This window comes from Janthinobacterium sp. JF4, assembly GCF_059617925.1.
In genome coordinates, this window is the sequence record NZ_JCAQAV010000016.1 from 57,672 (window position 1) to 103,942 (window position 46,271).

Sequence of the window (46,271 nt, forward strand, 5' to 3'; positions counted from 1 at the left end):
CGCGCTGGCGCCAGGTATTGCTGAACTGGCGTACTCTCGCCTCGACTTGCCCTTCGCGGCCCTGGCGCGCGGCCAGCTTGGCCGCCAGCTCGCTTTTCAGCGCTTGCAACTGGCTGCTGCTGCGTTCCAGGTAGTCGAGGGTTTGTTGTGCGTTAGAAATTTCCCCCTGCAACTGGTGATCCCAGTTGCTCAGGCCACGCTGCAGACTTGCCGTCGAACTCCTCGCTGCCGGCGCCTTGCTGCGCGCGCTGGCGCCGCCCTTGACTGCGGCGGACGCGTCATCGACGACGCGGGATGCGCCCGCGCCTTTGGCATTGACGCCGGAAGAGGAGGAAGTCTGAACGATTTGCATGATGGTCAGAGAAGATCAAACAGGGAAATAGTGCCAACCTTGGTGTAGGCCTTATAGGTTGCCTGCAGGGCCGTCTGATAGCCGGTCAGTTCAATCGCCGCCGCGCCCATGTCGGTCTTTTTCAGGTCCAGCAGGGCTGAATTGTTCGACAGCGACACATTGGCCAGGTTGCCGGAGAGCGTGGTGAGGATGTTTTGCGCGCCGCCGAAGATGGCGATCTTGCCAGAAAGTAAATCCATGCCTTCATCGGTGCCGCCCAGGCCGTCGTTGACGATGGCGCGCACGGCCGGATCGTTGGGGTTGACGCCCGGCGTGCCGAGCGTGGTGACGACCTGGTCGATCTTGTTGAGCCACACTTCCAGGTTCTTCACGTCGACGTTGGCCGCCTGCGTCACGCCATTGCCGACCACCACGGTCTGCGTGTCGGTATTGCCGATGTAGCTGTAGCGCGAGCCGACGGCTGCCGCCGGATCGTATTTGATCGCCGGCTGGTCGGTCGCGGTGCCGGAAAACATGTAGCGGCCTTCCTGATCCTTCAGGTTGGCCGTGTACAGCACGCTGTCGCGCATGGCCGTCAGCGATTGCGTCATCGCATTCAGGTCGCCGGGCGTGTTGCTGCCGTCGGCGGCCCATACCAGCAGGTCGCGCGCCTGGCCCATGTCGGTGACCATGCTCGACAGGTAGTTTTCATTCTTCAGCAGGCGCACTTTCACCGTGGCGATATTGTCCTGGTACTGCGTGACCATGGCTTGCTCGCGCGTCAGGCGCGAAATGCGCACGTTGCCGATCGGATCGTCCGATGGCAGCTGGATGCGCAAGCCCGAAGACATTTGCTGGGTCAGGAAGTTGATGCGTTCCTGATTTTGCTGAAGCGAAATATTGATCAGCGATTGGTACTGGCTACTGGCGACACGCATGATCTTCTCCTTAACCCATCATTGCCAAAGTGGCGTCAAACAAGCTATTCGCCACGGAAATGACTTTCATGTTTGCTTGATACATATTCTGGAATTCGACCAGGCTCATCGCTTCCTCATCCTTGTTCACGCCGCTGGTGGACTTCCAGTCGTCGATCGCTTGCGAGCGCACCGTGTTGGCCGTCTTCAGCAAGGCCTGGTTCTGCTGGCTGTAAATGCCCAGCTTGCCGACCAGTTGCGTATCCGCGTCGCTCAGCAGGACAGAACCGACCCAGCTGACGGCGATCGGCTGGTTCTTGATCTCGATCAATTTCTGCAGGTTGCCGCTGTCGCCGGCAGCGCCTGTCAGCGACAGGGCCAGGTCCTTGGCGTTGAAGCCGGGGGTAATGCTCAGCTTGCCATTCGCGTAGGCCAGCAGGGGGCCACCGGCCGTGCCAGCCATGGTCTTGCCCAGGGCCAGCTGTGCGTTGACCTTGCTGGTCAACTGGGTGGCCATGTCTTGCAGCGACTGTTGCAGCGGTTTCAGGGTATTTTGCTCGAACTCGCCCAGGCCACCCATCTGCCCGCCGATGGCGATCGGGTCAAGCTTGTACGAGGACTTGGCGAAATCGAGGCTCAAGGTTTGTTCGCCGGTGTTCGTCATGTTGCTGCTCAGGGTGCCGGCCAGGCTGCCGATGACCAGCGGCTGGCCCGATTTCAGCGCGATATTGCGCGAACCGTCCGGCTGGTCGAGGACGTCAATGCCCATCTGCGAGGCCAGGCCATCGATCAGCTGGTCGCGCGCATCCATCAGCGACGACACGTTCGTGCCCGATGCCGTGGAGGTGCTGATGCGCTGGTTCAGCGCGGCAATATTGGCCAGGGTGGTATTGACTTGCGGCACGATCGCGGAACGTTGCTGCTGCACCGACAGCAACTGGTTGCCCATGACGGTGCTGATACTGTTGAAGCGCTGCGCCATGGCGTCGGCGGAAGTGACGATCTGCTGGCGCAGCGGCGTCGACGTCGGGTCGACGGCCGAGGCGTTGAGGGCGGCGAAAAAGCCGTCGATGCCGTTGCTGATGCTGGAGGCATCGTCGCCCATCACGCGTTCGAGCTGTGTCAGGTAAGGCTGGGTCTGCGAACGGGCGCCCTGGTCGGACGCGGCACGCCACATTTGCTGGCTTTTATACGCATCGGCGAAGCGCAGCAGGGCCGACACTTCCACGCCATTGCCGGCCGAACGCACGCCCACGCCGGCGCCAAGTGAGGACAGCAGCACGCCCTGGCGCGTGTAGCCCGCCGTCTGCAGGTTGGCGATGTTCTGGCTGGCCGCATTGAGTGCGGCCTGGGCGGCGATGCTGCCTGACAATGCATTGCTGATGATGCTCATTGGGCAAGTTTCTTTCGTGAAGAGTGTGGCGCGTGCGGGTGGGCAGGCATTGAATCGTTGTTACCTTGTACAGGCGACGCTTCAGACGGATTTATTAAGCGGCGCCGCAATATTGTCGGTCTTGACAGTGCTGTTGGCTGCCACGGGGGCGCTGGCCGCCGGCAGCAGCTGGCGCAGGATGGCGTCGGCGATGCCGAAGGCGCGCTGGCCGGCCATCTTGTCGGCCACCAGGTTGTCGGCCATTTCCAGCATGTCGCTGTTGATGGGGTCCTTGAAGACGCTGTCCTCGCCCGCCATCTCGCGCGTGCCCGAACGCATCTGGCGCAGCATGTGCGAGATGAAGAACGCCTCGAACTTGACGGCCGCCTCGGTGGCCTTGGCCGCATAGCGGGGATCGGCCGGGGTGGCGGCTGCGGCAGTCTTGTCGTCTAGCGCCGAGGGCAGGGCGCTGCTGCTGTCGTTTACATTAAGCATCAAATCACCACCAGTTCACCTTCGATGGCCCCGGCCTGGTCGAGGGCTTGCAAAATTGCCATGATGTCATCGGGCGAAGCGCCCAGGCTGTTGACCACGTCGATGATCGATTGCAGCTTGGCGCCGGCCGGCCATTTGAACATATTGCCGTTGCCCTGGTCGACGGACACTTTTGATTGCGGCGTGACGGTGGTCTGGCCGCGGCCGAACGGCGCCGGCTGGCTGACGGCCGAGCTTTCGGAAATGACGACCTTGAGCGAGCCATGCGTGACGGCGGCCGCCTTCACGCGCAAGCCTTCGGCGATGACCACCGTGCCCGTGCGCGAATTGAAGACCACTTTCGGCGTGTCGACGCCGACATCGACGGAGAGCGCTTCGAGCTTGGCCATGAAAGCTACGCGCTGGGTCGGGTTTTCCGGCGCCAGCACTTCCACGCTGGTGGCGTCGCTGGTGGTGGCGACGGCGCCAAAGCGGCGGTTGACGGCTTCGACGATATTGATGGCCGTCTCGAAGTGCGGGTGGCGCAAATTCAGGGTGACGGTCGGCTTGGTCGAGAAATCGCTGAGGATTTCGCGCTCGATGTTGCCGCCGTTGGGAATGCGGCCCGAGGTGGGCGTGTTGACGGTGACGGACGAGCCGCTCTTGCCGGTGGCGTTGAGGCCGCCGACGACGACGTTGCCTTGCGCCAGCGCATACGTTTCATTGTCGGCCGCGCGCAATTGCGTCAGCAATAAAGTGCCGCCGCGCAAGCTTTTCGCATCGCCCAAGGACGACACGGTGACGTCGATGGCCTGGCCACGGCGGTATCCCGGAGGGAATACGGCGCTGACCATGACGGTGGCGACGTTCTTGCTTTTCGATTCGGCGCCGTCCGGCATCTTGACGCCGAACTGCTTGAGCATGTTGACCACGGACTGGCTGGAAAACTTCACCTGCGTGGTGTCGCCGCTGCCGTTCAGGCCCACGACGAGGCCGTAGCCGACCAGCGGGTTGTCGCGCACGCCCTCGATGCTGACCAGGTTGCGCAGTACTTGCGCGGCGCTGGCGGGCAGGGCAAAGCCGGACAGCGCGGCGAGCATGGCTGCCAGGGGCAGGGCGGAACGAAATTTCATGAGCTCACCTTAAAACGGCATCCATGGGCCGACGAAGAAGCGCGTCAGCCAGCCTGGTTTGTTGGCTTCGGCCAGGGTGCCCTGGCCGGAATAGGCGATCTGCGCATTGGCGATGCGCAACGATGACACCTGGTTGTTGGAATCGATATCGGCCGCGCGCAGGTAGCCGCGCAGGCGCACGAATTCCTCGCCCTGGTTCAGGGTCAGGGTTTTTTCGCCCTGCACGCGCAGCAAACCGTTCGGCAGCACTTCCTGCACGATCACCGTGATGGCGCCGGACAGCGCATTTTGCTGCGTGCTGGTCGAGTCGCCGGCGAAGTTGCGGTCGGCAGACAGGTCGATGCCCGTCTTGGGGAAAGTCTTGCCGAGGAGATTGGCCGCCTGCACGCCGACGGACGAACCCTTGTTGAACGAGGTGCCCGCCTTCTTGCTCGCCTGCGTGGTTTCCTGCAGGGCCACCGTGACGACGTCGCCGACGCGGAAGGCGCGGCTGTCGGAAGTCAGGGCCAGGCCCGCATCGGGATTGAAGACGCCGCCGGCCACGCCGCCGCGCGCGGCGCTGCGCGGCGCCACGGGCAGCGGCGTATCGGAAAAGCTGGGCGCCAGAGGGGCCACCGGCTGGCTGGCGCAACCGGCCGCCAGGACCAGCAGCAGGGCCGCTCCGGCTTTCAGTGCGGCCTTCATCAACGTGCCGCTTGCGCCAGGTATTGCAGCATATTGTCGGCGGCCGACAGCACCTTGGTATTCATTTCATAGGTGCGCTGGGCAGCGATCATGTCGACCATCTCTTCGACCACCTGCACGTTCGAGCCTTCCAGCGCGAACTGCTTCAGCTTGCCCAGGGCGCCTTCGCCGGGACGGCCTTCCGTCGGCGTGCCGCTCGATGCCGTTTCCTGGAACAGGTTTTCACCGAGCGCCAAGAGGCCCGTCGGGTTGACGAAGCTGGAGAGGTTCAGCTGGCCCAGTTCGGTGCCGGCGACATTGCCCGGCACGGTGGCCGTGACCATGCCGTTTTCGCCGATGGTGATCGCCGTGGCGTTGTTTGGCACGGTGATCTGCGGCACCAGGGGCAGGCCCTGGGCGTTGACCATCACGCCGTTTTCATTCAGGCTCAACTGGCCGGCGCGCGTGTAGGCCGCTTCGCCATTCGGGCGCAGCACTTGCAGGAAACCGTTGCCGGTGATGGCGACGTCGAATTCGCGGCTGGTCGTTTGCAGGCTGCCGGTGGTAAACACCTTTTGCGTGCCGACCATGTGCGTGCCGTTGCCCAGCTGCACGCCCGATGGCGAGAGGGTGTTGTCGGCGCGCTGCGTGCCCGGCTGCTGCTCGACCTGGTAAAACAGGTCTTCGAAGACGACGCGGTCGCGCTTGAAGCCGACCGTATTGACGTTGGCCAGGTTGTTCGCGATGGCTTGCAGTTTGGCATCTTGCGCCTGCACGCCGGTCTTGCTGATCCACATTGCTGGATTCATGGTTTACTCCTTGAATTCGTTTGTTTTTGTTGGGTGAAGAATGCTTGACAGAAGCGTAGCGAGCGGCCGCGAGTTGTGGTCGAGAAGCGCAACTGTGCTTGAGCACAGTGAGCATCGCAGGCCGCAAATCGCAACGCGCAGTAGCTTATGTCAGGCATTCTTAGGCGCCCAGCAGGCGGTTGCCTGATTCCGTCATGGAATCGCTGGCCTTGAAAATTTTCATCTGCATCTCGAAACTGCGGTTCAGGCTCATGGTGGCGACCATTTCCTCGACGGCAGAGACGTTGCTGCCTTCCAGGTGGCGGTCGCGGATGCGGACCGTCGGATCGGCTTGCAAGTCTTCGCCGCCGCGCGCCACGATCAGGCCCGCTTCGTTCTTGGTCAGCTCGCCCGCTTCGGCGTTGACCAGCTTGAGCTTGTCGACCGTCTGCATTTGCGCGGTGCCCGGCACCTGGATGGAAATCGTGCCATCGCCGCCGATCGACAGGCTGGTGTGCTCGGGAATCGTGATCGGACCACCTTCGCCCAGCACGGGCCGGCCGTTGATGGTCAGCGCGCCCGTTTCATCGAGGTCCATGGCGCCGGCGCGCGTGTAGGCTTCGCCGTTTTGCCATTGCACCGCGAGAAAGCCGGGGCCCGTGACGGCCACGTCGAGTTCGCGTCCCGTTTCCTTGATGGCGCCCGTACGCGTGCCGATGGCGCTCGACTGCGTCTGCGTCATGTGGCGGTCGTCGTAGCCATAGCCGTTTTGCAACGGCTGGGCAGTGGACACTTCCAGGTTGGCGCGAAAGCCGCCCGTCTCGATGTTGGCCAGGTTGTTGGCGTGTACCTGCTGGGCCCGCAGGGCACGGTCGGCCCCGCTCATGGCGGTATAAATCAGGGCATCCATTGCTCTTTACCTTTGCGTCTCGTGGATTACAGCGCTTGCATCAGCGATTGCAGCATGGCGTTCTCGGTCGAGATGACCTTCGAGTTGGCCTGGTAATTGCGCTGCGACGTCATCAAACCCACCAGTTCGGAGGTGATGTCGACGTTCGACTGTTCCAGCGAGCTCGTCACCAGTTTGCCGGCCATGCCGACGCCCGGGCGGTCATACATGGCGGTGCCGGACGTGGTCGAAGCAACCCAGCTGGTATCGTTGACGGCCGTCAAGGCGCCTTCGTCGGGGAAGGTCGCCAGGGCGATCACGCCGATGCTTTGCTTTTGGCCGTTCGTGTATTTCGCCACGACGGAGCCGTCATCGGCCAGTTCCACGCCCGTGTAGGTGCCCGAGGCATAGCCATCGGCGCGGTCGGTCGAGGTGGTCGCTTCGCCGGCGAACTGGGTGGTGCCCGTGTAGTCGATGGCGACCGACAGCGCCGCGGCGCCTGCCGGCGTGCCCAGCGCCAGCGTGACCGGCGCGGTCATCGTCAGTTTGCCGGAGGTGTCGAAGGTCATGCTCGTCACCGGGCCCAGATCGGCGTTGTCGAGGGTGTAGTGCACGTCCACGCCCGCTGCCGTCTTGACGAAGTACTGGCCCAGCGAGTGCTTGGCGCCCAGCGAATCGTAGACGATCGAAGACTTGGCGCTGTTGTAGCTCAGTTCGTTGGTCTTGTCGAAAGCCGGGGTTTTGATAGGCCATTCGGACGACATGTTGGCGGCATACGCCAGTTTGGTCGACGCCACGGCGGGAATCTGGCCCGTCGGAATCAGCATGTCGCCCATGGTGCCCAGCGTGGTGGTGCCTTTGACGGCGGCATAACCCTGTACCAGGCGGCCGTTCGCGTCGATCAGCTTGCCATCACTGCTGGCTGAAAAGATGCCGACGCGGCTGTAGCTCATGGTATTTTGCGCATCGCGCGAAACGAAGTAGCCGCGGCCATCGATGGCCGCGTCGAGCGCGCGGCCCGTGTTGAGCACGCCGCCATTGAGCGACATGCTTTGCGTCAGCGAGCCGATTTCCGTGCCAGTGGCGCGCGAACCGGCGTACATGGCCGAAAAGTTGGCGCGGCTGCTCTTGAAACCGTAGGTGCCGGCGTTGGCGATATTGTTACTGGTGCTGTTCAACTGTTGGTTGATGGACTGGATACCGGACAGGGCGATGTCGAAACTCATGTGGACTTCCTTTAGTGAAGGACGAGATTAGTGTGCAGGAAACGAAGGGCAGGGCGGATCAGGCCGTCTTACCGTTAAAGCCGGTGATCGCGCCAGGGTTGACTTCGCCCAGGTTCGACACGCTCAGTATCATGCTGCCGCCGGCCGACAGGCGCACGCTGTTGAGCTTGCCTGCGATGTCGACCGTCGGTTTTTCAGCGCCGCTGGTGCTGACCTTCATGCTGTAGGTACCGGCAGGCAAGCCCAGGGCCACGGGATCGATGGTAAACGGCACCGTGCCGGCCGCCTTGGCGCCCAGTTCGATCTTGTATTCCTTGTCGTCCAGCCCTTTCAGGGTGACGGTGGTCTTGGTGGTGCTGGCCGCCAGCGCGATGCTGCCGCTGACTTTGCTTTTGTCGAGCTGGACCGTTTCGCTGTTGACCATCACTTCGGAACCGACTTGCGCACCCAGGGCCAGCACCTGCATCGATTGCAGCACGCTGGCATTGGCGCTGGTCAGCGCGGACAGGTTTTGCATCGCTTCCGTCTGCGCCTGCTGCGTCAATTGATTGACGAACTGGCTCGGATCGGTCGGCGCGAGGGGATCCTGATTCTTGATCTGGGCAACCAGCAATTTGGTGAACATATCCTGGGTGGCATTGCTTTGCGACTTGACGGCATTGCTGCCGCTGTTGCTGCCGCTGGTGTTATTTGTAAAGAGATTGGTTTCCATGGATTATGCTTCACCTAATTTGAGGAGCGATTGCTGCATCGACTTGATGCGGCCCAGAACTTCGACATTGGTTTCAAACGCGCGCGAGGCCGACATCATGTCGGTCATTTCGGCCACCTGATTGACGTTGGGGTAGAACACCATGCCATCGGCATTGGCCATCGGGTGGCCCGGTTCGTACACCTTGCGCAGCGGCTCATCGCTTTGCACCACGTCGAGCACCTGCACTCTGCCACCGGCGCCGCTGGCGCCGGGGCCATCCATCACGGCCGCAAACACGGGTTTGCGCGCGCGGTAGGTTTCGCCTTCGGAGCCGGCGACGGAATCGGCATTGGCCAGGTTGCTGGCGATGGTATTGAGGCGCACGGTTTGCGCCGCCATCGCCGAACCGGCGATCTTGGAAATATCCTGGAAGCTCATGCTGATCCTTATTGTCCGGAAATGGCCTTGGACAGACCCTTCAGTTTCATGTTGACGAAAGTCAGGCTGGTCTGGAAGTCGGTGGCATTCTGCGAGAACGCCGCCTGTTCGACGCCGATTTCAACGGTGTTGCCGTCGCGGCTAGGGTGATAGGGGACGCGGTACAGGGCGCTGGCATCGTCATCGGTCGACAGCAGGCCCGCTTCGTTGTCCTGCAACTGCTGCAGGGCGCTGCCGAAATCCATGTCCATGGCCTGGAAGCCGGGCGTGTTTTCATTGGCGATGTTGGCGGCCAGTACGCGTGTACGGTCGGCACGCAGCGCGAGTGCATCGGCGTGCACGCCCAGCGCATCCTTGAAATTAATCCCCATGGTCATCCTTTGTGTTGAATTCGTTCGTGCTTTTTGCGGTTCGAGCCAGAAAATAGATGGTGCAGAGGTAAAATCCCAGCCTGGTCATGTTGACGCATGGTAAGGTCATGCCGCTTCAGTCTCTTTGATTAAGGTTAGCAATGATTCATCTCGACAGTATTACCGTGATCCGAAACAAGGCGCAGCGTCGTCACATACTGCTGCCAAGCCTATTTTTACTGACCAGCCTATATAGTAGTGCAGGACGCGCAGAATTGCCAGCCGACAATATATTTTCGCGTGTGGAACAATTAGCACGCGAGCAATTGGCACGGCAGGCAGCCTCGGCAGGATTGCTGGAACCGCAGTTTCAAGTCACCGTGGTAAAAAGCACGCGCCCCGTGCCGGCGTGCGCGGCGCCCGTCGCGCTGGAAGCGGCGGACAGCCGCTCGGCGCAGCGCATGCGCTTCGTCGCAGTGTGTCCTGGAAGCAACGGTTGGCGCTATGAAATGCTGGCGCGCGGCAGCATCACGGCCCAGGTGGCCGTCACCAGCGCCCCCGTCACGGCGAATACGCCGCTGCAGGCGGGCGACGTGACCCTGGCGCGGCGCGACGTGACGATGGTGCCCGACAGTATTTCTTCCTTGCCCGGCGCCGTCGGTTTGTCGAGCCGGCGCAGCCTGCGTGCCGGGGAAGTGTTGCGGCAGGGGCAACTGGCGTCGCCCGTGTTGATCAAGCGGGGCAGTGCGGTGAGTATCGTGGCGCGCAAGGAGCAGGTGGAGGTGAGCATGGCCGGTGAGGCGATGGATCCGGGCGCGCTGGGCCAGGTGATTCGCGTGCGCAACGCCACCAGCGGCACGGTGATACGTGCCACGGTGGTCGATGCGGGCGTGGTGGAACCGGCCGATATAGCCGGCCGTTAAGGGCAAGTCAGTCTGCGGCGGCCGTGCGCTGCAGACTCTTCGCCAGCTGCGTCAGCTTGGCGGCGTAGTTGGGATCGGTGGCATAGCCGCCGCGCGCCAGGCCTTGCGCGAAGGCACCCGCGTCGGCGCCCGTGTTCAGGGCGGCGCGGTAGCGCGGATTGTCGAGCAATACTTGCGCATAGTCGCGGAAGGCGCTGGCCTGGTCGGGGTAGCTGCGGAAACGCTCGGTTTTCTTCAGGGCCGTGCCGCTGCCCGCCTCGTATTCGGTGGTGACATTGCTGGCCACGTCACCCTGCCATTTGCCGCCGGCCTTGATGCCGAACAGATTATTCGTGTCCGCGCCCGTGCCCTGGCGCAGCGGACGCTGGCCCCAGCCCGATTCCAGCGCCGCGTGGGCGGCGACGATTTCCGGCGCCACGCCCAGGCGCGCGCCCGTCTCTTGCGTCCATGGCTTGATCGAGGCGAGAAATTGCTGCTGCGTTTCACCGATCTCGCCGCCCTGGTTGATGCTGCCCAGCACATTCACGGGCTGGCTCTGTTCCAGGTAGGCGCGGCCTTGCGGACTCAGGCTGGTGGCGTTGCCGCCGCCCTGTTCGATGAAGCGGGCCACTTCGCCCTGCACCTGCCGGAACACGCTGCTGAAGTTGCCGCCCGAACTGGTGGCGTCGGTGGCGCGCATATTGCTTTGCACGGCGGATGTGGCCGCCGTCGATGGCGTCGCCGCCGTGGCGCGGGTGGTCAGGAAATCAGCCTGGCGCATAGGTATCTTCCTCGCCATGCAGCACGCGCTGCATGATGCTGTACTGTTCTGTTAATAAATCGCTGTTGCGGACATTCAGGCGCTTGCATTCAAGCACCATCTGCTCGAGCGCGGCCCAGTCGCGCTCGGCGGTGGCGCGCGCTTCTTCTTGCATCAGTGCAAACAATTGCGGCATATCGCCTTGCGGGCCCAGCAGGGCAGTGACGAGGCTGACGCGCTGGCGGCGGCGCGCATCGAGCGGTTCGACGGCGGCGATGACCTGGTCGGCCAGCGCCGTCAGCCGTGCGCTCTGGTGGTGCAAGGTGGCCTGGAACTGCTCTTCCAGCAAGGTTTGCAGGGCGCCATAGCCAGCGAGGTCGTCCGTCATGCCTTGCAGCACGCGGCGCATGGCTTCCTGGCGCGTGATGCCCTTGCGCGGCGCGGTCACGATTCACCGCCGTGGAAGCGCTGGATCAAGCCTGCCAGTTTCGATGGATCGAACGGCAATTCGCCCTTGGCCAGCGCATCGCGCAGCATGGCCACGCGCTCGTGGTCGATTTCGGGCATGCCGCGCAGGGCGGCCATGGCCGGTTGCAGCACGGCCGATTGCAGTTCCGCCCCGGCTGACGAGCCTTGCATGACGCCAGTGGCGCCCGCGTTCTCGGCGATCGCCTCGGCCGGCGCGACGGCGCTGCTGCGCACGGCAGCGCCGGTATTGCCGGAGGAGATTTTCATACGTTGTCCCTTGCCCTTAATTTGCATGCTCATCGCGCTCTTTCTTTGCGGGCAGGCCCAGTTTCTCGCGCAGGCGTTGCAGCGTGCCCGCGTCCGGTTCGCCCACGTGCAGCTCGTCGCCTTGCGCCTTTTGCCCGGCCATGCCGAACATGGCGGCGATGCTGTCGGCCTGGCCACGCGTCAATATTAACAGTTCGATGCGCCGGTTGATGCCGGCGCTGGCATTTTTTACGTCCAGCGGCGCGCGGTCGGCCATGCCTACCACCTGCAACACGCTGTCCGGACTCATGCTGCCGATCAGCAACTGCGCGCGCGCCGACATGGCGCGGTTGGCCGACAGGGTCCAGTTGGAGAAGCCTTCATAGCCGGTATTGGCGTATTGCAAGGAATCCGTGTGGCCGACGATCAGCATCTGGTTCTCCATTTGCGCAAACACGGGCCCCATCTGGCGCAGCAGCTTGCGGAAACGGTCGGTCGGCACGGCGCTGCCGCGCACGAACATGCCTTGCTTGTCCGTATCGTGCAGCATGACGCGCAAGCCGTACGGCGTGATCACCGATTGCAGATTGCTCTTGAGTCCCGCTTCGTCGCTGAGCTTGTCGAGCGCGCGCGACAGCGACATCAAGTCTTCCGGCGACTGGTAGCTGACCTTGGTCTGATTTTGCGGCGCGGTGCCGGCCTTGCCGTCTTGCATCTGCTTGCCTTCCGTGCGCGTGTCGCCCGAGCCCTTGCGGGGCATGGGGAAGCGCTCGATCAGGCTGCCGCGCGGACCGCCGCTCGGTTCCGGCATGACGCCCTGGCCTTCGCCCTGGCGGCTGCTGGCCGACGCATCCATCATGATTTCCTTCATCGCCTGTTGCTCGCGCGCGGCCATCAGCCACAGCACGAGGAAGAGAGACAGCAGGGCCAGGCAAAAGTCGGCGAACGCGACTTTCCAGGCGCCGCCGTGGCCATCGTCGTCATGCTTGCGGCCGGCACGCTTGATGATGGCCTGTTCATGTTTCTCATGCGGCTTTAGCACGGCGGCCTCCCCGGCCTTGGCCTTGCTCTTGTTCGGCGCCGCCATCTTCCAGCGCATTGATCCAGCTTTCCAGCTGGGCAAAGCTCGGCTTGATGTTCAGCTGCACCAGGCGGCGGCCCGCATCGATGGCCAGCAGGGGCGGTTTGCCTGCCACGTGCGTGACCAGCACGACCTTCACGCATTCCATGGTCGAGCCTTCCTCGCCCACCAGCTGCTTCATCATGTTGCACATCGGATCGAGCACGCCGTAGCAAAAGAAGATGCCGATGAAGGTGCCGACCATGGCGGCGCCCACTTTTTCCGAAATTTCCGCCGCATCGGCGCCGTCGGCCACGGAATTCATGGCCATCACGATGCCCAGCACGGCGGCCAGGATACCGAAACCGGGCATGGCTTCGGCGATCTTGTGCAGCGACTTCGACGGTTGCAGCAATTCGTCGTGGATGGCTTCGAGTTCCTGCTCCAGCACGCCTTCGAGCTCATGCGCGTTGATCTTGCCCATCGCCATCAAACGGAAGTTGTCGACGATGAAGGCCAGCAGCTTCGGCTCTTCCAGCACCAGCGGATAGCGCTGGAACAGGGCGCTTTCGCGCGGGGCCTCGACGTGGGCGTCGAGCGCCTTCAGGCCGCCGGCGGCCGTTTGCAGCAGTTCATACATCAGCAGCAACAACTGGCGCTGGAATTCTGAGCCCTGCTTCTTGTGCGTGACGATCTTGCGCATCTGGTGCAGCATTTCCCCGAGTACATGCTTGGGGTTGCCCAGCACCAGGGCGCCGACGGCGGCGCCGATGATGATGATCAACTCGACCGGTTGCCAGATCGCGTGGACGGTGCCGCCCATCAGGGCGAAGCCTCCGAATACACACCCCATCACGATTAAGATACCGATAATTACCATGTCAACTGCCTTTCTGCGTCATTGTGCTGCGTCAATTTGATGGATAGTGCTTGATACTTATGCGTCTTGCAGCATGGCTTTCATCTTGCCCAGCGCCGTCTTGTTCAATTGGCAGACGCGGGCGTCGCTCAGGTCCAGTACGGCGGCGATTTCTTTATAGCTCAGTTCGAATTCGTAATACATCTGCACCACGCGCTGTTCGCGTTCGTCCAGCGTGCGCAGGGCCTGTTCCAGGCTGCGCCGCACCATCAATTGCTCTTCCGGGCTCGGTGCGCTGTCGGCTTGCCCCAGGCTTTCCTGCAGCACTTCGTCGAAACTGGCGATCAGCTCGGCGTTTTCCGCCAGCTGGTACTCCTGGAAGGCTTCCGGCGTCAGTTTCAGGGCCGCCATGATTTCCGCTTCCAGCGGTTCACGCCCCAGGCGCCGGGTCAGGGCGCGCACGCTGTCGCGCAGGCGGTGGCTTTCCTGGCGCACGGCGCGCGGGCGCCAGTCCTGGCGCCGCAGTTCATCGAGGATGGCGCCGCGGATGCGCAGGCTGGCATAGCTGCCGAAAGACTGGTCCGGCACGCCGTAGCGGCGCAGCGCTTCGAGCAAACCCATCAGGCCGATCTGTTCCATGTCGTCGCGGTCGATGGCGCCCGACACCTGCGAATTGAGCTGGCGCACGATGCGTTTCACCAAAGGGGAGTACGCCACCAGATGTTGTTGCTCTTCAGCAACGCTGAGCACGGCCGCGCAAGCACTGGCGGCGGCATATTCGCCGGCGCCATACGCTTCCTGGTATTGCTCTACATAGGCCAAGGGATCTCCCACTAGGTCGGCTGGCGTGTTGGCTTATTCAATGATCAGCTTGCCGACCATGACTTCGGTGAACGGTTTTTCCATCTGTTCGCGCTCATAGCTGACATTGAAGGACTTGTTGATCTGTTCGGCAAATTGCTCCACCGTCATGGTCTGCGCCTTGTCCATCGGAAAGCTCGACAGGGTGCTGACGGCGATCGAGCGCATCAGCGGCAAGTGGTCCTTGGTCAGCTTTTCCTTTTCCTCGGTGGTGGCGATCACCAGGTCGGCCGACAGGTAATGCGTTTCACCGTCGCCGGGGCCACGGCGCAGCATCACGATGACCTTGTCCAGGGTGATGAACTTGCGTGCCTTCTTGCCCGTGGCGGGCGGTGGCGGCGCTTTCGCTTCGGCGGCATCGGCATGGCCGGCAACCGGCTTGGCCAGGTACCACATGGCGCCGCCAGCCGCGCCGGCGGCCAGCACGGCCACGGCGATAAAGCCGGCGATCAGTTTCATTTTCGTATTCATCAGGCGCTCTCTCGCTCGTGCATGGCGTAAGTGGTACTGGCAGTGCTGCCGTCGGACAGGGCGCGGCCAGGTTCGGCATCGTCCTGCTGGCGGCCCGGTTGACGCTGGCCGCGCGCATCGCCTTCGGCAAATGCCTGGGCGGCGGGGCTGCGCGGGGTGGCGCTGATATTCACGGCCACCTCGGTGTACTGGCGCTGCGCCAGGTCGCTGCGCATGTTTTCGCCGATGCCTTGCAACTGGCGCAACACTTCCGAGTTCGACGCCGTGACGTTCACTTGCAGCGCGCCGGCCGTGTGGCGGATGGAAATTTCAATGCGGCCCAGCATGGGCGGGTCGAGGCGGATCGTTGCGTGTTCGCTGTTGCGGCCGATCTGCGTCTGCAGGCGTTCGCCCAGCGCTTCGCGCAGCGGTTCCTGCCATTGCTGGGCAGGGCCGTTGAGCTTGATGGTATCGCCGGACGGGGCCGCCGCCGTATTGCCGATGGCGCCCGTCAAGCCCAGGTTGGGCGTGGCTGGGGCCGGCGTCGCGGCGCCACGTTCGCCCTCGCGCGCGGCAGGGGCGGCGACGGTGGTTGCGGCAGCGGTTTGCGGCAGCAGCGCTTCGAACGGCTGTGCCGGCGCGCTGCCTTTGGCGGCCACCGCCGGGATGGCCGCTGCCAGCGGTTCGCGCGTATCGCGGCCTGCCGGCTGCGCCGTTCCCTGTGCAGTGAGGGTGATCGCCGCCGGATGCACGCTGATGTTGAGTGCCGGGTTGGCTTGCGCCAGATTCGCCTGCGCTGGTGTCTGTGCTTGCGCCTGGGCGGCGGCGCGTGCCTCGGCTGCGGCCGCGTCCGTTGGCGGCAGCATCGTCAGCGGCAAGCCGATGACGGGGGGGGCCATGGCTGGCAGGGCGCTGTCGGCCTGGCTGTCGCTGTCGCCATCCTTGGCGGGCGCGGGCGTGCCGGTTTCGGCCGGCTCCCCGCCTGTCACATCGAGCACCTGCGCAAACAGGGGCAGGGCGGAGGGCGCGGCACCGTTGTTGCCATAGCCTGGCGTGCCAGGCAAGGTGGCCGTTTGTGCCGGCGCGGGCGCCGAGGCTGGCGCCGGTGCCGCATTCGCCGTCGCTGCCGGAGCGGCCGGCGCCTTGTTGAAGTTCATGATCATGCTTGATACCCTTCAGAGTCGTATTCGCCGAGCGCGGCGTAGGCGACCCAACCTTCCTTATTTGCCTGTAATGCACCCAGGTGTTGACCCAGGCGTTCTTTTTCCTCAGAGCAAATTTTAACCGCTTGCGCGTGAATTTTGCGCAATTGCAACAATTCTGTTTGTTCCAGCGTATTCCATGCGCCACGCTCAGCCAGCAGCGGAATGTTTTTCGCCAGACTGGCCGAGAGTTTTTCCATCGCCTCCCAGTCCGCCTGCGCGACCGCCGCACTCAATTGCCGGCTCAGCTGCTGCAGCGCAGCGCGCCTAGGCATTGTTGGCCTGGACGCCCACCCAGCCGCGCTTGATGGTGGTCATCAAGGTGGTCACTTCATCGATCAGGGTCGGGTCGAGCTTGATGCCGGCCGTGTACAGGCGCGCCACGCAATAGTCGTACAGGCGCGCCAGGTTGACCACCACTTCGCCGCCATTGTCGAAATCGAGCGAACTCGACAGACCGTTGATGATCTGCGTGCATTTGTCCAGGCTGATGGCCTTTTGCTCGTAGCGTTTGCCCACGATATGCCCGCGCGCGCGCGCCAGTTCTTCCAGCAGGCCATCCGTCAGCACCAGTACCAGCTCGACCGGTGTGGCGCGGGCGGTCTGGGAATCCAGGTTGACGGCGTGGTAACTGCCGTAAGCTTCATTGTTCAACATTATTATCTTCTCGCTATGTTAACTGTGGCGGCGCGGCAGGCACGTCGCCTTAGGATTTATCGTTACTAAACATGGCATCGAACATGTCCGAATTCCGGGTCATTTGCTCCTGCAATACTTGCAGGCGGGAATATTGGTCCAGGAAACGGGTGTAAGCAGTGTTGTACTGGTTGGTCAGGCGCTCGGCGCTCTTGGCCAGGCTTTTCTGCAACTTGTCCGTCGCTGCCATGCGTTGGGTGATCTGGCCTTTGGTGACATTGCTCCACTGGCCCAGCACCTTGTCGAGGCCACCGAGCACGCCGGCAGGGGCCGACAGGCTGTTATTGCCGAACAGTTTGTCCAGGCCACCAGGATTGTCCGCCAGCTTGGCCGTCAGCTTGGCGGTATTGAGGCTGATGGTGCCGTCGCGCTGGGCGGTAATGCCATACGCCACCAGCGATACGCCATCGACGCTCAGGCGCAAGGCATCGCCCATGCTGGTGCGCAGGGCGTTCAGGCCCGAGTCGTGGGCAAAGATGCCGGCGGCGATATTCTTCTCGGGATTGCCGGGACTGGCCAGGCCATCCATCACGCTTTTCAGCTTGTTGTAGGCATCGACGAAGGCTTGCACATTGGCAATGGTGCCAGCGCTGTCGGTGCCGACGGTCACGGTCATCGGGCTCTCGCCTGCCGTCATGGCCTTGGTGAACGTCATTTTCACGTCGGGCACGTTGGTAAACGTATTCGATGCCTGGGTGATCTTGGTGCCAGAACCCTGGGCGCCCAGCCAGACGATGGCATCTTTGGGCGCCACGAGGTTTTTCATGTCGCTCTGCAGCGCTGTCTGCAGCGTCGGATCCGTCACGCTGCTGGTGTCGATCGAAACGGCATTGGCGACGCCGGTGAGATTCGACGTCAAAACCAGTTGCGCCTGGTTGCCGATATTGATGACGGAAGCCGTGACGCGCGCATTATTCTTGCTGTTGCCATTGATGGCGGCGGCGATTTCCTGCGGCGTCAAGTAGGCGTCGCCATCCTTGTTGGCGGCAGCCAGGTCGATGTCGAAGGCGTTGTCGGCGGTGACAGCGGCCAGCGGGTCGCCGATGCGGATGGTCATGTTGCCGCCGTTGGCGGGCGTGGTGCTGCTCAAGCCGCCATACGAAGTCTGGCTGGCCGTGGCCAGTTGTTCCACAAAGAACGCGTAGCTGCCCGGCGCCGCCTTGATGCCGGCCGTGGCCGTGCCATACGCGGTATTGCTGAAGGTGGCGGACTGGCTCAGCACGGACTTGCTGGACGTCATGCTCGTCATCGCCAGCTGGAATGCCGAGATGGCCGATTTCAGGTTGCTCAGCGCACTGGTGGTGTTGTTGGCAAGCGTGGTCTGATTCGCCAGGGCTGCCTTTTGCGCGGCCACCGATTTGGTAGCCAGCTGCTCTGCTGTGACGAGCGGATCGTATCGTGGTGCGGTAATTGCGTTTGCCATGCCAGACTCCTGAATAAAGGGATATACCGGTACAAGGCGACCCCCATTCCCGTTTCGTGAAGTTTTCCTGAAAGAAACTTACACAAACCTCATTTTACCTGCCCGCGGAACCAGAATTGCGTCGCCAGCTCGTCTTGCCGCTTGGCATCTACACGTTGTTGCTCATTCGCAACATGCTTTTGTTTTTGCGTCAGCACCTGGTCCAGCACTTCGCGCTTGGCCCAGGCCGTATTCAGCGCACGTTGCGACACGGCCATGTTGGCTTCGTGCAGGTGCAAGTCGGTACGGTGCTGGTCGGCCATCTGCATCACGGCCTGCTTGAAGTTGCCGCAGTTGACGGACAGGGCCAGGGGCAGGGCGCCGCTGGGGCCGCTATCCGTGTACAGGCCCGTCAGGCGTTCCAGGTTTTTCTGGTAGCGCTCGCGCACGGCCGTCTGCGCCGCCATTTCGCCTTGCAGGCGTTCCACTTCGGTGCTGCGCAGGCCGACCAGGGTGGTCAGGTTGCGGATGGTATGCGTGTCGCTCACGTATGCTCCTAGGCCATGATCTGTTCAAGTTGTTCGATGCACGGCCCCATCGGCGCCTCTTCCTTGGTGCCCTGGCACAGGAAGGCTTCGATGGGCGCGTGCAGCTGCACGGCGCGGTCGGTGATCGGGTCGGCGCCGGGCACGTAGGCGCCCAGCGGGATCAGGTCGCGCACGCGCGCGTGGCGCGCCATCGACGCTTTCAGCGCGCGCGCCGCCTGCATGTGGGTGGGCGTGATCACCTGCGCCATGCAGCGGCTGATCGAGGCGGCGATGTCGATGGCGGGGTAGTGGCCCCGCTCGGCCAGTTCGCGCGTGAGCACGATGTGGCCGTCGAGAATTGCGCGCGCCGTGTCGACCACCGGGTCTTGCTGGTCGTCGCCTTCGGCCAGCACCGTGTAGATGGCGCTCATGCTGCCTTCCGGGTGAGCGCCATTGCCGGCGCTCTCCACCAGTTGCGGCAAGTTCGAAAACACGGACGGCGGGTAGCCGCGCGTGGCCGGCGGCTCGCCCAGCGCCAGCGCCACTTCGCGCAAGGCCATGGCATAGCGCGTCAGCGAATCGACCAGCAGCAGCACATGCTTGCCCTGGTCGCGGTAATGCGCGGCGATCGAGTGGCACAGTTCGGTGGCCATGATGCGCATCAGGGGCGACTCATCGGCTGGCGCGATCACCAGCACGGCTTTCTTCAGCCCTTCGGCGCCCAGCGACTTTTCCACGAATTCGCGCACTTCGCGGCCCCGTTCGCCGATCAGGCCGACGACGACGACATCGGCCACCGTCTGGCGCGTGATCAGGCCCAGCAGCACACTCTTGCCCACGCCGGAGCCGGCCATCAGGCCCACGCGCTGGCCCTTGCCCAGGGTCAGCATGCTGTTAATCGCCCGCACGCCCACGTCCAGCGGCTCGATGACCGGTTGTTTCTTCAGGGGATTGATCTTCGGTGGCGTCACTTCCAGGATGTGTTCGCCACCGAGGCGGCCCAGGTCATCGATCGGCTCACCGAGGCCATTGACCATGCGACCCAGCCACGACGGGCCGATCTGCAGGCTGGCCTTGTCGGGCAGGGGCAGCACGCGCGCGCCCGTGGTCAGTCCTGTCGCCTTCTTGAACGGCATTAAATATGACAGTTTTTCGCGGAAGCCGACGACTTGCGCATCGAGCCACTCGCCGCTCACAGTTTCAATTTGACAACGCTGGCCCGTGTGCAGGCGGCAGCCGGCGCTTTCCAGCAGCAGGCCGGACGCGCCGACCAGGCGGCCGGTGGGTGTCGCGACCGGGATATCGCCGATCTCGAAGCTGCGCAGCGTGTCGGCGATCATGCAGGCGCGCCTTGATCCGCGTGTTCGGCGGCCAGCGCCAGGTGGCTGCTGACCTGTTCCATGCAGGCCGACAGGCGCTGATGGCAACCCGCGTCGACTTCATTGTCGCCCGCCTTGATGCGGCATTCGCCCGCGTCGAGGCGCGCGTCGGCGATCAGGTTCCAGCGCTTGGCGCGCTTCGGATCGAGTTCGCTGATGCGTTTCAATTCTTCCGGATTGAGGAAGACGTCGATTTCCTCGCGCGTGGGCGGCATCGAGGCCAGGGTCTCGTCGACAAGGGCCAGCAGTTGCACCGGCTGCAGCGCCAGTTCGGCGCGGATCACCTGGCGCGCCACCTTGGCGACCAGGTCGACCACTTCCTTGCGCTGGGCTTCGCGGTAATCGGCGCGCACTTTTTTCAGGTCGCGCAGGATGGCGTCGACGGGGCGCGCCAGGCGGTCCAGCGCCACCAGGGTTTCATTGCGGCCTTCTTCGCGGCCCTGCGCCATGCCATCGCTGCGCCCGGCATCGTAGCCGTCCTGCTGGCCTTGCACCAGGCCCACTTCGTAGCCGTCGCGCTGGCCCTGCTCGAAGCCTTCCGAGACGGACGCCTGCCACTGGCCGTCCGCATCCTCGTTGGAGACGCGCTGGCCGGCGGCGATGAATTGCGACAGGGGCGGGAAACGATACGAGCGGAAGTGTTTCATTCGATCACCGCTTCGGCAAACAGTTGCACTTCGATCTCGCCCGCGTCGGCGAGGCCCTTGACGGTGGCCATGATTTCCTGGCGCGTCTGTTCGATGCGCGACAGCGGCACGGGGCCGGAACGGCGCATCATGTCTTCGAAGCTTTGCGCCTGGCGGCGCGGCATGGTTTTCAGCACGGCGTCGCGGATCGACGCTTCCGCGCCCTTCAGGGCGATGGCCCACTGTTCCATCGGCACGTCTTCCAGGATGCGCGTGAGCGTGACATCGCTCTGCGTGGCCAGGATCAGGAAGTCGTACATGCTCAGTTCGATTTCCGAGACCACGTCCGGGTCGTGCGCGCGCAGCAGTTCGACCAGCGCGGCGCGGTTGCCCGGCATGCGGTTGAGAATCTCGGCAGCCTGGCGGATGCCTTCCACGCTGGTGCTTTGCGTGTCCAGCGTGCCCAGGCAGCGGCCCACCAGTTCGTCGAGCTCGACCAGCAGGTCGCGGTCGATCTCGTCCAGGCGCGCCAGGTTCAGCAAGACCAGGTCGCGGCCTTCGACGGGCAGGGCGTCGAGGATCTGGCCGGCCAGCGCGGGCGGCAGGAAGGCCAGGAACACGGCTTGCATCTGCACGTGCTCGTTGACGATGTATTCGGCCAGCCATTTCGGCGACGCCCACTGCAGGCGCGCCATCTTCGGACGGATGGCGTCGCCATAGATATTGTTCAGCACGCTATTCGCGATATCGCTGCCCAGCGCCATGTCCAGCGAGCGCTTCAGGTAGCTGCGCGAGGCGCCGTGCACGCCACTTTGCTGGCGGTAGTCGTCGAAGAAGGTCTGCATGGCCGTTTTCACGGATTCGACCTTGATGCCGCTCATGCGCGACATCACTTGCGTGACTTCCAGCAATTCTTCGCGCGACAGGCAGCGCAGCACGTTGGCGGCCTGTTCCTCGCCGATGCTCAGCAGCACGATGGCCGCCTGTTCCACGGGATTCAGGCTGACGCTTTCGTACTCTGCGCCGTCGGAGGGATTATTGTTGTTGAGTTCGGCCATTTTTCTGCATCCATTGTTTGACGACTTCGGCGACACGCTCGGGTTCTTTTTCAGCCAGCACTTTCAAGTGGTCGACCATCACGTCGACCGCCGAGCCAGGTGGCGGCAAGTCATAGTTTTCCAGCAGCGGCACGACCGGCATGTTGCCAGCGCTGGTCTCGCCTTCGAGCGCCAGCGGGCTGCCATTCACGCCCAGGGCCGGCGCGCCGGCAACGGCCGCGCCATTCGCGCCGGCGGCGGCGTTGCTGCCGCCCAGTGCCAGGGCGGGATCGAGCTGTTTCAGTGGTGGCGGCGCCAGGCGCGTGGTCAGCAGGCGCAGCAGCGGACGCAGGATCAGGAAGTAGCCGAGGATGGCGCCCAGCGCGTACAGCAGCCAGCTGCTGAAATCGACGACGGTGTCGCGTTCTTCCCACCACTGCGCCACGGGTGGCTTGGCCGGGAAGGTCAGCGCCGTCAGGCTCAGGCTGTCGCCGCGCTGGGCGTTGATGCCCAGGCCGCTGTTGAGCATTTTTTCAATATTGCCCAGTTCTGCAGGGGTCCAGCCGGTTTTCGGATTCGGTGCGGCGGCGCTGTTGAGGACCACGGCGACGCTGAGTTTTTCCAGGCGGCCACGGCTGCGCTTGATCTGCGTGATGCTGCGGTCGTAGGCGTACTGGCGCGTGGTGGCGTTCTTGCGGGCCGTGCCGTCGTCGGATGGCTTCGGCGCGCCATCGGCCGCTGCGGCGCCGCCGGCGTCGGCCGGTGCCGGCACGGCTGCCGCTGGCGGACGGTTCGACAGGCTGCCGGGAATGCCGGCCACGGTGCGGTTGCGTTCCTGCTCTTCGCGCATCGCTTCGCTCGTCACTTTCGGGGCTTCGCCATATTTCTCCAGCGTTTCATCCACGCGGTCGTTGTTCACGGCGGCCGTCACGCTGAGCTTGAAGTTGTCTTCGCCGATGACGGGGCCCAGCAAGCCCGTGACGTTGCGGCGGATTTCATCCTGGAAGCGTTTCGCGCCTTCATTGCCGGCGGCCGAGGCGTCGAAGCCGTCCGTCAGGTCGATGTGCGAGGACAGCAGATTGCCGCTCTGGTCGACCAGGCTCACGCGCGTGGGCGCCAGGCTGGCGACGCTGCCGGCCACCATGTTGATGACGGCGGCGATCTGTTCCTGCGCCAGGGTGCGGCCCGGTTTCAGCGCCACCACCACGGAAGCGGAGGATTTGTCGCCGTCGCTGGCGACAAATGACGTCGACTTGGCAATCGACAAATGGACGCGCGCCGAAGCGATCGCGTCCATCGTCATGATGCTTTGCGCCAGCTCGCCTTCCAGGCCGCGGCGGAAGCGCACGTCCTGCACGAATTGGGACACGCCCAGTGGGTCATTCTTGTCCATCAGCTCCAGGCCGGCCGGCAGCTGCGCCGTCACGCCTTTCGAGGCGAGCAGCATGCGCACCTTGCCCAGCATGGCGTCGGGCACCAATACCTGGCCGCTGTCCGGATGCAAACGGTAGGGGATGTGCTCGGCGTCCAGGGTTGCCATCATGTCCGTCACGGCCACTTTTTCGCGCGCGCCAAACACCGGCTTGTAGTTGGCCTGGTCACGCCAGGCATACAGGGTCACCATGGCGGTGATGCCGATGGCCAGCACGACGATGGGAACCAGGTTTTTCAGCAGGGCGGGCGGAATGGCGGGCTGGGCGCCAAGGCGCCAGCGCGCAAATGCGGACTTCATGGGGGTAATCACTTGGGGTAACTTTCGCTGGGAGGCTGGGCGTGGATCAGGACGTGAAGATTACAGAGGCAGTTTGATGAGTTCGTCGACGGCGCCCATGACCTTGTTGCGTACTTGCATCAACATGGAGAAGGACAGGCTCGCTTCCTGGCTGGACAGCATGGCGCCGACCATGTCGTCGCTCTTGCCGCTGTCGACGTCGCTCATTTTTTGCGCCGCCAAGCGGTCGTCGCCGTTGACCTTGCTGATGGCGTCTTGCATGCTTTGCGCAAAGGAGAAGCCGGATTGTTCCGGCGCGCCGAACTGGGCGGCAGGTGCGATGCTGGCGCCCAGGGCGCGCGCGTCATTGCTCAGTGCTGCCAGATCGGCCTTGATCAGACCTGCGAGTTCGTTGCTCATCTTGCCCTCTACTTTCAATATGCGGTGACGTATCAATCAGAAATTACTGGTGTTGCCATTCCGGCAGGCATTCCATCGAATGCCATCTTGCCCGGCCCGATTTACAAGGCCCATCAGTTTTATCAGTTGCCACACCACCCGCTTGAGCAGACTCAAACAAACCCGGCAGACTCGCGCCGATATGATTTACATGGCCATGACAACTAATAATTATCTGATAAATGTTTCTTCTGGTGGCAATAAACGGAACTGGAAACTGCCATAAAAACCGGAATCAGGTAAGCGGAATGGCGCACTGCAAATCACTATTTCATCGCTATAAGCTTACCTCGGGGCAACTATAAAGTAAAGAGAGGATTGCCTCAAGGAATATTGATGCATGGCAATATTCGGAGTTTTCATGTATTGTTCAGCACCGTAGTCATCTAGCATGCGATACGATGCGCAATCGTTTGCTTGCGGACCGGTAGGCAAGGTCAAGATGATGCTGTATTTAATTTCGGGTGATCCGTATAATTTGTTCTGCCACCGCAATACGACATGACCCACATGATAACCACTAAGACAGATCAAACTGTGCGCCATCAAGTCCTCGATTCCTGTCTGCTTGGACGTCCTGTCCATTTGCTGCATGTATTCGGCGCACAGCTGCGCGACGACCTTGCCGTGGCCCTGCGCCAGCCGATGAGCCGTCGCTACTGGGGCAATTTCCAGATCGATGGCGTGAGCTTGTCGCGCGTGGACAACGAAGACAGCGTGAATCGCTGGCTGAGTTTTTCCACGGCGGCCAGCCAGACGGGCTTTGCCCTCGAACGGCAGATCCTGTTGAGCGTGCTGAACTATCGCTATGGGAGTGCCGGGGCCAAGGGCGCGCTGCCCGATCCGGCGCAGGTGCGCGTGACGGCCACCGAGGAGCGCCTCGCTGTGGTGCTGGGACAACAGTTGGTGAACGGTTTGTTCGCCCGCGTCCACAAGAACCTGCAAACCCTGGGCAAGAGCAGCGACATCGACACCAGTGCCGAGGTCGCCGTACAGTCGGGCGTGCATCCGGCGCGCGGCAGCTGGATCGTCACTGTGGCGCTCAGCGACGTCGAGGCGGGGCAGAGCGGCCAGTTCTGGTTCTCGCTGGACAAGCGCCTGATGGCCGACGTGCTGCGCGGCTTGCTGCCCGAGCGCGCGCAAGCGAAGAAAGCCTTGCGCGGCAGCGTGCGCCCGCTCGCTTCGCGCCTGCAAGTGACCCTGGAAGGCCGGCTCGTCAGCAAGCAGATGCAGCTGGGTGCCTTGTTCGACCTGCGCGTGGGCGACGTGATTCCCGTCAGCCTGAGCCGTACAGACGTCATGCTCGACGACTCCCGTTTATTTACAGCTGCTGTTTCCGAACACAAGGGCAAGCTCTGTTTAACCTCATTTGAAGATGTCGAATAATATGAATATCACCGATACCAACCAGAGCGAAACCCTGCTGGAAGACCTGGGCGATGAGATGATCATCGACCAGGGCGACGTGGCCGACGTGGCCAGCACCCGCGCGCGGCGCGACATTCCGCAGATGATGCGCAAGATTCCCGTCACCTTGACCCTGGAAGTGGGCTCGGCCCGCATTTCGCTGGAAGAGTTGATGGCCATCGGCCCGGAAAGCGTGATCGAACTCGACATGCTGGCCGGCGAACCGCTGGTGATCAAGGTCAACGGCACGCCGATCGGCCGCGCCGAAGTGGTGGTGGCCGGCGAGAACTATGGCCTGAAAGTCATCGACCTCGACGGCCTCAATCTCGACCTGATGACAGCATGAAGCTGGCGGTACCCGGTTTGAGCCGGCGCCGCGGCGCGCTGGCTGCCGCGCTGGCTGTTCCCGTCCTGATGCTGTGCTGCGCCACCGCCGGCGCGCAGGATTTATTGTCCGGCATCGTGCCGGGCGCGAAGACCGATCTGTCGGTGAAGATGCAGATCCTGGTCGTCATGACCCTGCTCGGGCTGCTGCCCGTGATGGTCATGATGATGACCAGCTTTACCCGCTTCGTCATCGTGCTGTCGCTGCTGCGCCAGGCCCTGGGCCTGCAGCAGGGTTTGCCCAACCGCATCGTCACCGGCATCGCGCTGATCCTCACCTTGCTGGTCATGCGCCCCATCGGCGACCAGGTGTGGAAGGAAGCGTTCGTGCCGTACGACCGCGACCAGATCGGCATGCAGGAAGCCCTGAAGATCGCCGAAGTGCCGATTTCGCGCTTCATGCTGGCGCAGACGAGCAAGGCCGCGCTGGCGCAGATCGCGCACCTGGCCGGCGAGCCGTCGAGCATGCGCCCGCAAGACCACAGTTTCACGGTCAAGCTGGCCGCTTTTGTGTTGTCCGAACTCAAGACGGCGTTCCAGATCGGCTGCATGCTGTTCATCCCGTTCCTCATCATCGATCTGGTGGTGGCGTCCGTGCTGATGGCCATGGGCATGATGATGCTCTCGCCCCTCGTCATCTCGCTGCCGTTCAAGCTGCTGCTGTTCGTGCTGGTCGATGGCTGGACCCTGACCGTCAACACCTTAGTTACCAGCATACAAGGCTATTGACCGATGTTTACCCCTGAAGTCGCCGTCGACCTGATCATCGAAGCGTTGCATGTCGTCATGCTGCTGGTGGTGATCCTGGTCGTGCCCGGGTTGCTCATGGGCCTGCTGGTCGCGCTGGTGCAGGCGGCCACCTCGATCAATGAACAGACCATGAGTTTCCTGCCGCGCCTGCTGGTCACCCTGCTGGCCCTGATCCTGGCCGGACGCTGGATGGCGGGTTACCTGATGGATTATTGCGTGTCCATTTTTCAGCGCGCCGCCACCCTGGTCGGATAGCGCCGCGCGCCATGGATCAGATTTTCAATCAGGTGCTGCCGTTTCTGCTGGCCGTATGGTGGCCGTTCTGCCGCATCCTGGCCATGCTCAGCGCCTCGCCCGTGATCGGCGACGCCATGGTGCCCGTTCCCGTGCGGGTGCTGCTGTCGCTGGTGCTGGCGATCCTGATGCTGCCCGTGATGCAGGCGTCGGGCGTGTCGCAGGACTTGCTGAAGATCGATCCGTTTTCGCTGCATGCCGTCGTCGCCACCCTGGAGCAGGCCATCATCGGCTTCGTCCTGGGCCTGGCCTTCCACTTCGCCATGTCCGTCATGTCGGTGCTCGGCTACCTCGTGTCGAGCCAGGTGGGCTTTTCCATGGCCGTCATGAACGATCCGCTCAATGGCACTTCGTCGGACGTGATCACGGGGCTGCTCACCATCATGTGCATGATCGTGTTTTTCGCCATCGACGGCCATCTGGTGCTGACGGGCGTGATCGGCGCCAGTTTCACGGCCTGGCCCGTGGGGCAGGGCTACGGGCCGCTGCTGTTGCAGACGGTGGCGTATAACGTGGCGTGGATCTTCGCCGCCGCCATGCTGCTGGCCTTGCCCATCGTCTTTTCCACCATGGTGGTGCAACTGGGCTTTGGCTTCCTGAACCGGGTGGCGCCGTCGCTGAACCTGTTTTCGCTGGGTTTTTCCATGATCACCATGTTCGGCCTGCTGATGCTGATACAGATCGTGCGCTTTATCCCGGAGCACTATATCGCCATGACGAACCGCGTGCTCGACATGATCGCCGAACAGATGCGGGTGGCCCATGGATAGCGCACGTGCCAACAAGCTACTGCGCAGTCCACTTCCGGGCATCCGTTGCTCGCTGTACCTCCGTACAGCTGCGCTACTCAACCCGGCATTGAACTTGCTCGCTACGCTTGTAGGGCACGTGCGGAAAGGTGTGGCCCATGGCGGATAGCAGCACTGGCGACAAAACAGAAAAGGCTTCAGCGCAGAAGCTGAAGAAGTCGCGCCAGGAAGGACAGGTGGTGCGTTCGCGCGACCTGTCGACGGCGCTGGGCATCCTGATCAGCATGAAGGTCTTCATTTACCTGCTGCCCGGCTACCTGCAAAGCTTTCGCGAGCTGTTCGCCATGGCCTTCATGCCGCTCGACAGCAAGGGCGCGCTGGAAAATGCCATGTCGATGGCGTTTACCACGTCGGTGGGCTTGCTGATCAAGATGATCGTGCCGCTGTTTTGCGTGCCCCTGTTCGTCGTGCTCGGCTCATTGATCCCTGGCGGCTGGGTCATCAGCACGAAGAACTGGATGCCGAAGATGGAGCGCCTGAGCCCGGCCAAGAACCTCGGTCGTTTGATTGCGCCCAAGCATGCTTTTGAGTTCGGCTTGTCCATCGCCAAGGCCGTCGTGCTGGGCATGGTGCTGGTGCATGTCAGCCGTTCCAGCCTGAGGCAGTACGTGGACTTGCAGCACAGGCCTTTGCAGCAGGCCATGCTCGATGGCTCGGCGCTGATGCTCGATGGCCTGATGGCGCTCATTTCCGTCTTCGTCCTGTTTGCCATCATCGACGTGCCGGCGCAGGCATTTTTCTTTGCCCGCAACCAGCGCATGAGCAAGCAGGATGTCAAGGAAGAGCACAAGAGCAGCGAAGGCCGCCCCGAAGTGCGCCAGCGCATCCGCCAGCTGCAGCAGCAGATCGGCCGGCGCAGCGTGCGCAAGACCGTGCCCGACGCCGACGTGGTGATCGTCAATCCCGAGCATTACGCCGTTGCATTGAAGTATGACCAGGACCGCGCCGAAGCGCCGTTCGTCGTGGCCAAGGGCGTCGACGAGATGGCGCTGTATATCCGGCAAGTGGCGAAGGAACACCATATCGAAACGCTGGAGTTGCCGCCGCTGGCGCGCGCCATCTATAACACCAGCCAGGTGCAGCAGCAGATTCCCGTGCAGCTGTACCAGGCCGTGTCGCAGGTGCTGAACTACATCCTGCAATTGAAAGCATTCCGGTCCGGGCAGCGTGCTGCCCAGCCCGTATTACCCACCGAGATGGCCGTGCCATCTCATCTGAGCGAGGTCGTACCGCCATGAATTTCCTGAACCGCGTGGTTGCTGAAATGCGCCGCCACAAGTTCGCCACGCCGCTGTTCCTGCTGGTGATCCTGGCAATGATCATCTTGCCGCTGCCGCCGGTGCTGCTCGATATCTTGTTCACTTTCAATATCGTGCTGGCACTGATCGTCATCCTCGTCAGCGTGTCGGCCAAGCGGCCCCTCGATTTCTCCGTCTTCCCGACGGTGATCCTGGCCACCACCATGCTCAGGCTGACCCTCAACGTGGCGTCGACGCGCGTGGTGCTGCTGCACGGCCACACGGGCGCGGATGCGGCCGGTAAGGTGATCGAGGCGTTTGGTAACGTGGTGATCGGCGGCAACTTCGTCGTCGGTATCGTCGTCTTCGTGATCTTGATGATCATCAACTTCGCCGTCGTCACCAAGGGTGCCGAGCGTATTTCCGAAGTGTCCGCGCGCTTTACCCTCGATGCCTTGCCGGGCAAGCAGATGGCCATCGACGCCGACCTGAACGCAGGCCTGATCAATCAGGAAAAAGCCCAGATCCGCCGCAAGGACGTGGCTGCCGAAGCGGATTTCTACGGCGCCATGGACGGCGCGTCGAAGTTCGTGCGCGGCGATGCCGTCGCCAGTATCCTGATTTTGATCATCAATATGGTCGGCGGGGTGGCCATCGGTTCGCTGATGCACGACCTGTCGTTCGGCGATGCTTTCCGTCAATACGCGCTGCTGACCATCGGTGATGGCCTGGTGGCGCAGATTCCCGCGCTGCTGCTGTCGGCCGCGGCCGCCATCCTGGTGACCCGCATCAGCGATTCGGGCGATTTCGAACAGCAAGTGGCAGGCCAGGTGCTGACGTCGCCAACGGTGATCTACAGCGCGGCCGGCATGATGGTGGCGCTGGCCCTGATCCCGGGCATGCCATGGTTCATGTTCATGACCTTTGCCGGCGTGCTGGCCTTCGTTGCCTGGCGCCTGACCAAGCGCGTGAAGGGGCCCGACGCGGCCGGCATGGCAGCCATCGAAGCGGCCTTGCGCGAGGAGCGTCCGGCCGAGCTGGAGTGGCAGCAACTGCCAGCCGTGCAGCCATTGATGGTGATGCTCGGCTATAAATTGGTCGGCATGGTCGACAAGACGCAAGGCGAGCCGCTGAACAAGCGCGTCAAGGGCGTGCGCCAGAGCCTGTCCGAGGCGATGGGCTTGCTGCTGCCGAATATCGGCGTGCGCGACGACCTGGCCCTGAAGCCGTCGCAGTACGCCATCGTGCTGTCGGGCACCGTGGTGGCGCAGGCGGAAGTGCAGGCCGACCGCCTGATGGCGATTCCGTCGCCGAACGTATATGGCCAGCTGGACGGCATTCCCGGCATCGAGCCGGCCTACGGCATGCCCGTCACGTGGATCGAGCCGAGTGAAAAGGCGCATGCGCTTGGCCTTGGCTACCAGGTCATCGAGGCGCCCAGCGTGATCGCCACGCACTTGTCGAAGATGGTGCGCGAATACTTGCCGGAACTGTTCCGCCACGAAGACGTCTCGAACATGATGGAACGCCTGACGGCCCTCTCGCCCAAGCTGGCCGGTGCGCTGGACAAGGCGCTGACGCACACGCAGCTGCTGCGCGTGTTCCGCGTCTTGCTGGCGGAAAATGTGTCGTTGAAGGATATCGTGCCCATCGCCACCACCTTGCTCGACAGTTCGGAAACGACCAAGGACCCGATCCTGCTGGCGGCCGAAGTGCGCTGCGCGCTGCGGCGCCAGATCGTCAGCGGCCTGTTTGGCCAGAAGATGGAAATGCAGGCGTTCAACCTGGGCGGCGAGCTGGAAAACATGCTGCTCGGCTCCCTGAATCAGGCACGCCAGTCGGGCAAGGTGACCCTGGATAACTATCCGATCGACCCGCATCTGCTGTCGCAGCTGCAAGTGAACATGCCGGTGGCGCGCGAGCAGATGAAGCAGCAGGCTACGCCGCCGCTGCTGCTGGTGCTGCCGCAGATCCGTCCGCTGCTGGCCCGCTACGCGCGCCTGTTTGCGCCGGGCCTGCACGTGCTGTCGTACAACGAAATTCCGGAAAACCGCGAAGTGAGCATCATCGGCACGGTGGGGTAAGCGGTGGGGTAAAAAGAAAAACGGCGCTGCGGGCGCCGTTTTTTTATGCTGCGTCAATCCTGTTCGTCGATGGGTGGCAGCAGGTCGTGCTGCCGGCCGTCGGCCAGCAGCAGCACGGTGCTGCCTTGCGCCGTTTCTTCTTCATCGCCATAGTCGTAACCGAGCGGCGCCGCCACTTCCTTCGAGGCGATGATGGTCTCCTCGTCGGCTGCGGCCGCGGGTGCCGCTGGCGCATCGGGATCGGCCGCCACTTCCGCTTCCGGCTGCGTCAGCAGCAGCGCCACTTCGGCCATGGCGCGGAACAGGGCCAGTGACAGCGAGGCGGCGCCCGCCTGCATCGGGTAATTGCCATGCACGCGCTGCGCATGCAGCTGGCGGTTCAGGCGGCAGCGCAGCACGCGCAGGCCGGCGCGCCGCACGGCGTCAGCGATCTCGGGCAGGGCCAGGCGCAAATGGCGCAGCGCGGCTTCCTCGTCGGCAGCCAGTTCCAGCAGCACGCCATCGCCCGCTGGCTCCATCTGGATCACCACCCGGCCGATGCCGATGATGATCAGTTCGACGCGCAGCGCCACCTTGCCGCGCCGTCTGGGCGTCGCAATCTCGTCCTCGTCGCTGGCCAGCACGCGCAGCAGCAGGCGCTGGCCGCCCCAGCCATACACGGCGAAGCGCCACGCTTCGCTGTCGACGCTCAAAGGGGGACGGGCGCCTTCGCGCAGCAGGGCCGGCTGCTGCTCGGCCATGAACAGGTTGCCCGGCACGTGCTGGCCGCGCGCCTGCTCCTGCAGGGCCGCATAGTGCTCGCCATACGTCTTGACCATCACGCGCCACGAGGCGGCCAGCTGCGCCGCATCGGGCGGCTGCCAGACCAGCTGGCGCGTGAAGAACAGCTGATTGACCTGCATGGCACTGCTGTCGCGCGGCATGGCGCCACCCGTACCCTCGGCATTCGGCTTGATGAGGGATGCCAGGCTGTCCTGGCGCTGCAGCTGGGCGGGCAGGGTGCCGGCGTCCGGCGCGGGCGCCATGTAGGGGCCGATGGGGACCAGCGGCTGGACCACGCCGGGCACCATCGGCGTGGCGGGGCTGACGTCGAAGCGCTGGGTTATCAGGGGCACCGGGTTGCCCGATGAAATGCGGTCTATCGCCATGCCATTGCTTCCTGCTGATACATATTCATCCGATCCGCCATCGCGCTCTGCCGGTAATTATTGTAGTAAAGAAAGAATCAGCTTGCTCATGCTCTGGCTTTGCTTGAGCATGGCCGTGCTCGCTTGCAGCAGCATTTGCGCCGACGTCATGTTGGCGCTTTCGGCCGCGTAGTCGACATCCATGATGCGGCCGATGGCGGCCCTGGTGTTGGTGACCATGTTGGACAGGTTATTGTAGATGTGTCCGAGCCGGTTCGCGGTGGCGCCCAGCGCCGAGCGCACGCTGCCGACCTTGTCGACGGCCGCCGCCAGCATGTCGATCATGCCGTTGGCGCTGCTGTTGCTGGTAAATTCGCTGCCGGGTGTGGCGCCTGGCGCGAAATTGACGGAGATCGCCTGCAGTGCCGCATCCAGGCCCGCCATGTCGCCGGCCACGTTGAATTGCATGGTCTCGCTGCCGGTGGCGCCGATCTGGAACGTCATGGCTTGCGACAGGGTGCCCTTGCCGGCGCTACCGTTGCCCAGCAATAAAGTGCCGCCATAGCGCGTGTTCGTCATCACGTTGTACAGCTCGGCGCCCAGCGCATCGTATTCGCCCTGCATGGCGTCGCGGTCTTTCTGGTTCGACGAGGCGTCGGCTGCCTGGGTAGCCAGGTCCTTCATGCGCACCAGCATGCTGGTGACCTCGCCAAATGCGCCTTCAGCCGTTTGCAGCAGGGAAGTACTGTTTTGCGTGTTGCGCATGGCCACTGCCATGCCGCTGGTCTGGGCGCTCAGACGGGTGGCGATCTGCAAGCCGGCCGCGTCGTCCATGGCCGAGTTGATGCGAAAACCGGTGCTCAGGCGCGTCATCGACGTCGACAGCATTTGCTGGGCCCAGCCCATGGCCCGCTGGGCTGACAGTGCGGCAGTATTGGTATGAATGCTCAGCACGCGGCGGCTCCAGTGGACGATTGTTCGGTGTTCTACCTTGTATAGGCGACTATGCCGGCAACATCGTTAAACGTGATGGTAATTTAGTTCAAGATGCCGGAAATGCCAGACACTGCAGGCGAAAAAAAAAGCCAGACCGGAGTCTGGCTTGGATAGGCTGGCCGCAAGCGGCCGAGTCACTATTATTGCAGCAGGGACATGACCATCGAGGACATGCTGTTGCTTTGTTTCAGCATCGCGGTGCCAGCTTGCAGCAGCATTTGCGACGACGTCATGTTCGAGCTTTCGGTAGCGAAGTCGGTGTCCATGATGCGGCCGGTAGCGGCTTTGGTGTTGGTGGCGATGTTCGACAAGTTGGTGTTGACGTGGTCCAGACGGTTAGCCGTCGCGCCCAGTGCCGAACGCACGGTGCTGACGCTGTCGATGGCGGTCGCCAGCAGGCCGATGGTGGCGTTGGCGGTGGCGGTCAGTTCCGTTGCGCCGGTCGATGCTGCCGACGAGAAGTTTTTGCTCAGGCCGGTCAGGGCGGCGTTCAGCGCGGTCAGGTTGCCGGAAACGTCAAAGCTCATTTTTTCCGTCGAGCTGGCGCCGATCTGGAACGTCATCGACGTCGACAGCGTGCCGGAGGCAGCAGCCGCGCCATCGCCCAGCAGCTTGGTGCCGCCGAACGTGGTGTTGGTCATGACGTTGTACAGCTCTTGGCCCAATGCATTGTATTCAGCTTGCATGGCGATCTTGTCGTTGGCGGTCGACGAGGCATCGGAAGCTTGGGTCGCCAAGTCTTTCATGCGCACCAGCATGTTGGTGACTTCAGCGAACGCGCCTTCAGCCGTCTGCAGCAGCGAGGTGCTGTTTTGCGTGTTGTTCATCGCCACGGTCATGCCGCTCGTTTGTGCTTTCAGGCGGGTGGCGATTTGCAGGCCGGCAGCGTCGTCCATGGCCGAATTGATGCGGAAGCCGGTGCTCAGGCGCGTCATCGAAGTCGACAGTTTGGATTGGGTATTCGAGATCGAATTTTGTGCCGACAGGGAAGCAGCGTTGGTGTGAAGGCTCAGCATGGTGTCATTCCTAATTTGGTGGTTACGGTGAGGAGCGACGATTTATCTGCTCCTATCAGTACAAGACGACCATGCCGCCGCCTTAATTAAATGCTTTGAGGAAATTTCTTAAAATAAATGGTATTTGTTGCTTCGTCAGCCCGTCCGGCACGTGTTGCGGCATGCCTGCGCCAGCTGCGCACGAAAAAAAAGCCAGACCGGAGTCTGGCTTGGATAGGCTGGCCGCAAGCGGCCGAGTCACTATTATTGCAGCAGGGACATGACCATCGAGGACATGCTGTTGCTTTGTTTCAGCATCGCGGTGCCAGCTTGCAGCAGCATTTGCGACGACGTCATGTTCGAGCTTTCGGTAGCGAAGTCGGTGTCCATGATGCGGCCGGTAGCGGCTTTGGTGTTGGTGGCGATGTTCGACAAGTTGGTGTTGACGTGGTCCAGACGGTTAGCCGTCGCGCCCAGTGCCGAACGCACGGTGCTGACGCTGTCGATGGCGGTCGCCAGCAGGCCGATGGTGGCGTTGGCGGTGGCGGTCAGTTCCGTTGCGCCGGTCGATGCGCCGCTGGAGAAGTTCGCGCTCAGGCCGCTCAGGGCGGTGTTCAGCGTGGACAGGTTGCCCGATACGTCGAAAGTCATTTTTTCGGTCGAGCTGGCGCCGATCTGGAACGTCATCGAGGTCGACAGCGTGCCGTCAGCAGCGGCGCTGCCTTTGCCCAGCAGCTTGGTGCCGCCGAACGTGGTGTTGGTCATGACGTTGTACAGCTCTTGGCCCAATGCATTGTATTCAGCTTGCATGGCGATCTTGTCGTTGCTGGTCGACGAAGCGTCGGCTGCCTGGGTTGCCAGATCCTTCATGCGCACCAGCATGTTGGTGACTTCGGCGAACGCGCCTTCAGCCGTTTGCAGCAGCGAGGTGCTGTTTTGCGTGTTGTTCATCGCAACGGTCATGCCGCTCGTTTGTGCTTTCAGGCGGGTGGCGATTTGCAGGCCGGCAGCGTCGTCCATGGCCGAATTGATGCGGAAGCCGGTGCTCAGGCGCGTCATCGAAGTCGACAGTTTGGATTGGGTATTCGAGATCGAATTTTGTGCCGACAGGGAAGCAGCGTTGGTGTGAAGGCTCAGCATGGTGTCATTCCTAATTAGGTGGTTACGGTGAGGAGCGACGGTTTATCTGCTCCTATCAGTACAAGACGACCATTCCTTCCGCTTTATTAAATGCCGCGTGGAAATATATTTTTTCTTGCCTGAGTGGCAAGCTGCATCGGTTCAATCGGCCACGCCGCCGTGTTCCGCTTCCCATTGCTGGCGGCTGCTTTTCAGGATGTCGATGACCAGCAATGCCTTCGCTTCGTCGGCGCACAGGTCCTCCAGGAACATGGCGTTGTTGTTGCGTACCCATTCCAGCGGCATTTCCCACCAGGCCAGCTCCAGCAGCGCCGCCCGGACTTTTTCCGTGAAGCGGTGGCGGATCAGGCGCGCCGGCGAACCCGCATAAATGCCATAAGGTTCCGAGCGAAAATTCGGCGGCAGCAGCGAGCGGGCGCCGATGACGCAGCCGTTCTCGATCACGCTGCCACCCAGCACCATCACTTCGTCGCCGATCCAGACATCGTTTTTGATCACCGTGTCCGCATACTGTGGCGGCGGCGCATTTTTCAGGTCGCCGCCGAGGATCGACAGCATGTACGTCGAGATCGTGCGCATCTCGTGCTGGCCATTGAGGATGAAACTCAGGCGCGAGCCGCCGGCGACATAGCGGCCGACGCACAGGCTTTGCTGTCCGCTGTCATATTTCACCAGCGAACCGACGCCGAAACAGGAGCCGCGCCCGATATAGAAATGGCCGCCCGCCGGTTCCTGGTCCAGCCAGTCGCGGAAAAACTGATGGGGCAGGGTACTGATGGCGCCATCCGCGTAGCCCAGCACCGTGAATTGGGCCGACCAGGGGTGGTTCTCCGCCACGCCGGAAAAATTGGTTTCGGTGGAAATGTGCATCAGGCGATGTTCCGTACGGGTTCTTGTTGCAATGCGGGGGCGGCGATCATGGCGATAATGGCATCGACGGTTGCCATCGCCAGATCCGGATAGATGGGCAGGCAGATCACCTGCGACGACGCGAGGCGCGCCACGGGCAGATTGGCGTGCGCGGCGGACGGCATGCCGCGGTACATGGGGAAGTCGCTGATGAGCGGGTAAAAGTAGCGGCGCGCGTAGATTTCCTGGTCGCGCAGCAGCTGGAACAGGGCGTCGCGCGACAGCGGGTAGCCGGGGCCCACCAGGATGGGGAAGTACGCGTGGTTGGCCGCCTCGCCATCGCCTGGCTGCAGGCAGGTGATGCCGTCGATGCCGGCCAGCTGCTGGCGGTAATGCGCATCGATCGCCTTGCGCTTCTGGCGCGCGCCGTCGATGCCTTTAAGCTGCAGCAAGCCGAAGGCGGCATTGATCTCGCTCATCTTGCCATTGATGCCGGCGGCCACGACGGTGACTTCATCGACGAAGCCGAAGTTTTTCAGGTGGTCGATGCGCTGCTTGGTCTTGGCGTCGGGGCAGACAATGGCGCCGCCTTCGAAGGTGTTGAAGATCTTCGTGGCGTGAAAGCTGATCACGGACAGGTCGCCGTGATTGAGCACGCTGCCGCCCCGATGGCGCACGCCGAATGCATGCGCCGCATCGTAGATCACCTTCAGGTTGTAGTTGTCGGCGATCTTCTCGATGGCTTCGATATCGCATGGCCGGCCGTAGCAATGCACTGGCATGATGGCCGTGGTCTGCGGCGTGATGGCCGCCTCGATTTTGCTCGGGTCGAGGTTCAGGCTGTGCGGTTCGATGTCGGCAAAGACGGGCTTGATGTTATTCCACAGCAACGAATGGGCGGTGGCGACAAACGAATACGGCGTCGTGATGACCTCGCCGTTGATGCGCAGCGCCTGCAAGGCCGTCATCAATGCCAGCGTGCCATTGGCGAACAGGCAGATATGCTTGACGCCCAGGTAGTCGCACAGCGCCTGTTCCAGTTGCTGGTGGAAGGGGCCGCCATTGGTCAGGATCTTGTTGTCCCAGATCGCTTCCAGATACGGCAGGAAATCCTCCAGCGGCGGCAGCAGGGGCTGGGTCACATAGACCGGTTTGTTTTTTGGAGCGCTCATCATAATCCGATCGGCGGGTTGGGTACGGCCACAGGTGCTTCGAACGAGACGGGCGGCAAGCCTTCGCACCAGCGCTGCCAGATGATGCGCAAGCCATTTTCCAGGCCTTCCGTGATCAGCTTGGGCTTGCCCAGGGTCGAGCGTTCGAGGCGGTGGCGCATGCTGAAGCGGTAGGCGCCCAGCAGCATGGGGTTGGCCGCCATGGATACGCTCCTGCGCACGTAATCGTCTTCGTCGGTGGCGATGAAGTCATCGAGTTCGACCTGGCGCATGATCATGTTGCCGGCGCGGCTAGGCATGGTGGGGCCTGCCGTCGTGAGCGTGGGCACGCCCATCCACAGCGCATGCAGGGTCGTCGTGCTGCCGCAATACGGGAAGGCATCGAGGCAGATATCGATGCGGTGATGGATGGCCATGAATTGCGCCATGCCCGTGCGTCCTTCGAAGGTCAGGCGCTCCGGCGCAATGCCTTCTTCCGCGAACCAGGCCGCCAGTTGGGGCGGCGCTTCCGATTTCGGCATGGCCGCCACGATCATCTTGGCGTCGGGGACGGCGCGCAGCACCCTGGCCCAGCGCGCGATGACCTGGCGATTGATTTTATTGGTGCGGTTGAAACTGCCAAACGTGATGTAGCCGTTGGTCAATACGGGTGCGGGCTGGACGCTGGGCGCCAGCTTGGATGGCAGGAAGGGCACGCAGGCGGGGAGCAGCAACAGTTTCTCGGAGAATTGGTCGCCCAATTCGTCCGGTGGCGTAAAGAACTGGTCGCCCAGATAGTAGTCGATCGCTTGCAGCCCCGTCGTCAGCGGGTAGCCGATCCAGCTGGCCTGGACCGGGGCGGGCTTGGAGGCAAACATGAGCAGCCGGTTCTTGCCCGTGTGGCCGGACAAATCGATCAGGATGTCGATGCCGTCGTCGCGGATCAGCTGGCCCAGGTCCGGATCGGACAGGTGCTCCACCTGGCGCCAGTGGGGAATGACTTCGCGCAGGCGCTCCGTGATATCGTCGTTTTGCGGATTGTTGTGGTATGCATACAGCGACAAGCGGGCGCCATCGGCGATATTTTCCAGTATCGGAATGAGGAAATGCGGCACTGGATGGTTGTGCAGGTCGCCCGACACGAAGCCGATTTTCAAGGTGCGCAGCGGGTCGCGGGTATTGCCGTGCTCCGCGCGTCCTTGGGCGATATGCGTTTCAAAGGTGTCGCTGAAGCGCTGATGCTCCGCAAAGAGCGCCTGGGGATCGATCTCGGTGCTATGCGACAACAGGAACAGGTAGTTGCTGAACAGGGTTTCCCACAGCGGGCAGACGGCCAGGCCCTTGCGGCAGGCTTCAATCGCTTCTTCTATCCGGCCGATATTGCTGAAAGTGGCGCTGATGTTGACGTAGGCGTCACGGTAGTCGGGATTGATTTCCAGCGTCTTGTGGTAGCACTCCAGCGCCAGCAGCTGCTCGTTCATGAGCACGTAGCAATTGCCGAGTGCAAAGTGCGCGCGCTCGAACGCGGGGTCGATCTCGAGCACGGCCAGATACGTCTGCTTGGCGTGTTCCAGTTGCTTTTGCGCCTGCCGCGTCGAACCCAGGTTGCACAGCGCCGAGATGTTTTTCGGTTCCAGCTCAAGCGCGCGCTCATAGGCGGCGGTGGCCGCATCGTATTGCTCCAGCTCTTGCAGGGCGACGCCCAGATGGTTATGCGTTTCGCTATCGCTGGCGTCCAGTTCCAGGGTGCGGCGGTATGCCTCCACCGCGAGGGGATAGCGCTTGATGGTGCTGTAGTAGTCGGCCAGCTGCCTGTGGTTCGCGGCGCTGCCGGGAGCCAGATCGATGGCTTGCTGGAAATACTTGAGGGCGTTGTCCCGGTCTTCGGCCGCGCCGTAGGCGATGGCGAGCTGGCCGCAGGCTTGCGCATCGTCCGGCTGCAGGCGCAGCACGTGCGCGCAATGTTCGATGGCCGCAGCGTAATTCTTTTGTTTGCATTGAAGCAAGCCCAGATTGCTCAGCGCCTGGGTGAAATCGCCATCGAGCGCGATCGCCTGCTCATATGCGGCGATGGCTTCCTCTGGCTGTTCCAGCGACTGGAGGGCGCGTCCCAGGTTGTTGTGCAGCTTGGCGTCGTCGGGATGCAATTCGATGGCGCGCCGGTAACTGGCCACGGCGCCGGCGTAGTCTTCGGCTTCATGCAGCGCCGCGGCCAGATTGGCATGCGCCGCCGTGGTGTGGGGCGCCAGTTGCAGCACGGCCCGATAGCTGACGATGGCCGCTTGCCATTGCTGCAGGTCTTGCTGGGCGTTGCCCAGGTTCAGATAGACTTCAGCGTCGCCCGGCAGCAGGGCCAGCGCGCGTTGATAGCACGCGACGGCCTCGGCGCTGCGCTGCATCGCTTGCAGCGTATTGCCAAGATTGAAATGGCCCTTGGCGTAGTCGGGACGCAACGCCAGTGCTTGCCGGTATGCCTGTTCGGCCTGTTCCAGTTTGCCTTGCGCCTGCAGCGCCGCGGCCAGGTTGCCATGCGCCTCGACAAAGTCCGGATTCAGTTCCAGCGCCCGCGTATAGCTGTTGATCGCCTGATCGTACATGCCCCGTTCCTGCCACGCGGTGCCCAGATTGCCATGCGCTTCGGCATCGTTGGGTGCCAGTTGCGCGGTTTTTTGCAGGGCCTCGAAAGCATCCTTGCCCTGCAATTGCAGGGCGGTGCCCAGCACGCTCCAGGCGAAGTCCGAGTCGGGGTAGCGCTGCGTCAGGGCGTGGCTGGCCACTTCCAGTTCGGCATGGTGGCCGGCTTGATACAACTCAATGACGTGCTGCGTTTCCTGCGCTGTCGGCATGCTTGCGATGGCCGTTTCGATGCGGCTGCGCAAGCCCTGCGACTGTTCGTTGTCGAGCCCGCGCGCGATGGCTGCCGTGACGATCTCCAGCGCCTGTTCGCGTTCGCCCGCCTTGAGCAAGCCATCCGCATACGACAGCCAGAACTGGCCTTCGTCGGGGTTGACCGACAGCGCCTTGTGCAGATACGGCAAGCCGGCCTGGTATTGTCCGACCTGTCCCGCCAGCAAGCCCATATTGTGGTTGGCAATGGCGTGATACGGCTGTGCCTGCAAAATCGCCAGGTAAAGCTCCTCCGCCTCGGCGTAGCGGCCAGCCTGGTGTTCGGTGATTGCCTGCTGTAATTCGGCGTCGAGGGGCACTGCGGGAAGGGCGTTTGCGTTCATGGGCGGGCGGCAGTTGAAGTATTTAGCAAAAGGAATTGTAACTGGTGGAAGTGCCTCTGAGAAACTTTCCGGGTGGAATTTATTCAGGAATGTTATTGCAATGCAAACTTGGTGTTGCTGGCTGGTCAAAGCGTGGGGAAAAAGTGGCTGTTTTAAAAACCTTGACGCCGGATGCGCTCGTTGCATTGCGTCGGGCTGCTGGTATGATGCGCGGGATTGGCGTCTTCCTGGCAGGTTGGCCGCTGCCCGATATCGTTCACTTTTCAGCTGGGATATGCACAACATTTTGATAATCGGCTCATCGGGCCATGCGAAGGTCGTGATTGACGTGGTCGAGCGACAGGGGATGTTTCGCATTGCCGGCTTGATCGATGCGTTTCGGACGATCGGCGAGGAAACCTCGGGCTATCGCGTCTTGGGCGCCGAGTCTGATTTGCCGGCGCTGGTGGAACAGCTCGCCGTGGCAGGGGTGATGGTGGCCATCGGCGACAACTTTGTACGGGCAGGCGTGACAGCTCGCGTGGCGGCATTGTGCCCGCAACTGCCGTTCGTCAGCGCCGTGCATCCGCAGGCAAGCGTCGCCAGGGCCGTGCGCATCGGTGAGGGCAGCGTGGTGATGGCGGGGGCGGTGATCAATCCAGGTTGCGACGTCGGGCAGGGCTGTATCGTCAATACGCGCGCCTCGCTGGATCACGATTCCGTGATGGAAGCATTTTCCAGCCTGGCGCCTGCTGCTGCGACAGGCGGCAGCTGCTTCATTGGCACCTGCAGCGCCCTGGGTATGGGCGCCTTGCTGCTGCAGCGCATGCGTATTGGCAGCCATTGCGTGGTCGGCGCCGGTGCCGTGGTGACGCGGCCCGTGGCCGATTTGTGCGTCAGTTATGGCGCGCCGGCAAAAACGATACGCCGCCGCCTGGCCGGCGACAATTATCTGTAAGGGCACGCCAACCTGCCGGTTTACATATTCGGATAGTTCGGCCCGCCGCCGCCTTCCGGTGTCACCCACACGATGTTCTGCGTCGGATCCTTGATGTCGCAGGTCTTGCAGTGCACGCAGTTCTGCGCATTGATCTGCAGGCGTTCGGCGCCGTCGTCGTTTTTCACGAATTCGTAGACGCCGGCGGGACAGTAGCGCGCTTCCGGACCTGCATACGTGGCCAGGTTGACGTCGACGGGCACGCTGGCGTTCTTCAACGTCAGGTGGATCGGCTGGTCTTCCGCGTGGTTCGTGTTCGAGATGAACACGGACGACATCTTGTCGAAGGTCAGCTTGCCATCGGGTTTCGGATACACGATCTTTTTCGACTGGGCGGCCGGTTTCAGGCATTCGTGGTCGCCGTGCGAGTGGTGCAGGGTCCACGGCGCCTTGCCGCGGAAGATCAGCTGGTCGATGCCCGTCATCAGGCTGCCCAGGTACAAACCTTTCGACAGCCATGGCTTGACGTTGCGCGCCACGTGCAGCTCTTCATGCAGCCAGGATTGTTCAAAGGCGACAGGGTAGCTCGTCAGTTCGTCGTGCTGGCGCTGTTCGCCCAGCGCACCGAAGGCGGCGTCCGCCGCCAGCATGCCGCTCTTGATGGCCGCGTGGCTGCCCTTGATGCGGCTCATGTTCAGGAAGCCCGCATCGCAGCCGATCAGCGCGCCGCCGGCAAACACCAGTTTCGGCAGCGATTGCAGGCCGCCGGCCGCAATCGCGCGCGCGCCGTACGAGATGCGCTTGCCGCCTTCGAAGAACTTGCGGATTTCCGGATGCGTCTTATAGCGCTGGAATTCCTCGTACGGCGACAGGTACGGGTTTTCGTAGTTCAGGCCCACCACGTAGCCGACCATGACCTGGTTGTTTTCCAGGTGGTACAGGAAGGAGCCGCCATAGGTTTTCGTGTCCAGCGGCCAGCCGCTCGAGTGGATCACCAGGCCCGGCTTGTGCTGTGCCGGGTCGATTTCCCACAATTCCTTGATGCCGATGCCGTACGATTGCGGGTCCTTGCCCGCGTTCAAGTCATACTTGGCCATCAATTGCTTGCCCAGGTGGCCGCGCGCGCCTTCGGCGAACAAGGTGTACTTGGCGTGCAATTCCATGCCCAGCTGGAAATCGGGGCCCGGTTCGCCATCGCGCTTGACGCCCATGTTGCCGGTCGCCACGCCTTTCACGGAGCCGTCGTCGTTGTAGAGGATTTCCGCGGCAGGGAAGCCCGGGAAGATTTCCACGCCCAGGTTTTCCGCCTGCTGCCCCATCCAGCGCACCACATTGCCCAGCGAGACGATGTAGTTGCCGTGGTTTTCAAAGCAGGCCGGCACGGCGAAGCCTGGCGTTTTATAGGCTTTCGTTTCGGTCAGGAACAGGATGCGGTCTTCCGTCACTTCCGTGTTCAGGGGCGCGCCCAGTTCTTTCCAGTTCGGAATCAGTTCGGTCAGCGCTTTCGGGTCCATGATGGCGCCCGACAGGATATGCGCGCCCAGTTCGCCGCCTTTTTCCAGCACGCAGACGGACACTTCCTGGTTTTTTTCAGCGGCCAGCTGTTTCAGGCGGATCGCTGCGGCCAAGCCTGCGGGGCCACCGCCGACGATCACCACGTCATACTCCATGGTGTCGCGCGGTCCGTACTGTTCAACTAAGTTATTAGGCTGTGTCATGGTCTCGATTGTTAGTCACTCAATTAGGTAGCAAGGATAGGGAATAAAGCATCACCGGGAAAATTTAAGCACGAGTGTGCTTGTTTTTGGCGAGGATTGCAACTTTGGCGCCATTTTGCGTGACATTGCCCCTCGCCGCAATCTAAATCCGGCCATTTTGTGTAATGATGGCGTTTACTTTTGCTCGAGTGCGCTGCGGGGGAATTTGCCCGATTGCCATCGGCACGGCGTAAAGTGTTGTCTAAAATAAAACAGGAGTAGCTCGTGGGCATAGAAGTCAATTTCGAGGGCAAGATTGCCCTGATTACCGGCGCATCGAGCGGCCTCGGCGCGCGCTTTGCGAAAGTGCTGGCCCAGGCTGGCGCGCAGGTCGTGCTGGCGTCGCGTCGCACCGAACGCCTGAAGGAGTTGCGCGCCGAGATCGAAGCGGACGGCGGCGCCGCACACGTGGTGTCGCTCGACGTGACCGATTTCGCCAGCATCAAGTCGGCCATCGCGCATGCGGAAACGGAAGCGGGCCCCATCGATATCCTCGTCAACAATTCCGGTGTCTCCACCACGCAACGCCTGGTCGACGTCACGCCCGAAGATTATTCGTTCGTGATGGACACCAATCTGCGCGGATCGTTCTTCGTGGCCCAGCAAACGGCCAAGCGCATGATCGCGCGCGCCAAGGGCGACCCGAAGAAACAGCACCGCATCATCAATATCGCCTCGATGGCGGGCTTGCAGGTGCTGCCGCAGATCGGCGTGTACTGCATGAGCAAGGCCGGCATGGTGCACATGACGCGCGCCATGGCCGTGGAGTGGGGCAAGTACGGCATCAACACGAACGCCATCTGCCCTGGCTACATTTCCACCGAGATCAACGAAGATTACTTCGCCACCGAACAGGGCAAGAAGCTGATCGAAATGCTGCCGAATAAACGTCCGGGCAAGCCGGAAGACCTCGATGGGCTGTTGCTGTTGCTGGCGGGCGAGGATTCGCACTTCATTAACGGCGCCATCATTTCTGCAGACGGTGGAATGAGTACCTTCTAGGGCACCAGCTTGCGCTGCAGCCCTAGCGCTGCAGCTGCAGTCCCACCAGCTTGTGCACCAGCTCGGATGACGTGGATGCCGCAAACTTGCGCATCAGCTTGGCGCGGTGCATTTCCACCGTGCGGGGGCTGAGGTCGATCTGGCGCGCGATGACCTTGCTGGTCTTGCCTTCCACCAGCAGGGCGGCGATCTCGCGTTCGCGCGGGGTCAGTTCTGCCGTCACGGGGCGCTTCTCGCTGACATCCTCGAACGTCCAGATGCCCGGCCCCAGCGGTTCCTTTGGCAGCATGGCGTGGCCCGTGACGTGGCACCAGAACAATTCTCCATTACTGCGGCGCATGATGCGCTCGTCCGAATAGCGGCCTTTGGCGTTCATGATGGGGATGATGCGGTCACCCGTGCGCAGGAATTCGTCGTGCGTGGGGTAGAGTACTTCGAACGACTGGTCGTCCAGCTGGGCGCGCGCATAGCCGAACATGGCTGCCAGTGCCTCGTTGCAGCTGCGCATGATGCGGTTTTCCGACATGCACATGCCCACGGGCGCGTGCAGGAAGATGCTTTCATAATCGATGGCTGACGCGGCGTTCATCTGATACGTATCACTCTCACAGGGGGATTGCCGGCACGGCGCCGGTAGTTCTACGGTATTGTACTTTCCACGCGCGTATTTTATGCTGAGTCGCTGCCTGAGTCATGGACTCAAGACCAAAGCTTAACAAAAGATAGAGGGACACCCATGAATAAAGTTTATCCTGACGCCGCCTCGGCGCTGGCCGGTATCGTCCAAGATGGCCAGACCATCGCCGTCGGCGGCTTCGGCCTGTGCGGCATTCCCGAAGCCCTGATCAAAGCCTTGCGCGATTCGGGCGTGACGGGCCTGACCGCCATTTCGAACAACGCCGGCGTCGATGGCTTCGGCCTGGGCCAGTTGCTCACCACGCGCCAGATCAAGAAAATGATCGCCTCCTATGTGGGTGAAAACAAGGAATTCGCGCGCCAGTACCTGGCCGGCGAACTGGAACTGGAATTCACGCCGCAAGGCACCCTGGCCGAGAAGCTGCGCGCCGGCGGCGCCGGCATTCCCGCCTTCTTCACCAAGACGGGCGTGGGCACCATCGTTGCCGACGGCAAGGAGCTCCGCGAATTCGATGGCGAACAGTACGTGATGGAACGCAGCCTCGTGGCCGATGTGTCGCTGGTGAAAGCCTACATGGCCGACCGCGCCGGCAATTTGGTTTACCGCAAGACGGCGCGCAATTTCAACCCGAACGTGGCCATGGCGGGCAAGATCACCATCGTCGAAGTGGAAAAACTGGTCGAAGTGGGCGAGATCGATCCGGATCAGGTCCACACGCCAAGCATTTTCGTGCACCGCATCGTGGTCAACGCGAACCCGGAAAAACGCATCGAGCAGCGCACTGTGCGCACCGAAGCATAAAAAAGAATACGGAGATTATTATGGCTTGGACACGTGATGAGATGGCCGCGCGCGCGGCGAAAGAATTGCAGGATGGTTTTTATGTGAACCTGGGCATCGGCTTGCCGACCCTGGTGGCGAACTATGTGCCGGAAAATATCGAAGTGTTCCTGCAGTCGGAAAACGGTTTGCTGGGCATCGGCCCGTTTCCGACCGATGCGGAAGTCGATGCCGACCTGATCAATGCGGGCAAGCAGACCGTGACGGCCTTGCCCGGCGCCGCCTACTTCAGCTCAGCCGACTCGTTCGGCATGATCCGCGGCGGCAAGATCAACCTGGCCATCCTGGGCGCCATGCAAGTGTCGGAAAAGGGCGACCTGGCGAACTGGATGATTCCAGGCAAGATGGTCAAGGGCATGGGTGGTGCGATGGACCTCGTCGCCGGCGTCAAGCGCGTCGTCGTGCTGATGGAACACGTGGCCACGGCCAAGGATGGCACGACGTCGCACAAGTTGCTGAAACAGTGCGACTTGCCACTGACTGGCGTGGGCGTGGTCGACGTCATCATCAGCGACCTGGGCGTAATCGACGTGACGGAAAACGGCCTGAAGCTGGTGGAGCTGGCGCCGGGCGTGACCAAGGAACAGGTGCAGGCGGCCACGGGCGCGGAACTGGACGTATCGGCCGTGTAAGCTGGGCGTATCGTCGTATGGAAGCAGGGCGGACAGCGATGTCCGCCCTTTTTTTATGGGCTCTGTCCTCGGCAAATAGGGGAAATGCCGGAATCTTCCCTTGGCAGTGCTGT

General features: G+C 62.4%; 51 protein-coding genes (1 of these 51 only partly in view). 13 read left to right on the forward strand and 38 right to left on the reverse strand.

The window, feature by feature from the left end; translation table 11 throughout:
- The 12 genes from AC54AF_RS14270 to flgB all read right to left on the reverse strand — a co-directional run.
- A protein-coding gene (locus AC54AF_RS14270) for a hypothetical protein (RefSeq protein WP_496637055.1) crosses the window boundary here: on the reverse strand, window positions 1-352 show its 5' end (the start). 695 nt of this gene lie to the left of the window's left edge; only the first 352 of its 1,047 coding nucleotides appear in the window; the start codon lies at window positions 350-352; the stop codon falls past the left edge of the window.
- A gap of 5 nt (window positions 353-357) precedes the next feature.
- Window positions 358-1,269, reverse strand: coding sequence for a flagellar hook-associated protein FlgL (flgL, locus tag AC54AF_RS14275; RefSeq protein ID WP_131685911.1), 912 nt, complete (start codon window positions 1,267-1,269; stop codon window positions 358-360).
- A 10-nt stretch (window positions 1,270-1,279) separates the two neighbouring features.
- Entirely contained in the window at window positions 1,280-2,641 is a 1,362-nt protein-coding gene (gene flgK, locus AC54AF_RS14280; protein WP_496637056.1) for a flagellar hook-associated protein FlgK, read from the reverse strand.
- 81 nt (window positions 2,642-2,722) lie between these two features.
- A complete protein-coding gene (locus AC54AF_RS14285; protein WP_496637057.1) occupies window positions 2,723-3,115 on the reverse strand; it encodes a rod-binding protein in 393 nt (130 codons plus the stop codon).
- Window positions 3,115-4,227 (reverse strand): flagellar basal body P-ring protein FlgI, encoded by a 1,113-nt coding sequence (locus tag AC54AF_RS14290; RefSeq protein WP_034787825.1) that lies wholly within the window; start codon window positions 4,225-4,227, stop codon window positions 3,115-3,117. The genes AC54AF_RS14285 and AC54AF_RS14290 overlap by 1 nt, the downstream gene beginning before the upstream one ends.
- A gap of 9 nt (window positions 4,228-4,236) precedes the next feature.
- A complete protein-coding gene (gene flgH, locus AC54AF_RS14295) occupies window positions 4,237-4,911 on the reverse strand; it encodes a flagellar basal body L-ring protein FlgH (protein WP_496637058.1) in 675 nt (224 codons plus the stop codon).
- The gene (gene flgG / locus AC54AF_RS14300) at window positions 4,911-5,699 is read right to left on the reverse strand and encodes a flagellar basal-body rod protein FlgG (protein ID WP_170846442.1); all 789 of its coding nucleotides are present in this window, start codon (window positions 5,697-5,699) and stop codon (window positions 4,911-4,913) included. The genes flgH and flgG overlap by 1 nt, the downstream gene beginning before the upstream one ends.
- A 160-nt stretch (window positions 5,700-5,859) precedes the next feature.
- Window positions 5,860-6,588, reverse strand: coding sequence for a flagellar basal body rod protein FlgF (locus tag AC54AF_RS14305; protein ID WP_131685916.1), 729 nt, complete (start codon window positions 6,586-6,588; stop codon window positions 5,860-5,862).
- Window positions 6,589-6,614: 26 nt separating this feature from the next.
- Entirely contained in the window at window positions 6,615-7,793 is a 1,179-nt protein-coding gene (locus tag AC54AF_RS14310) for a flagellar hook protein FlgE (RefSeq protein WP_496637059.1), read from the reverse strand.
- 58 nt (window positions 7,794-7,851) lie between these two features.
- A complete protein-coding gene (locus AC54AF_RS14315) occupies window positions 7,852-8,505 on the reverse strand; it encodes a flagellar hook capping FlgD N-terminal domain-containing protein (protein WP_496637060.1) in 654 nt (217 codons plus the stop codon).
- A gap of 3 nt (window positions 8,506-8,508) precedes the next feature.
- Entirely contained in the window at window positions 8,509-8,925 is a 417-nt protein-coding gene (gene flgC, locus AC54AF_RS14320) for a flagellar basal body rod protein FlgC (protein WP_034757795.1), read from the reverse strand.
- 8 nt (window positions 8,926-8,933) lie between these two features.
- Window positions 8,934-9,296, reverse strand: coding sequence for a flagellar basal body rod protein FlgB (flgB, locus tag AC54AF_RS14325; protein WP_034758109.1), 363 nt, complete (start codon window positions 9,294-9,296; stop codon window positions 8,934-8,936).
- Window positions 9,297-9,577: 281 nt separating this feature from the next.
- On the opposite strand from flgB, the gene flgA reads away from it, so the two are divergent.
- Window positions 9,578-10,198 carry a flagellar basal body P-ring formation chaperone FlgA gene (gene flgA / locus AC54AF_RS14330; protein WP_496637061.1) on the forward strand — a complete coding sequence of 207 codons (621 nt, stop codon included), beginning with the start codon at window positions 9,578-9,580 and terminating at the stop codon, window positions 10,196-10,198.
- A gap of 7 nt (window positions 10,199-10,205) precedes the next feature.
- On the opposite strand, the gene AC54AF_RS14335 is transcribed toward flgA, so the two are convergent.
- The 17 genes from AC54AF_RS14335 to fliE form a co-directional block, all read right to left on the reverse strand.
- Window positions 10,206-10,958 carry a glycoside hydrolase family 73 protein gene (locus AC54AF_RS14335; RefSeq protein WP_496637062.1) on the reverse strand — a complete coding sequence of 251 codons (753 nt, stop codon included), beginning with the start codon at window positions 10,956-10,958 and terminating at the stop codon, window positions 10,206-10,208.
- Complete coding sequence (flgN, locus tag AC54AF_RS14340; protein ID WP_496637063.1) at window positions 10,945-11,385, reverse strand: flagellar export chaperone FlgN; 441 nt, start codon at window positions 11,383-11,385, stop codon at window positions 10,945-10,947. Before flgN ends, AC54AF_RS14335 begins: the two co-directional genes overlap by 14 nt.
- The gene (gene flgM, locus AC54AF_RS14345; RefSeq protein WP_496637064.1) at window positions 11,382-11,672 is read right to left on the reverse strand and encodes a flagellar biosynthesis anti-sigma factor FlgM; all 291 of its coding nucleotides are present in this window, start codon (window positions 11,670-11,672) and stop codon (window positions 11,382-11,384) included. Before flgM ends, flgN begins: the two co-directional genes overlap by 4 nt.
- 16 nt (window positions 11,673-11,688) lie before the next feature.
- Window positions 11,689-12,750 carry a flagellar motor protein MotB gene (locus AC54AF_RS14350; RefSeq protein WP_496637065.1) on the reverse strand — a complete coding sequence of 354 codons (1,062 nt, stop codon included), beginning with the start codon at window positions 12,748-12,750 and terminating at the stop codon, window positions 11,689-11,691.
- Window positions 12,677-13,591, reverse strand: coding sequence for a flagellar motor stator protein MotA (gene motA / locus AC54AF_RS14355; RefSeq protein ID WP_034757817.1), 915 nt, complete (start codon window positions 13,589-13,591; stop codon window positions 12,677-12,679). Before motA ends, AC54AF_RS14350 begins: the two co-directional genes overlap by 74 nt.
- Window positions 13,592-13,648: 57 nt before the next feature.
- Window positions 13,649-14,392, reverse strand: coding sequence for a FliA/WhiG family RNA polymerase sigma factor (locus tag AC54AF_RS14360; RefSeq protein ID WP_034787845.1), 744 nt, complete (start codon window positions 14,390-14,392; stop codon window positions 13,649-13,651).
- 33 nt (window positions 14,393-14,425) lie between these two features.
- Window positions 14,426-14,902: a flagellar basal body-associated FliL family protein gene (locus tag AC54AF_RS14365; RefSeq protein ID WP_496637066.1), complete on the reverse strand. Its 477-nt coding sequence runs from the start codon at window positions 14,900-14,902 to the stop codon at window positions 14,426-14,428.
- Window positions 14,902-16,044 carry a flagellar hook-length control protein FliK gene (locus tag AC54AF_RS14370; protein WP_496637067.1) on the reverse strand — a complete coding sequence of 381 codons (1,143 nt, stop codon included), beginning with the start codon at window positions 16,042-16,044 and terminating at the stop codon, window positions 14,902-14,904. The genes AC54AF_RS14365 and AC54AF_RS14370 overlap by 1 nt, the downstream gene beginning before the upstream one ends.
- On the reverse strand, window positions 16,041-16,283 hold the full coding sequence (locus AC54AF_RS14375; RefSeq protein ID WP_496637068.1) for a hypothetical protein: 243 nt from the start codon (window positions 16,281-16,283) through the stop codon (window positions 16,041-16,043). Before AC54AF_RS14375 ends, AC54AF_RS14370 begins: the two co-directional genes overlap by 4 nt.
- Before the next feature lie 67 nt (window positions 16,284-16,350).
- Complete coding sequence (gene fliS, locus AC54AF_RS14380; RefSeq protein WP_034757830.1) at window positions 16,351-16,740, reverse strand: flagellar export chaperone FliS; 390 nt, start codon at window positions 16,738-16,740, stop codon at window positions 16,351-16,353.
- Between the two features lie 49 nt (window positions 16,741-16,789).
- A complete protein-coding gene (gene fliD, locus AC54AF_RS14385) occupies window positions 16,790-18,202 on the reverse strand; it encodes a flagellar filament capping protein FliD (protein ID WP_496637069.1) in 1,413 nt (470 codons plus the stop codon).
- Between the two features lie 89 nt (window positions 18,203-18,291).
- On the reverse strand, window positions 18,292-18,729 hold the full coding sequence (locus AC54AF_RS14390; protein WP_496637070.1) for a flagellar export protein FliJ: 438 nt from the start codon (window positions 18,727-18,729) through the stop codon (window positions 18,292-18,294).
- A gap of 8 nt (window positions 18,730-18,737) precedes the next feature.
- Window positions 18,738-20,048: a flagellar protein export ATPase FliI gene (gene fliI, locus AC54AF_RS14395; RefSeq protein ID WP_496637071.1), complete on the reverse strand. Its 1,311-nt coding sequence runs from the start codon at window positions 20,046-20,048 to the stop codon at window positions 18,738-18,740.
- Window positions 20,045-20,734, reverse strand: coding sequence for a flagellar assembly protein FliH (gene fliH, locus AC54AF_RS14400; RefSeq protein WP_131685930.1), 690 nt, complete (start codon window positions 20,732-20,734; stop codon window positions 20,045-20,047). Before fliH ends, fliI begins: the two co-directional genes overlap by 4 nt.
- Window positions 20,731-21,771 carry a FliG C-terminal domain-containing protein gene (locus AC54AF_RS14405; RefSeq protein ID WP_131685931.1) on the reverse strand — a complete coding sequence of 347 codons (1,041 nt, stop codon included), beginning with the start codon at window positions 21,769-21,771 and terminating at the stop codon, window positions 20,731-20,733. Before AC54AF_RS14405 ends, fliH begins: the two co-directional genes overlap by 4 nt.
- Window positions 21,749-23,482: a flagellar basal-body MS-ring/collar protein FliF gene (fliF, locus tag AC54AF_RS14410; RefSeq protein ID WP_496637072.1), complete on the reverse strand. Its 1,734-nt coding sequence runs from the start codon at window positions 23,480-23,482 to the stop codon at window positions 21,749-21,751. The genes AC54AF_RS14405 and fliF overlap by 23 nt, the downstream gene beginning before the upstream one ends.
- A 60-nt stretch (window positions 23,483-23,542) precedes the next feature.
- The gene (gene fliE, locus AC54AF_RS14415) at window positions 23,543-23,881 is read right to left on the reverse strand and encodes a flagellar hook-basal body complex protein FliE (protein ID WP_496637073.1); all 339 of its coding nucleotides are present in this window, start codon (window positions 23,879-23,881) and stop codon (window positions 23,543-23,545) included.
- A 624-nt stretch (window positions 23,882-24,505) separates the two neighbouring features.
- Between fliE and AC54AF_RS14420 the strand changes: the two genes are divergently transcribed.
- The 7 genes from AC54AF_RS14420 to AC54AF_RS14450 all read left to right on the forward strand — a co-directional run bounded on the left by AC54AF_RS14420 (window position 24,506) and on the right by AC54AF_RS14450 (window position 30,886).
- Window positions 24,506-25,306 (forward strand): FliM/FliN family flagellar motor switch protein, encoded by an 801-nt coding sequence (locus AC54AF_RS14420; protein WP_131686027.1) that lies wholly within the window; start codon window positions 24,506-24,508, stop codon window positions 25,304-25,306.
- 1 nt (window position 25,307) lies between these two features.
- Window positions 25,308-25,673, forward strand: coding sequence for a FliM/FliN family flagellar motor switch protein (locus AC54AF_RS14425; protein ID WP_496637074.1), 366 nt, complete (start codon window positions 25,308-25,310; stop codon window positions 25,671-25,673).
- Window positions 25,670-26,440, forward strand: coding sequence for a flagellar type III secretion system pore protein FliP (fliP, locus tag AC54AF_RS14430; protein ID WP_131685935.1), 771 nt, complete (start codon window positions 25,670-25,672; stop codon window positions 26,438-26,440). The genes AC54AF_RS14425 and fliP overlap by 4 nt, the downstream gene beginning before the upstream one ends.
- A gap of 3 nt (window positions 26,441-26,443) precedes the next feature.
- Window positions 26,444-26,716, forward strand: coding sequence for a flagellar biosynthetic protein FliQ (locus tag AC54AF_RS14435; protein WP_034757874.1), 273 nt, complete (start codon window positions 26,444-26,446; stop codon window positions 26,714-26,716).
- A gap of 11 nt (window positions 26,717-26,727) precedes the next feature.
- Window positions 26,728-27,525, forward strand: coding sequence for a flagellar biosynthetic protein FliR (locus AC54AF_RS14440; protein WP_496637075.1), 798 nt, complete (start codon window positions 26,728-26,730; stop codon window positions 27,523-27,525).
- 137 nt (window positions 27,526-27,662) lie between these two features.
- A complete protein-coding gene (flhB, locus tag AC54AF_RS14445; protein ID WP_496637076.1) occupies window positions 27,663-28,802 on the forward strand; it encodes a flagellar type III secretion system protein FlhB in 1,140 nt (379 codons plus the stop codon).
- Entirely contained in the window at window positions 28,799-30,886 is a 2,088-nt protein-coding gene (locus AC54AF_RS14450; RefSeq protein WP_496637077.1) for a flagellar biosynthesis protein FlhA, read from the forward strand. Before flhB ends, AC54AF_RS14450 begins: the two co-directional genes overlap by 4 nt.
- Before the next feature lie 53 nt (window positions 30,887-30,939).
- On the opposite strand, the gene AC54AF_RS14455 is transcribed toward AC54AF_RS14450, so the two are convergent.
- The 7 genes from AC54AF_RS14455 to AC54AF_RS14485 all read right to left on the reverse strand — a co-directional run bounded on the left by AC54AF_RS14455 (window position 30,940) and on the right by AC54AF_RS14485 (window position 40,374).
- Complete coding sequence (locus AC54AF_RS14455; RefSeq protein ID WP_496637078.1) at window positions 30,940-32,034, reverse strand: hypothetical protein; 1,095 nt, start codon at window positions 32,032-32,034, stop codon at window positions 30,940-30,942.
- 57 nt (window positions 32,035-32,091) lie between these two features.
- Window positions 32,092-32,967 (reverse strand): flagellin N-terminal helical domain-containing protein, encoded by an 876-nt coding sequence (locus tag AC54AF_RS14460; protein ID WP_131685939.1) that lies wholly within the window; start codon window positions 32,965-32,967, stop codon window positions 32,092-32,094.
- Window positions 32,968-33,149: 182 nt separating this feature from the next.
- Window positions 33,150-34,025 (reverse strand): flagellin N-terminal helical domain-containing protein, encoded by an 876-nt coding sequence (locus AC54AF_RS14465; protein WP_128139607.1) that lies wholly within the window; start codon window positions 34,023-34,025, stop codon window positions 33,150-33,152.
- Between the two features lie 243 nt (window positions 34,026-34,268).
- A complete protein-coding gene (locus AC54AF_RS14470; RefSeq protein WP_436481114.1) occupies window positions 34,269-35,144 on the reverse strand; it encodes a flagellin N-terminal helical domain-containing protein in 876 nt (291 codons plus the stop codon).
- A 141-nt stretch (window positions 35,145-35,285) separates the two neighbouring features.
- Complete coding sequence (locus AC54AF_RS14475) at window positions 35,286-36,014, reverse strand: LbetaH domain-containing protein (RefSeq protein ID WP_496637079.1); 729 nt, start codon at window positions 36,012-36,014, stop codon at window positions 35,286-35,288.
- Window positions 36,014-37,165, reverse strand: coding sequence for a DegT/DnrJ/EryC1/StrS family aminotransferase (locus AC54AF_RS14480; RefSeq protein WP_496637080.1), 1,152 nt, complete (start codon window positions 37,163-37,165; stop codon window positions 36,014-36,016). Before AC54AF_RS14480 ends, AC54AF_RS14475 begins: the two co-directional genes overlap by 1 nt.
- Window positions 37,165-40,374, reverse strand: a complete 3,210-nt coding sequence (locus AC54AF_RS14485) for a tetratricopeptide repeat protein (RefSeq protein WP_496637081.1) — start codon at window positions 40,372-40,374, stop codon at window positions 37,165-37,167. Before AC54AF_RS14485 ends, AC54AF_RS14480 begins: the two co-directional genes overlap by 1 nt.
- 44 nt (window positions 40,375-40,418) lie before the next feature.
- Here AC54AF_RS14485 and AC54AF_RS14490 point away from each other — a divergent pair, with 44 nt between their 5' ends.
- Together AC54AF_RS14490 and AC54AF_RS14495 are read left to right on the forward strand one after the other, a co-directional pair.
- On the forward strand, window positions 40,419-40,664 hold the full coding sequence (locus tag AC54AF_RS14490; protein WP_496637082.1) for a hypothetical protein: 246 nt from the start codon (window positions 40,419-40,421) through the stop codon (window positions 40,662-40,664).
- Entirely contained in the window at window positions 40,649-41,311 is a 663-nt protein-coding gene (locus tag AC54AF_RS14495) for a NeuD/PglB/VioB family sugar acetyltransferase (RefSeq protein WP_496637083.1), read from the forward strand. Before AC54AF_RS14490 ends, AC54AF_RS14495 begins: the two co-directional genes overlap by 16 nt.
- A gap of 20 nt (window positions 41,312-41,331) precedes the next feature.
- Here the strand turns inward: AC54AF_RS14495 and AC54AF_RS14500 are convergent, their stop codons facing one another.
- Entirely contained in the window at window positions 41,332-43,008 is a 1,677-nt protein-coding gene (locus AC54AF_RS14500) for an electron transfer flavoprotein-ubiquinone oxidoreductase (RefSeq protein WP_496637084.1), read from the reverse strand.
- 264 nt (window positions 43,009-43,272) lie between these two features.
- Between AC54AF_RS14500 and AC54AF_RS14505 the strand changes: the two genes are divergently transcribed.
- Window positions 43,273-44,049 carry an SDR family oxidoreductase gene (locus AC54AF_RS14505; protein WP_034752351.1) on the forward strand — a complete coding sequence of 259 codons (777 nt, stop codon included), beginning with the start codon at window positions 43,273-43,275 and terminating at the stop codon, window positions 44,047-44,049.
- 22 nt (window positions 44,050-44,071) lie between these two features.
- Here the strand turns inward: AC54AF_RS14505 and AC54AF_RS14510 are convergent, their stop codons facing one another.
- Window positions 44,072-44,638 carry a LuxR C-terminal-related transcriptional regulator gene (locus AC54AF_RS14510; protein WP_046684925.1) on the reverse strand — a complete coding sequence of 189 codons (567 nt, stop codon included), beginning with the start codon at window positions 44,636-44,638 and terminating at the stop codon, window positions 44,072-44,074.
- Window positions 44,639-44,785: 147 nt separating this feature from the next.
- On the opposite strand from AC54AF_RS14510, the gene AC54AF_RS14515 reads away from it, so the two are divergent.
- Both AC54AF_RS14515 and AC54AF_RS14520 read left to right on the forward strand, forming a co-directional pair.
- Window positions 44,786-45,487, forward strand: coding sequence for a CoA transferase subunit A (locus AC54AF_RS14515; protein ID WP_496637085.1), 702 nt, complete (start codon window positions 44,786-44,788; stop codon window positions 45,485-45,487).
- Between the two features lie 20 nt (window positions 45,488-45,507).
- The gene (locus AC54AF_RS14520) at window positions 45,508-46,158 is read left to right on the forward strand and encodes a CoA transferase subunit B (RefSeq protein WP_035818065.1); all 651 of its coding nucleotides are present in this window, start codon (window positions 45,508-45,510) and stop codon (window positions 46,156-46,158) included.
- Window positions 46,159-46,271: the final 113 nt, after the last annotated feature.

Coding starts and splice junctions, on each gene's coding strand:
- flgL (WP_131685911.1), bottom strand. CDS start 1,269: ATGCGTGTCGCCAGTAGCCAGTACCAATCGCTGATCAATATTTCGCTT.
- motA (WP_034757817.1), bottom strand. CDS start 13,591: ATGGTAATTATCGGTATCTTAATCGTGATGGGGTGTGTATTCGGAGGC.
- AC54AF_RS14365 (WP_496637066.1), bottom strand. CDS start 14,902: ATGAATACGAAAATGAAACTGATCGCCGGCTTTATCGCCGTGGCCGTG.
- fliH (WP_131685930.1), bottom strand. CDS start 20,734: ATGAAACACTTCCGCTCGTATCGTTTCCCGCCCCTGTCGCAATTCATC.
- AC54AF_RS14305 (WP_131685916.1), bottom strand. CDS start 6,588: ATGGATGCCCTGATTTATACCGCCATGAGCGGGGCCGACCGTGCCCTG.
- flhB (WP_496637076.1), top strand. CDS start 27,663: ATGGCGGATAGCAGCACTGGCGACAAAACAGAAAAGGCTTCAGCGCAG.
- flgH (WP_496637058.1), bottom strand. CDS start 4,911: ATGAAGGCCGCACTGAAAGCCGGAGCGGCCCTGCTGCTGGTCCTGGCG.
- AC54AF_RS14495 (WP_496637083.1), top strand. CDS start 40,649: ATGCACAACATTTTGATAATCGGCTCATCGGGCCATGCGAAGGTCGTG.
- AC54AF_RS14405 (WP_131685931.1), bottom strand. CDS start 21,771: ATGGCCGAACTCAACAACAATAATCCCTCCGACGGCGCAGAGTACGAA.
- fliE (WP_496637073.1), bottom strand. CDS start 23,881: ATGAGCAACGAACTCGCAGGTCTGATCAAGGCCGATCTGGCAGCACTG.
- flgC (WP_034757795.1), bottom strand. CDS start 8,925: ATGAGCTTCCAGGATATTTCCAAGATCGCCGGTTCGGCGATGGCGGCG.
- AC54AF_RS14515 (WP_496637085.1), top strand. CDS start 44,786: ATGAATAAAGTTTATCCTGACGCCGCCTCGGCGCTGGCCGGTATCGTC.
- AC54AF_RS14470 (WP_436481114.1), bottom strand. CDS start 35,144: ATGCTGAGCCTTCACACCAACGCTGCTTCCCTGTCGGCACAAAATTCG.
- AC54AF_RS14520 (WP_035818065.1), top strand. CDS start 45,508: ATGGCTTGGACACGTGATGAGATGGCCGCGCGCGCGGCGAAAGAATTG.
- AC54AF_RS14425 (WP_496637074.1), top strand. CDS start 25,308: ATGAATATCACCGATACCAACCAGAGCGAAACCCTGCTGGAAGACCTG.
- AC54AF_RS14310 (WP_496637059.1), bottom strand. CDS start 7,793: ATGAGTTTCGACATCGCCCTGTCCGGTATCCAGTCCATCAACCAACAG.
- AC54AF_RS14480 (WP_496637080.1), bottom strand. CDS start 37,165: ATGAGCGCTCCAAAAAACAAACCGGTCTATGTGACCCAGCCCCTGCTG.
- fliF (WP_496637072.1), bottom strand. CDS start 23,482: ATGAAGTCCGCATTTGCGCGCTGGCGCCTTGGCGCCCAGCCCGCCATT.
- fliI (WP_496637071.1), bottom strand. CDS start 20,048: ATGATCGCCGACACGCTGCGCAGCTTCGAGATCGGCGATATCCCGGTC.
- AC54AF_RS14450 (WP_496637077.1), top strand. CDS start 28,799: ATGAATTTCCTGAACCGCGTGGTTGCTGAAATGCGCCGCCACAAGTTC.
- AC54AF_RS14285 (WP_496637057.1), bottom strand. CDS start 3,115: ATGCTTAATGTAAACGACAGCAGCAGCGCCCTGCCCTCGGCGCTAGAC.
- AC54AF_RS14315 (WP_496637060.1), bottom strand. CDS start 8,505: ATGGAAACCAATCTCTTTACAAATAACACCAGCGGCAGCAACAGCGGC.
- AC54AF_RS14455 (WP_496637078.1), bottom strand. CDS start 32,034: ATGGCGATAGACCGCATTTCATCGGGCAACCCGGTGCCCCTGATAACC.
- AC54AF_RS14465 (WP_128139607.1), bottom strand. CDS start 34,025: ATGCTGAGCCTTCACACCAACGCTGCTTCCCTGTCGGCACAAAATTCG.
- flgB (WP_034758109.1), bottom strand. CDS start 9,296: ATGGGGATTAATTTCAAGGATGCGCTGGGCGTGCACGCCGATGCACTC.
- fliD (WP_496637069.1), bottom strand. CDS start 18,202: ATGGCAAACGCAATTACCGCACCACGATACGATCCGCTCGTCACAGCA.
- AC54AF_RS14485 (WP_496637081.1), bottom strand. CDS start 40,374: ATGAACGCAAACGCCCTTCCCGCAGTGCCCCTCGACGCCGAATTACAG.
- AC54AF_RS14440 (WP_496637075.1), top strand. CDS start 26,728: ATGGATCAGATTTTCAATCAGGTGCTGCCGTTTCTGCTGGCCGTATGG.
- flgG (WP_170846442.1), bottom strand. CDS start 5,699: ATGAATCCAGCAATGTGGATCAGCAAGACCGGCGTGCAGGCGCAAGAT.
- AC54AF_RS14370 (WP_496637067.1), bottom strand. CDS start 16,044: ATGATCATGAACTTCAACAAGGCGCCGGCCGCTCCGGCAGCGACGGCG.
- flgK (WP_496637056.1), bottom strand. CDS start 2,641: ATGAGCATCATCAGCAATGCATTGTCAGGCAGCATCGCCGCCCAGGCC.
- AC54AF_RS14375 (WP_496637068.1), bottom strand. CDS start 16,283: ATGGAAAAACTCTCGGCCAGTCTGGCGAAAAACATTCCGCTGCTGGCT.
- AC54AF_RS14350 (WP_496637065.1), bottom strand. CDS start 12,750: ATGCGCTGGAAGATGGCGGCGCCGAACAAGAGCAAGGCCAAGGCCGGG.
- AC54AF_RS14290 (WP_034787825.1), bottom strand. CDS start 4,227: ATGAAATTTCGTTCCGCCCTGCCCCTGGCAGCCATGCTCGCCGCGCTG.
- AC54AF_RS14435 (WP_034757874.1), top strand. CDS start 26,444: ATGTTTACCCCTGAAGTCGCCGTCGACCTGATCATCGAAGCGTTGCAT.
- AC54AF_RS14475 (WP_496637079.1), bottom strand. CDS start 36,014: ATGCACATTTCCACCGAAACCAATTTTTCCGGCGTGGCGGAGAACCAC.
- AC54AF_RS14510 (WP_046684925.1), bottom strand. CDS start 44,638: ATGAACGCCGCGTCAGCCATCGATTATGAAAGCATCTTCCTGCACGCG.
- fliS (WP_034757830.1), bottom strand. CDS start 16,740: ATGTTGAACAATGAAGCTTACGGCAGTTACCACGCCGTCAACCTGGAT.
- AC54AF_RS14500 (WP_496637084.1), bottom strand. CDS start 43,008: ATGACACAGCCTAATAACTTAGTTGAACAGTACGGACCGCGCGACACC.
- fliP (WP_131685935.1), top strand. CDS start 25,670: ATGAAGCTGGCGGTACCCGGTTTGAGCCGGCGCCGCGGCGCGCTGGCT.
- flgM (WP_496637064.1), bottom strand. CDS start 11,672: ATGAAAATCTCCTCCGGCAATACCGGCGCTGCCGTGCGCAGCAGCGCC.
- AC54AF_RS14335 (WP_496637062.1), bottom strand. CDS start 10,958: ATGCGCCAGGCTGATTTCCTGACCACCCGCGCCACGGCGGCGACGCCA.